The 52,738-nt window shown below is 45.6% G+C and carries 54 protein-coding genes (1 of these 54 only partly in view); 33 read left to right on the forward strand and 21 right to left on the reverse strand.

Going from position 1 to position 52,738, the window contains the following annotated elements:
- From rpsF to CSUNSWCD_RS08435, 4 genes are all read right to left on the reverse strand, one after another.
- Positions 1-63: the 5' end (the start) of a 30S ribosomal protein S6 gene (gene rpsF / locus CSUNSWCD_RS08420; RefSeq protein WP_009495847.1), read on the reverse strand. Its footprint begins 324 nt before the window's first position; only the first 63 of its 387 coding nucleotides appear in the window; its start codon is at positions 61-63; its stop codon lies off the left edge, out of view.
- A gap of 90 nt (positions 64-153) precedes the next feature.
- A complete protein-coding gene (gene holA, locus CSUNSWCD_RS08425) occupies positions 154-1,140 on the reverse strand; it encodes a DNA polymerase III subunit delta (protein WP_009495849.1) in 987 nt (328 codons plus the stop codon).
- Complete coding sequence (locus CSUNSWCD_RS08430; RefSeq protein WP_009495851.1) at positions 1,133-3,052, reverse strand: VacB/RNase II family 3'-5' exoribonuclease; 1,920 nt, start codon at positions 3,050-3,052, stop codon at positions 1,133-1,135. Before CSUNSWCD_RS08430 ends, holA begins: the two co-directional genes overlap by 8 nt.
- Complete coding sequence (locus CSUNSWCD_RS08435) at positions 3,049-3,867, reverse strand: HDOD domain-containing protein (RefSeq protein ID WP_009495853.1); 819 nt, start codon at positions 3,865-3,867, stop codon at positions 3,049-3,051. The genes CSUNSWCD_RS08430 and CSUNSWCD_RS08435 overlap by 4 nt, the downstream gene beginning before the upstream one ends.
- 136 nt (positions 3,868-4,003) lie before the next feature.
- Here CSUNSWCD_RS08435 and ilvC point away from each other — a divergent pair, with 136 nt between their 5' ends.
- The 4 genes from ilvC (at position 4,004) to ruvX (ending at position 7,980) form a co-directional block, all read left to right on the forward strand.
- Positions 4,004-5,026 carry a ketol-acid reductoisomerase gene (ilvC, locus tag CSUNSWCD_RS08440; RefSeq protein WP_009495855.1) on the forward strand — a complete coding sequence of 341 codons (1,023 nt, stop codon included), beginning with the start codon at positions 4,004-4,006 and terminating at the stop codon, positions 5,024-5,026.
- Complete coding sequence (locus CSUNSWCD_RS08445) at positions 5,027-6,637, forward strand: divergent polysaccharide deacetylase family protein (RefSeq protein WP_009495857.1); 1,611 nt, start codon at positions 5,027-5,029, stop codon at positions 6,635-6,637.
- A complete protein-coding gene (gene dprA / locus CSUNSWCD_RS08450) occupies positions 6,634-7,401 on the forward strand; it encodes a DNA-processing protein DprA (protein ID WP_009495859.1) in 768 nt (255 codons plus the stop codon). The genes CSUNSWCD_RS08445 and dprA overlap by 4 nt, the downstream gene beginning before the upstream one ends.
- Positions 7,402-7,605: 204 nt before the next feature.
- Positions 7,606-7,980 (forward strand): Holliday junction resolvase RuvX, encoded by a 375-nt coding sequence (gene ruvX / locus CSUNSWCD_RS08455; RefSeq protein ID WP_009495863.1) that lies wholly within the window; start codon positions 7,606-7,608, stop codon positions 7,978-7,980.
- A 272-nt stretch (positions 7,981-8,252) separates the two neighbouring features.
- On the opposite strand, the gene CSUNSWCD_RS08460 is transcribed toward ruvX, so the two are convergent.
- The 8 genes from CSUNSWCD_RS08460 to CSUNSWCD_RS08495 all read right to left on the reverse strand — a co-directional run bounded on the left by CSUNSWCD_RS08460 (position 8,253) and on the right by CSUNSWCD_RS08495 (position 14,987).
- A complete protein-coding gene (locus CSUNSWCD_RS08460) occupies positions 8,253-8,816 on the reverse strand; it encodes an alpha/beta hydrolase family protein (RefSeq protein WP_009495865.1) in 564 nt (187 codons plus the stop codon).
- An 83-nt stretch (positions 8,817-8,899) separates the two neighbouring features.
- Positions 8,900-9,328, reverse strand: coding sequence for a VOC family protein (locus CSUNSWCD_RS08465; protein WP_034964715.1), 429 nt, complete (start codon positions 9,326-9,328; stop codon positions 8,900-8,902).
- Between the two features lie 126 nt (positions 9,329-9,454).
- Positions 9,455-10,480: a hypothetical protein gene (locus tag CSUNSWCD_RS08470; RefSeq protein WP_009495873.1), complete on the reverse strand. Its 1,026-nt coding sequence runs from the start codon at positions 10,478-10,480 to the stop codon at positions 9,455-9,457.
- Positions 10,481-10,482: 2 nt separating this feature from the next.
- Positions 10,483-11,511 carry a tRNA preQ1(34) S-adenosylmethionine ribosyltransferase-isomerase QueA gene (gene queA / locus CSUNSWCD_RS08475; protein ID WP_009495875.1) on the reverse strand — a complete coding sequence of 343 codons (1,029 nt, stop codon included), beginning with the start codon at positions 11,509-11,511 and terminating at the stop codon, positions 10,483-10,485.
- 25 nt (positions 11,512-11,536) lie between these two features.
- Positions 11,537-12,292: a twin-arginine translocase subunit TatC gene (gene tatC / locus CSUNSWCD_RS08480; RefSeq protein WP_009495877.1), complete on the reverse strand. Its 756-nt coding sequence runs from the start codon at positions 12,290-12,292 to the stop codon at positions 11,537-11,539.
- Entirely contained in the window at positions 12,292-12,696 is a 405-nt protein-coding gene (gene tatB / locus CSUNSWCD_RS08485; protein ID WP_002946440.1) for a Sec-independent protein translocase protein TatB, read from the reverse strand. The genes tatC and tatB overlap by 1 nt, the downstream gene beginning before the upstream one ends.
- Before the next feature lie 65 nt (positions 12,697-12,761).
- Positions 12,762-13,814, reverse strand: coding sequence for a radical SAM family heme chaperone HemW (hemW, locus tag CSUNSWCD_RS08490; RefSeq protein WP_009495879.1), 1,053 nt, complete (start codon positions 13,812-13,814; stop codon positions 12,762-12,764).
- 222 nt (positions 13,815-14,036) lie between these two features.
- On the reverse strand, positions 14,037-14,987 hold the full coding sequence (locus tag CSUNSWCD_RS08495) for a helix-turn-helix transcriptional regulator (RefSeq protein WP_009495883.1): 951 nt from the start codon (positions 14,985-14,987) through the stop codon (positions 14,037-14,039).
- 115 nt (positions 14,988-15,102) lie between these two features.
- Between CSUNSWCD_RS08495 and CSUNSWCD_RS08500 the strand changes: the two genes are divergently transcribed.
- From CSUNSWCD_RS08500 to CSUNSWCD_RS08570, 15 genes are all read left to right on the forward strand, one after another.
- Positions 15,103-17,064, forward strand: a complete 1,962-nt coding sequence (locus CSUNSWCD_RS08500) for a TonB-dependent receptor domain-containing protein (RefSeq protein ID WP_009495885.1) — start codon at positions 15,103-15,105, stop codon at positions 17,062-17,064.
- 92 nt (positions 17,065-17,156) lie between these two features.
- Complete coding sequence (locus tag CSUNSWCD_RS08505) at positions 17,157-18,293, forward strand: PepSY-associated TM helix domain-containing protein (RefSeq protein ID WP_009495887.1); 1,137 nt, start codon at positions 17,157-17,159, stop codon at positions 18,291-18,293.
- Positions 18,294-18,333: 40 nt separating this feature from the next.
- Positions 18,334-19,089 carry a hypothetical protein gene (locus CSUNSWCD_RS08510; protein ID WP_009495889.1) on the forward strand — a complete coding sequence of 252 codons (756 nt, stop codon included), beginning with the start codon at positions 18,334-18,336 and terminating at the stop codon, positions 19,087-19,089.
- Between the two features lie 216 nt (positions 19,090-19,305).
- Complete coding sequence (locus tag CSUNSWCD_RS08515) at positions 19,306-19,773, forward strand: RNA pyrophosphohydrolase (RefSeq protein WP_009495891.1); 468 nt, start codon at positions 19,306-19,308, stop codon at positions 19,771-19,773.
- Positions 19,773-20,972 (forward strand): aspartate kinase, encoded by a 1,200-nt coding sequence (locus tag CSUNSWCD_RS08520; protein WP_009495893.1) that lies wholly within the window; start codon positions 19,773-19,775, stop codon positions 20,970-20,972. The genes CSUNSWCD_RS08515 and CSUNSWCD_RS08520 overlap by 1 nt, the downstream gene beginning before the upstream one ends.
- A complete protein-coding gene (locus CSUNSWCD_RS08525) occupies positions 20,969-21,511 on the forward strand; it encodes a HobA family DNA replication regulator (protein ID WP_009495895.1) in 543 nt (180 codons plus the stop codon). Before CSUNSWCD_RS08520 ends, CSUNSWCD_RS08525 begins: the two co-directional genes overlap by 4 nt.
- A 3-nt stretch (positions 21,512-21,514) precedes the next feature.
- Positions 21,515-22,135, forward strand: coding sequence for a DNA polymerase III subunit delta' (locus CSUNSWCD_RS08530; protein WP_009495897.1), 621 nt, complete (start codon positions 21,515-21,517; stop codon positions 22,133-22,135).
- Positions 22,132-23,268, forward strand: coding sequence for a dihydropteroate synthase (folP, locus tag CSUNSWCD_RS08535; protein WP_009495899.1), 1,137 nt, complete (start codon positions 22,132-22,134; stop codon positions 23,266-23,268). The genes CSUNSWCD_RS08530 and folP overlap by 4 nt, the downstream gene beginning before the upstream one ends.
- A gap of 25 nt (positions 23,269-23,293) precedes the next feature.
- Positions 23,294-24,154 (forward strand): NADAR family protein, encoded by an 861-nt coding sequence (locus CSUNSWCD_RS08540; protein WP_009495901.1) that lies wholly within the window; start codon positions 23,294-23,296, stop codon positions 24,152-24,154.
- A gap of 41 nt (positions 24,155-24,195) precedes the next feature.
- Positions 24,196-26,139, forward strand: coding sequence for an NAD-dependent DNA ligase LigA (gene ligA, locus CSUNSWCD_RS08545; RefSeq protein ID WP_034964717.1), 1,944 nt, complete (start codon positions 24,196-24,198; stop codon positions 26,137-26,139).
- Positions 26,129-26,842, forward strand: coding sequence for a 23S rRNA (cytidine-2'-O)-methyltransferase TlyA (gene tlyA / locus CSUNSWCD_RS08550; RefSeq protein ID WP_009495905.1), 714 nt, complete (start codon positions 26,129-26,131; stop codon positions 26,840-26,842). Before ligA ends, tlyA begins: the two co-directional genes overlap by 11 nt.
- Positions 26,808-27,689, forward strand: a complete 882-nt coding sequence (locus tag CSUNSWCD_RS08555) for a bifunctional riboflavin kinase/FAD synthetase (protein ID WP_009495907.1) — start codon at positions 26,808-26,810, stop codon at positions 27,687-27,689. The genes tlyA and CSUNSWCD_RS08555 overlap by 35 nt, the downstream gene beginning before the upstream one ends.
- Entirely contained in the window at positions 27,686-28,390 is a 705-nt protein-coding gene (cmoA, locus tag CSUNSWCD_RS08560) for a carboxy-S-adenosyl-L-methionine synthase CmoA (RefSeq protein WP_009495909.1), read from the forward strand. Before CSUNSWCD_RS08555 ends, cmoA begins: the two co-directional genes overlap by 4 nt.
- Before the next feature lie 524 nt (positions 28,391-28,914).
- The gene (locus CSUNSWCD_RS08565; protein WP_009495912.1) at positions 28,915-29,853 is read left to right on the forward strand and encodes a TAXI family TRAP transporter solute-binding subunit; all 939 of its coding nucleotides are present in this window, start codon (positions 28,915-28,917) and stop codon (positions 29,851-29,853) included.
- Between the two features lie 340 nt (positions 29,854-30,193).
- Positions 30,194-32,293 (forward strand): TRAP transporter permease, encoded by a 2,100-nt coding sequence (locus CSUNSWCD_RS08570; RefSeq protein WP_009495914.1) that lies wholly within the window; start codon positions 30,194-30,196, stop codon positions 32,291-32,293.
- 111 nt (positions 32,294-32,404) lie between these two features.
- On the opposite strand, the gene CSUNSWCD_RS08575 is transcribed toward CSUNSWCD_RS08570, so the two are convergent.
- Genes CSUNSWCD_RS08575 through CSUNSWCD_RS08585 form a run of 3 tightly spaced genes read right to left on the reverse strand, consistent with a single transcriptional unit; the run spans position 32,405 to position 35,049 of the window.
- Positions 32,405-32,887 carry a tetratricopeptide repeat protein gene (locus CSUNSWCD_RS08575; protein WP_009495915.1) on the reverse strand — a complete coding sequence of 161 codons (483 nt, stop codon included), beginning with the start codon at positions 32,885-32,887 and terminating at the stop codon, positions 32,405-32,407.
- A 45-nt stretch (positions 32,888-32,932) separates the two neighbouring features.
- A complete protein-coding gene (locus CSUNSWCD_RS08580) occupies positions 32,933-33,754 on the reverse strand; it encodes a M48 family metallopeptidase (protein WP_009495916.1) in 822 nt (273 codons plus the stop codon).
- Complete coding sequence (locus CSUNSWCD_RS08585; protein WP_009495917.1) at positions 33,730-35,049, reverse strand: MATE family efflux transporter; 1,320 nt, start codon at positions 35,047-35,049, stop codon at positions 33,730-33,732. Before CSUNSWCD_RS08585 ends, CSUNSWCD_RS08580 begins: the two co-directional genes overlap by 25 nt.
- A gap of 164 nt (positions 35,050-35,213) precedes the next feature.
- On the opposite strand from CSUNSWCD_RS08585, the gene CSUNSWCD_RS08590 reads away from it, so the two are divergent.
- The 6 genes from CSUNSWCD_RS08590 (at position 35,214) to CSUNSWCD_RS08610 (ending at position 41,537) form a co-directional block, all read left to right on the forward strand.
- Positions 35,214-36,527, forward strand: coding sequence for a sodium-dependent transporter (locus tag CSUNSWCD_RS08590; protein ID WP_034964721.1), 1,314 nt, complete (start codon positions 35,214-35,216; stop codon positions 36,525-36,527).
- A 9-nt stretch (positions 36,528-36,536) separates the two neighbouring features.
- Positions 36,537-38,477, forward strand: coding sequence for a ribosomal protection-like ABC-F family protein (gene abc-f, locus CSUNSWCD_RS08595; protein ID WP_009495919.1), 1,941 nt, complete (start codon positions 36,537-36,539; stop codon positions 38,475-38,477).
- Positions 38,474-38,638 (forward strand): hypothetical protein, encoded by a 165-nt coding sequence (locus CSUNSWCD_RS11330; protein WP_009495920.1) that lies wholly within the window; start codon positions 38,474-38,476, stop codon positions 38,636-38,638. Before abc-f ends, CSUNSWCD_RS11330 begins: the two co-directional genes overlap by 4 nt.
- Positions 38,639-38,967: 329 nt before the next feature.
- On the forward strand, positions 38,968-39,291 hold the full coding sequence (locus CSUNSWCD_RS08600; RefSeq protein WP_241091513.1) for a hypothetical protein: 324 nt from the start codon (positions 38,968-38,970) through the stop codon (positions 39,289-39,291).
- Between the two features lie 219 nt (positions 39,292-39,510).
- On the forward strand, positions 39,511-40,647 hold the full coding sequence (locus CSUNSWCD_RS08605; RefSeq protein WP_009495924.1) for a WG repeat-containing protein: 1,137 nt from the start codon (positions 39,511-39,513) through the stop codon (positions 40,645-40,647).
- Between the two features lie 131 nt (positions 40,648-40,778).
- Positions 40,779-41,537: a flagellin gene (locus CSUNSWCD_RS08610; RefSeq protein WP_009495925.1), complete on the forward strand. Its 759-nt coding sequence runs from the start codon at positions 40,779-40,781 to the stop codon at positions 41,535-41,537.
- A gap of 212 nt (positions 41,538-41,749) precedes the next feature.
- On the opposite strand, the gene CSUNSWCD_RS08615 is transcribed toward CSUNSWCD_RS08610, so the two are convergent.
- Entirely contained in the window at positions 41,750-42,181 is a 432-nt protein-coding gene (locus CSUNSWCD_RS08615; protein ID WP_009495927.1) for a hypothetical protein, read from the reverse strand.
- A gap of 64 nt (positions 42,182-42,245) precedes the next feature.
- On the opposite strand from CSUNSWCD_RS08615, the gene CSUNSWCD_RS08620 reads away from it, so the two are divergent.
- On the forward strand, positions 42,246-42,440 hold the full coding sequence (locus tag CSUNSWCD_RS08620; RefSeq protein ID WP_009495928.1) for a hypothetical protein: 195 nt from the start codon (positions 42,246-42,248) through the stop codon (positions 42,438-42,440).
- A 39-nt stretch (positions 42,441-42,479) separates the two neighbouring features.
- Here CSUNSWCD_RS08620 and dnaK read toward each other — a convergent pair whose 3' ends face one another.
- The 4 genes from dnaK to rpsO form a co-directional block, all read right to left on the reverse strand.
- Positions 42,480-44,357: a molecular chaperone DnaK gene (gene dnaK, locus CSUNSWCD_RS08625; RefSeq protein WP_009495929.1), complete on the reverse strand. Its 1,878-nt coding sequence runs from the start codon at positions 44,355-44,357 to the stop codon at positions 42,480-42,482.
- A 35-nt stretch (positions 44,358-44,392) separates the two neighbouring features.
- Complete coding sequence (gene grpE, locus CSUNSWCD_RS08630) at positions 44,393-44,920, reverse strand: nucleotide exchange factor GrpE (RefSeq protein WP_002946505.1); 528 nt, start codon at positions 44,918-44,920, stop codon at positions 44,393-44,395.
- A complete protein-coding gene (locus tag CSUNSWCD_RS08635; protein WP_009495930.1) occupies positions 44,917-45,696 on the reverse strand; it encodes an HrcA family transcriptional regulator in 780 nt (259 codons plus the stop codon). The genes grpE and CSUNSWCD_RS08635 overlap by 4 nt, the downstream gene beginning before the upstream one ends.
- Positions 45,697-45,996: 300 nt before the next feature.
- Positions 45,997-46,269, reverse strand: coding sequence for a 30S ribosomal protein S15 (gene rpsO, locus CSUNSWCD_RS08640; RefSeq protein WP_002952011.1), 273 nt, complete (start codon positions 46,267-46,269; stop codon positions 45,997-45,999).
- Positions 46,270-46,413: 144 nt separating this feature from the next.
- Here rpsO and CSUNSWCD_RS08645 point away from each other — a divergent pair, with 144 nt between their 5' ends.
- The 7 genes from CSUNSWCD_RS08645 (at position 46,414) to CSUNSWCD_RS08675 (ending at position 51,972) form a co-directional block, all read left to right on the forward strand.
- A complete protein-coding gene (locus tag CSUNSWCD_RS08645) occupies positions 46,414-46,818 on the forward strand; it encodes an RrF2 family transcriptional regulator (protein WP_002946513.1) in 405 nt (134 codons plus the stop codon).
- 3 nt (positions 46,819-46,821) lie between these two features.
- Positions 46,822-48,984, forward strand: coding sequence for a flagellar biosynthesis protein FlhA (gene flhA / locus CSUNSWCD_RS08650; protein ID WP_009495931.1), 2,163 nt, complete (start codon positions 46,822-46,824; stop codon positions 48,982-48,984).
- Positions 48,985-48,992: 8 nt separating this feature from the next.
- The gene (locus CSUNSWCD_RS08655; RefSeq protein ID WP_009495932.1) at positions 48,993-50,111 is read left to right on the forward strand and encodes a DHH family phosphoesterase; all 1,119 of its coding nucleotides are present in this window, start codon (positions 48,993-48,995) and stop codon (positions 50,109-50,111) included.
- 3 nt (positions 50,112-50,114) lie between these two features.
- On the forward strand, positions 50,115-50,342 hold the full coding sequence (locus tag CSUNSWCD_RS08660) for a hypothetical protein (protein ID WP_009495933.1): 228 nt from the start codon (positions 50,115-50,117) through the stop codon (positions 50,340-50,342).
- Complete coding sequence (locus CSUNSWCD_RS08665) at positions 50,339-50,518, forward strand: hypothetical protein (protein WP_009495934.1); 180 nt, start codon at positions 50,339-50,341, stop codon at positions 50,516-50,518. Before CSUNSWCD_RS08660 ends, CSUNSWCD_RS08665 begins: the two co-directional genes overlap by 4 nt.
- Before the next feature lie 65 nt (positions 50,519-50,583).
- Positions 50,584-51,423 (forward strand): tRNA 5-methoxyuridine(34)/uridine 5-oxyacetic acid(34) synthase CmoB, encoded by an 840-nt coding sequence (cmoB, locus tag CSUNSWCD_RS08670; RefSeq protein WP_341871754.1) that lies wholly within the window; start codon positions 50,584-50,586, stop codon positions 51,421-51,423.
- Positions 51,424-51,435: 12 nt separating this feature from the next.
- The gene (locus CSUNSWCD_RS08675; protein ID WP_009495936.1) at positions 51,436-51,972 is read left to right on the forward strand and encodes a Hot dog fold protein HP0420; all 537 of its coding nucleotides are present in this window, start codon (positions 51,436-51,438) and stop codon (positions 51,970-51,972) included.
- Positions 51,973-52,186: 214 nt separating this feature from the next.
- On the opposite strand, the gene CSUNSWCD_RS08680 is transcribed toward CSUNSWCD_RS08675, so the two are convergent.
- On the reverse strand, positions 52,187-52,738 hold a 552-nt coding region (locus tag CSUNSWCD_RS08680), incomplete at its 5' end, for an MBL fold metallo-hydrolase (protein WP_244263921.1).

The following is a 52,738-nucleotide window of genomic DNA, read 5'->3' on the forward strand; positions in this document are numbered from 1 at the left end:
TGCGCTTACTTCTTCTTCCGTCAAAGTAGGCTTCAAAATGAACAAAAGCTCGTAGTGCTTCATTGATTCTCCTTGTGGGTATTAAGCTCGCTTGCACGGTTGCAAACGGGCAAGGAAGTCTTTCGACAAGAGCTGATTTTATCTTTTTTTTACTTAATATTTGCTGTTTTTGCCGATAAGATTTTGCAGGCCCAGCACGCAGGAGAGCAGAAAAGTTTTTTTATCAAGCGCAGAGTTTGTTTTTAGCTCAAATTCTGTCAAATTTAATGCGGTAAAAATTTCCCTATACGCTTTTAAATTTACAGCCAAGCACTGCCTTTTTAGTTCATTTGCTACGTTTGGTGGCGGTGCATAGCCGAGCGTTTCTTTTATGTCAAATTTACCAGTTATTTTGATACCCGCATGTAGTTTAAAAAGTCTAAAAAATGCGCGGTAAAGCGAGTTAATAAACAAAATTTCATTAAAATTTCCATCGTCCGCGCAGGAGAAAAAATCGGCTCTGATATCTTTTAGCGCGATAAATTTATCGAAAAAATCGTCAAAACTCACACTTGATAGCGAAAAAACCAAGCTTCTCACGATATTTTCGTTTATGGGTTCGTTTAGAGAGGCTAGTTTGTTGAGTTCGCTTGCAGCCAGATATAGATTTTCATTATGTATGCGGTAGAGTTCAAAAAGCGCGTTTTTTGTAATATTTAGGTTCATTTTTGCGGCCTGTCTGCCGAGTAAATTTACGGCTTCTTCGGGAGATCCCGGTTTAAAAAATCTTGCAAAATTTACCCCGAAAGCCTTTTGCGTATCAAAAACCGCTTTAGCATCGGGCTCAAAAAGCTCGAAGACAAATACGCCGCCGTTTTTGCAACCGTCTATTAGGATTTTTAGTTCTTTTGCGGGGATTTTTTTGTCGCTTTTTACGTGCAAAAGCGGACTGTCGCCAAAGAGCGAAGGCTCGCAAAGATGCGCTCGCGCGGCGTCAAAATCGTACTCGTCGTAGTAAAGGCTCAAAATGTCAAAATCTTTAAATTTGGCTAAAATTTCCTTTGCAAAAAGCTCGATTTGGTATTCGTCCGCGCCGTAAAGCAAAAAATAATTTGGAAATTTAGCCGAATTTAGCGCGGCCTCAAGCTCTTTTCTATACATCGATTTTCTTTACTACCTTGCCGAAAATTTCGGCCGTCGCGATATTTGCGTCCGTGATTTCGACGATGACTTTTTGTAGCAAATTTACACCGTACGCGCCCAAAAATATCCTGGCGCCCTTTATCTCGTCGTCCAGCCTAGTGACCGCGACGTTTTGATTTTCGCTGATATAGGCGTTAAATCGCTGTCCGATACGCTCTTTCGCCCAGCGCGCGAATTTCCTATCCATAAAGTCAAATGCGACCCTGTCTGCTTCGCGCTCGAGTTCGCTTAAATTTGAGCAAATCGCTTCGATATTTAAAAGCAAGTAGTTAAAAAATTTCTCGTCGTTGTGCAGTTTGGCCTTTAAAAGGCGGTGTAGCGTGAGGTCGGAGTAGCGGCGGATCGGGCTCGTAAAGTGCGTGTAGCGCTCAAATCCCAGTCCGAAGTGGCCTAAATTTTGCGCACCATATTCGGCCTTTTTTTGCGATTTTATGATGAGTTTGTCGATCTCCTCGCGGTTGCCTACGGCGTCGGCTTGAGCTTGGATTTTGCGAACCAAATTTGCAATATCGCTTTCATAAACGAAGTCAAAGCCTAGAGCGCCGAGATCTTCGAGCAAAATTTGTATTTTTCGCAGATCCGGCGAGCCGTGATTTCTAAAAACGCCTTTGCCGATGCGTTTTGCCGCCGCGACGTTGGCTAGCAGCATGCAGTCCTCGACTAGTCTATGCGAGTCGGTATCGGTCTCAAACCTCGTAGAGGCAAGCCCGCCGTCTGCGTCAAGGCTCATGCGAAGCTCCTGCGTCCTAAAGTCAAATGCGTTTTTCAGGCGTTTTTTGCGCAGACGCGAGGTGAGTGCGAAAAGAGGTTTTATCCAGCCGATTTCATCCTCGCGTTCGCCGCGTAAAATTTGATCGACCTCGTCGTAGTTAAAGCGTCTTTGTGAGACGATAACGGCTTCTAAGAGCTCTTCTTTTGCGACTTCGCCCTCTTCGCCTAACGTGATTTTGAAACAAAATGCAAGGCGCGCGGTATTTGGCTTTAGCGAACAGATATTTTCGCTCAAATTTCTCGGCAGCATCGGCACGGCTTTGTGCGGAAAATATATAGAAAATCCGCGCGTTTTGGCCTCTGCATCTATCGGAGAGTAGGGGGTTACGTATTCGCTCACGTCAGCGATCGCGACGTAAATTTCGCGTTTTTTCTCGTCAAAATATATCGCGTCGTCAAAGTCTTTGGCATCGACGGGATCGATCGTGCAAAATGGCAAATCCCGCAAATCCGCTCGCTGCGGGTACATCGTAGGATCGACCTCGTCGCCCCATGCGATCGCTTCAGCTTCGCACTCTTCGCTAAATTCATCGTTTTTGTTAAAGACGGCGAGCGAGATTTTTTCGTCGCTGAGCGGGTCGTTTATGTTGCCGATAACCTCGACTATTTCGTTGTTTAGGTTGCCGATTTTTAGTAGCGTGCCGGGCGGCAGCATTTTTAGCGATTTTTGCGAGGCTTTTAGCGGCGAGCTAAGCGCTGTTTTTACGTTTACGCCAAGAATTACCGAGCCTATTTGTTTAGTATAAACAACGCTTGTTTCATTGGCTAGTTTTAGCGTCATCACGACTTTAGCGCTTTGACGTTTTTTCTTTAGCGGCAAAAGCTTTGCGAGTACGATATCGCCGTAGTGCGAGGCGTTTAAATTTTTGTTTTCTATTATTATATCTTGCTTAAAGCGTTTGTCGTAAGGCGACAAAAAACCTGTGCCGTTTGCGCTTATATCAAGCTTGCCGCAAACAAAGCCGTTATTTAGGTAGTAGCGATCTTTGTGGTGGCTTGCGGCGTTTAAATTTAGTAAATTTCGTAGGATTTCTTTATCAGAGGAGGCGACTTCCTTTTCGCTCACTCCATCAAGTAGTTTGGTTAAAAAATCTTTCACAAATTTGCTTTGACTTTTGCAACGGCTTCTAGGAATTTATCTTGCGCAAAGCCGTATTCGTCGAGACACATTAGCGTATTTTGCAGATTATCGTCGTTTAGTTGATCAAATAGATTTACGGCATTTTTTACTACTTTGAGCGCTTTTGAGTAGCTTTTTATGTGTTCAGGCGCATCGTCTGGGTTATTTGAATATAAGATTGCGTCGACAAGCTCAGGCTCAAGATTCCATTGTTCAAAAATTTTGGCAGTCACTGTTTCATTTGAAATGCCTACGATTTCATTTTCTAGCTCAGATACGTCAAATGGACTTGAAATATTTTTTAATTTTGCCTTAAAATCATCAACTTTTCCGGTTTCATTTAGTTCATTAGAGATGATGATTTTACCTACTTCTAGCATAAAAGAGGCTGGACTTAAAACTGCAAGATCGCTAGCGTTGATTTTTGAATACCAGTTATACATTAGAGCATTTTGCATTATAGAAATATTTAAAAAATCTTGACTGGTAATACCGTATGGATCTAAATTTATCTTAAAGCTTTTTTTTACTGCGCTTGATAGGGCAAAGCCGCGTATGGTTGCCATGCCAAACAGCGTAATTGCTCTTGATATCGTGGTTATTTCTCTGCTAAATCCATAAAGAGGCGAGTTTGCGGAACGTAATATATTTGCTGTTAACATAGGATCTTTTTCGACTATTTGAGATAGGTCGTTAAGCGAACTATTGTCGTCTGAGCAAACGGTTTGAATTTTTATTATTGTATCGTCAAGTGGTGGAAGAGCCTTTATATGTTTATAAATTGATTCATTCATTTTTTACACTTTGCATCGAGATTTTATAAGCCACAATTCTACACTAAAAGGCTTTTTAAAAAACTTAAATACATATGTTAAGCTTATTTTAGCGACTAAATAGTATAATCTCACAAATTTTTTAAGAGGAGAGAATATGGCAGTAAGTATTTACTATGACAAAGATTGCGATTTGAGCTTGATTAGAAGCAAAACCGTAGCGATGATAGGTTTTGGCTCGCAAGGCCACGCGCATGCTGAAAATTTACGCGACAGCGGCGTAAAGGTGATCGTAGGTCTAGCAAAGGGCGGTAAAAGTTGGGCAAAAGCCGAAGCAAAGGGCTTTGAGGTAAAAACAGTAGCCGAAGCGGCAAAGGCTGCAAACGTCATAATGATACTGACTCCGGATGAGCTTCAAGCAGAAATTTTCGAGCGAGATATAAAGCCAAATTTAAACGAAGGCGACGCGATAGCTTTTGGACACGGCTTTAACGTGCATTTTGGACAGATCAAAGCTTCTGAGGGCATCGATGTCATCATGATTGCTCCAAAAGCGCCTGGCCATACGGTAAGAAGCGAATTTGTACGAGGCGGCGGCATCCCTGATCTAATCGCTGTAGAGCAAAACGCAAGCGGAAAGGCTAAAGAGCTAGCTCTAAGCTACGCTAGCGCGATCGGCGGCGGCAGAACGGGCATCATAGAAACTACATTTAAAGACGAGACCGAGACCGATCTTTTTGGCGAGCAGGCGGTACTTTGCGGCGGACTTTGCGCGCTGGTAAACGCAGGTTTTGAGACGCTGGTAGATGCCGGATACGAGCCTGAGATGGCGTATTTTGAGTGCTTGCACGAGCTAAAACTAATCGTGGATCTAATGTATCAAGGCGGCATGGCCGATATGCGCTACTCTATCTCAAACACCGCAGAATATGGCGATTACGTGAGCGGTCCGCGCGTCATCGGCGAAGATAGCAAAAAAGCAATGAAAGAGATCCTAAAAGAGATCCAAAACGGTAAATTTGCAAAAGACTTTATCCTCGAGCGCAAGGCTGGATACGTGCGCATGAACGCAGAGCGCGGCATCGCCGAGAGAAGTCTGCTAAATCAAACCGGCAAAAAACTACGCTCCATGATGCCTTGGATAAGTGCGGGCAAACTCATCGACCAAAGCAAAAATTAATTGAACTCGAAACCTAGAAAAAAGGCCGCGAAAAGGCGCTCCAAAAAGGGGCGCTCTAGCGGCGGACTAAAGCTACTACTTTCCGTTTTTCTCATCGCCTGTATCTTGCTTGTTGGGGCATTTTATCTACTGGACGTCAGGGTAAAGGTTAAAAGCGACAATGCGCTGATAGCTAAAATCGAGCGGTATTTCGGCGATAAAAGCGAGCCCGAGCAAAAGCAAAATTTAAGCCACAAACCAAGCCTTTCGGCCTCAAACAGCTCTGAAAAAGTCACCATAAAAGACGCACAGGCTGCATCTGGCGCGCACTCTAGAGCAAATTTAACCGATATAAAGGCGATTTTTGATGAGGCGGAAGCTAAAGGTAAAATAAAAATCGGCGGTGAAAAAGCTAGAGCCGAAGAAAAAAACGATCAAAATTTGCCAAACGTGCAGGGCAAATTTGATAAAAATGGGCAGGGCGTGCCTGCAACTAAAGATAAAATCTCGTCCGAGAGCGTAAATTTAGCATCCCGCGACACTTCCGAGCTGGACGGCGCAAACGCTAAAAAGGTCGGCGAGCTAAATTCGTCAAATTTAAGCTTTAAAAACGAGCCAGCTAAAACCGCTCAAAATGGAGGCGATACCGTCAAATTTGACGCCTCGCAAACGCCTCAAAGAACGCATATTTTTGCAAATTCCGAAGCCGTGATCTTTGACGATACGCCTATGTCGCAGGCGCAAAATAACTCCCTCGAGCAAACGTTAAAAAAAGATAAAATTAATATCGAATTTAGCGACGCAAACGATCAGGCGGGGCAGGTCGAGGCGAAATTTGACGCCGAAAATGCGCCGCAAATTGACGAGTCAAACAGGCAAGAGAGGCTTAAAAATGACGAAAAGGCCAACTTTGCAGACTCGCAAAAGACGGATAAAAAAAGCTCGACCAAAACAAATGAAGTAAAAGCCGCCGTAAAAGCGGGCTACAAACCGCGCCTAGTCATCATTATCGACGACGTGGCGTACAAGCACCAAGCAGACGCGATAAAATCGGTAAATCTAAAGCTCACGCCATCCTTTTTCCCGGCTACTTCCGCCCACCCCGAGACGCCTGTTTTGGCACGACGTTTTAGCTTTTATATGATTCACTTGCCTATGCAGGCTCTAGGCGGCTTTAAGGGTGCTGAGATCGGCACTCTCACGGTCGACGACGACTATGAAAAGATCGCGAAAAAACTGCAAAGTATCAAGCGAGACTTTCCGAATCTAAAATACATCAACAACCACACGGGTAGCCGATTTACGAGCGATGCGGCCGCGATGGATAGGATGATGCGGGCGGTGCGGGACGAAAATTTGATATTCGTCGATAGCAAGACGACCTCGCCGACCAAGGTTTACGGCGCGGCGAAAAAATACTCGATGCCATACATCGCGCGCGACGTGTTTTTGGATCACGACGGCTCCAAGGCGGCCGTGCGAAAGCAGCTAAAATACGCCGTCGAGCTAGCCAAAAAGCGCTCCTACGCCATCGCGATCGGACATCCGCACAAAAATACGCTAGAAGTCCTGCAAGAAAGCGCCAAACTCCTGCAAGAGGTCGAGGTCGTCTATTTAAAGGACCTTTTTTGAACGTTTTAACCGAGCTTCCGCGCGGCCTTTTGCGTCTTAAAAAGCTGCCGGCAAAGCTATATTTTGAGGGAAATTTAGCCCTGCTTGAGCGACCGATGGTTTCGATCGTGGGCTCTAGAAAGGCAAGCGCTTACACTAGGCAGTGCGTAGAGGCGCTGGCTAGGACGCTCGCAAACAGCGGCGTTTGCGTGGTTAGCGGAGCGGCCATCGGCGTGGATATCGCCGCGCACAAGGGCGCTTTTCCGCATACCATCGCCGTTTTTGGCAACGGACTAAATAAAATCTACCCGCAAAGCAACGCCAAAATCATCAAAGAAATTTACCAAAACGCACTGGCTCTTAGCGAATACGACCCGGGTGAGCCGCCGCTTGCTTATAGATTTTTGGAGCGAAACCGCATCGTAGTCGCGCTCTCGCAGGCTCTAGTCGTGGCACAGGCCGATACTAAAAGCGGCTCGATGCAAAGCGCGCGTATGGCAAAGGAGCTTGGCGTGCCGATATTTACGCTGCCTCAGCGCCTAGGCGAGAGCGACGGGACAAACGAGCTAATAGCTAGCGGCGCGGCAAATTTGATAAACGATTTTGACGCTTTTGCGCTTCGTTTCGGCGGTAAGCCAGTATCCGCGCAAGAGGACGAGGTGATAAAATTTTGTAAAAACGGCGCGAGCCTCGATGCGGCTTTGGCAAAATTCGGCGATAAAATTTACGAATACGAACTAGAAGGCAAGCTGCGAATATCAGGGCTTACGGTATTTGCTGAGTAAAATTAGCGGCTTTTGAGCTCAAATTTACGCCGTGCGAGTTTTGATAAAACGGCGGTAAAATTTGAAGTAAAATTTATCGGCTTGACGGCGGTAAATGTGTTTTGGCGACGTTTGATTTTGTAAATTTGTGGAGCGTGGCTATCAAATTTGAGCCTGCCCGTCGTCAAATTTATCGCTAAATTTGAGAAAATCTAAAGGACGAAAATGAGCATAATGGCCATCGACGTGGGGTTAAAACGTATCGGCGTGGCGCTAGCCGTCGGGCAAACCGTGATGCCGCAAACGCCCGTACTGCGCAAAAACCGCAATCAAGCTGCGCGCGACGTTAGCGCCGTTTTGCGCGAATACGGTGCAAAAAAGCTAGTCGTGGGCGTGCCGCTTGGGGGATCTAGCGAGGACGAGATGCGGCGGCGGATCGCGCACTTCGTGTCGCTGCTCGAATTTGACGGCGAGGTGGTCTATCAGGACGAGGCGATGAGTAGCTTTGAGGCGAGCGAAATTTACGCCGATGGCAGGCGCGACGGACGGCTAGATAGCATCGCTGCGATGATTATTTTGAAGCGGTATCTGGGGCTTTGAGGCGGTTTGCAAAATTCGGCGCGTGGTAAGATGGCGGCAAATTTGAGTTTTTACGCAGGTCTACGCCAAAGAAGCCCTCGCAGCCAGCTGCTAACGATGAGTAAAATTTGAGTTAAATTTACGTCTCGGCGCTAAATTTAACCGAGGTTTTTCGTAAAATTTAAGAGTGGCTGATTTGCGAGTCAAATTTGACTTGTGGGTTAGGCGTGCTACGACTCGGAGTCAAATTTATCCAAACCTAGCCAGCCGATCAGCTATAGCGCCGTATCCAATCATCTAAAAAACGTGTGGAACCGATGCTCGCCGTTTTTCATGACGGTAAGCGTCGCTTTGATTTGGTTTGCAAACTCGCAAATCGTTTCAAAAGAGGTTAGACCGTCCTTTTTGCCATATAAAATATGCGTCGGCGCCGTCCAGCAGATAGGATGCTCTCTGGCGTAGCAAAGATATTTCCACGAAAGTTTTTCCCCAGACCCCGTGTCCAGCTCGCCCATATCTCGCAGCTCATCCTCGCTCACGCGCGCCTGCGACATCACTTTTTCGATTAAAATTTGCATATTTACGATTGGCGAAATAAAATACGCCTTTTTTATCTCCATGCCCTGCAAGGCATGCATGGCAAAAAATGCGCCGATACTGTTTGCGACGATTGTCACGGATTTGCGGCTTTTAAGGATAGGCTCAAAAAACGGCACAAATTCCTCTTTCGCCTCCCGCGGGGTGCGAGCCTCGTAATCAAATCCCAGCACGTCGCTATCTGCAAAAAGCGGTTGAAAATGAGCCGCTTCTTGCGCGCTTCCGCCTTTACCGTGTATGTACACGATTATGTTTTTCATGATTTTTCCTTTTTGCGGCCGCTAAAATTTAGCTTTGCAGCAAGTGGACGGATGATGCAAAGCGCGCTTTGGAGCCGTTTGCTCTAAAATTTGAGCAGTCCGTCCTCGTCAAATTTAAAATCAGGCCCCCAAGCCACCTCCCAGTAGTATCCGTCCGGATCGGCAAAATACGCGTGGTATCCGCCCCAAAACGCAACTTGCGGCTCCTTGACGATAGTTCCGCCCGCCTTTTTTACTAGCTTTATGACGCTATCCACGTCCTCTTTGTTTTTTACGTTATAGGCTAACGTGATGCCGGCAAATCCGCTTCCTCTCGGCGGATCGTTTTCGTCGATATCTCGAGCCAGCGCGTCTAGCGGGTAGAGCTCAAATTTAGTCCCAGGCGTATTGAAAAAACATACCGGCGGATTGTCCTCTTTGCAATCCGTCTGAAACCCCAGGCCTTCGCGGTAAAATTTGAGCGCTCTTTGCATGCTTCGCACGCCTAGGCAGATGCAGGTTATTTTATTCATTTTGGCCTCCGTTATTTGGGCTTATTATATCATTTTGGCGGTAGCGGTTTTGGATCAAATTTGACGTTATCAAACAAAGCAGGGCGGTTTAATGAGCTTTAAAAATGCGAGTAAAATTTCAAAAAGCTAAATTTTATCCCCGTTTTGCGTCTCAAATTCATAAGCTTCGTTTAAGATATGCACAAGAGTGTCGGATAGATACGGCTGATCTAGCGTCCAGACGCGAATTTTCGGGTTTAAATTTGCCGCCGAGTTAGTGGTTTTTAACACGACCAATGCAATCTTTTTTTCTATCAAGATCGCAACTAAAGCATTGTTTATCTCGCTTAATAAACTTTCTTTTATAAAGACGATATTTGGGTGAAATATCATATCCTCTATGTGACGTTTTATGATACTCCAATCGCCGCTCGGTTTCACGTCTATACCGATAAATTCTAAATCTTTTTTAAGTATGTTAAATGCGTAAAGGTTAGGCTCTGCGACAAGAGCGCTAATTTTTTTCGGATTTTTTATTTTAAGGCTTTTTATGAGATCAATCTTGTCGTCGCAAATGTGTAGTGAAATATATGTGCAGATGCGTACTCCGTGATCAAACTCAAATCTAATACTCGAGTTATTTTGTTTGGCTATAGTCTTTGCGATTTCGTAAAATTTGCGACTTTTTGCATTTATATTAATGTGGGGCGTATTTTTGTAAGTAAAAAAAGCGCGGTCGCAGTGTACGCTAATTGCAAATCTAATGTTGCTTTTATAGTAGTTTGAGAGCAAAAATTTGATCGTAACGGTTGAGTTAGAGACATTTAAAAGGAAAATCTGAGCAATTGAGTCGATAAGTTTCGTAAGAGTCGCAATATCGGCGTAAAACAGCCTAGGATAGGCGATGTCGTAGTCTAGTAATACGTAGTTTCCTTTTTTTTGAGCATCCTCGTTTAGCGAGGAAACTAAAAATAACAAACCGCCTGCAATATCGACTTTTGGCAGCGTGTTTGCTTCGAGAGATTCGCCGGTTTTGCTAATCTGGGTCGTTTGCGTCGCATCTGTTTTTATCACGGTTTTATCTGGTTTTTTAAATTTATCTACAAAATAAAAACTGCCTAGCGCTACTATATAAAGTGTTGCGAAAATAATAAAAATGTATGCAAAGCTCACGGCTATATAACCAGCATCGCATCGCCGTAGGAGTAAAATTTATACTTTTGCTCTACAGCCGTTTTATAAATCCGCATAGTCTGCTCAAGTCCGATAAAGCTGGTAACTAGCATGATTAGCGTTGATTTTGGTAGGTGAAAATTCGTAAGCAGGTAGTTTTGGCGGATGGGTTTGTTGTTTAAATTTAAAAACAGCCTGCACTCGCCGCTAGATTTGCCGCTTCTGGCAAACTCCTCTACGCAGCGCGTTACCGTCGTGCCTACGCCCAGGATCGGTCTATTTGAGCGGATCAAATTTTGCGTATCTTGCGGGATATCGTAAAACTCCGCGTGCATCTTGTGCTGCGTGATATCCTCGCTCTCCACGCTCTTAAACGTCCCAGCGCCCACATGCAGCGTGAGGTAGGCTATCTCGCGGCCTTTGGCTAGGCGCGCGATCATCTCGTCGCTAAAGTGCAGGCTTGCCGTCGGAGCCGCCACCGCGCCCTCGTTTTTAGCAAACACGCTTTGGTACCAGCTCTCGTCATCCTCGGTGTCGCTTCGTTTGATATATGGCGGCAAAGGCACGTGACCGATGTGAGATAGGACTCTATAAAGCGCGGCCGCATCCAAAAGCTGGTCATTTTGGCTAAATTTGACCGTGCGCGAGCCGTCGCCAAAGAGCTCGCAGACCTCGGCGGTTAAATTTTCGTCGAAATTTAAAACGCTGCCCGCGTGAACCTTGCCTTTTATATAGACGCTAAATTTACCGTCCGCAAGCGGAGAGTTTAGCAAAAGCTCCGTCTCGCCGCCGCTTTGTTTTTTGCCGAAAATTCGAGCTTTCACCACTTTGGTGTCGTTAAAAATAATATCACAAGGCGGTAAAATCTCTGGCAAGTCGCCAAATTTTAGATGAGAGATTTTCCCGCTAGCTCGCTCGTAGACTAGCAACCTAGCGTCCTCTTTGGGAAAGGTCGGGAAATTGGCGATTAGCTCCGGCGGTAGCTCGTAGTCGTAGGCGTCAAGTGAGTTTGGATTTAAAATTTGACTCATCTGGCTAGCCTACTTGATTTCATAGTTATTCGTCCTCTTTTTCTTCGTCGGTTTCCTGCTCGGGCTCTTCGTTTTTAGCTGGATTTACGCGGGCGGCTATAAAGATAGAAAGCCCGTAAAGACCGATGAGAGGCACAGCCATCAAAAACTGACTGAGGATATCCGGAGGCGTCATAACCGCGGCAAATATAAAAATCACGACGATAGCGTAGCGGAAGGAGTTTTTTAGCATCTTATCGTCGACTAGGCCGAGTTTGGCGAGGAAAAAGGTGATAACGGGGAGCTCAAACGCGATGCCAAATGCAATGACTAGTTTCGTAAAAAAGCCGACGTAGCCGCCGATATTTAGCATCGCGGAAAAGAGCTGTTGGCCGAAATTTATAAGAAAAGCAAAACCGATAGGAACGACGACGTAGTAGCAAAAAGCAGCGCCAACTAGAAACATAAAAGTCGCCGAAATAACAAACGGGATTACGTACTTTTTCTCGTTTTCGTAGAGTCCAGGCGCTACAAAGAGCCAAAACTGCCAAAAAATAATCGGTAGCGAAAACAAAAATCCAGTAAAAAACGCCACCTTCATCGCTACGAAAAAGGGCTCTTGTACCTCGAGAAAGACCATTTTTTGGTTATCAGGTAGGGTGTTTTGCAGCGGCGCGATGATAAAGTCTAAAATTTGATTCCAAAAGCTAAAGCACACTACAAACATCACGATCACGGTCATGACGCTGATGAAAAGCCTTTTTCTAAGTTCTATTAAATGCGGTTTTAGCTCTTCAAACATTACGCCTCTTTTTTCTCGTTATCGCCCAGCACGGCGTTTTTGACGGCTTCGCCCGGGTTTTTGACCGCTTCGACGCTCTTTTTTACGTCGTTTAGACCGTCTGTGATGCCGCTAGTGACGTCGTTTACGCCCTTTTTTAGCTCGTCGAGCTCCTCAAAGGTAAGCTTTTTTCGCACCGTTTCAGTTGTTTTTGCGATGCTTTCTTTATATTTTTTCGCGTCCTCTTTGAGTTCTTGGATTTTTATCTCTTGATCGAAGCTGCTTTTTGCGTCGTTGACCGTTTTTTTGACGGTTTTAAAAAATTTCGCTATCTCTACCATCGCGCTAGGAAGCTTATCAGGCCCCAAAAATAGCACCGCGATGACGGCTATGACGATGATCTCGGGTAAGCTCATGCCAAACATTTTTTATCCTAATTTTTTATTTTAAAGCGCTTATTTTAGCGTTTTTTATCTCAAATTTGCATAAATCAGCCCGCGATAAATAAAGAAATTTCATCCGCGGTGAGGAAATTTTTGGCGTAATATCGCCCGTTTTTAAATTTTAATTTTCCGCTATTTTTTAGCAGTTGCGCTCTTTGCTCTTGCTCGGCGTTTAGGCTACTTTGCTCTATACCGACGATGCTTCTGGCGCCTAAAAATATCCGCTCTAAATTTAGCTCGTCCGCGCTTAAATTTTCGATTTTCTTAGCGTGCGGATTTTTTACGTAAGCGTTTAAATTTGAAGCGTTATAAAAGCGATGAACCAGCCAAAATCCGACTGCGTAAGCGCCCAGGGCAAGGTAGAATTTGGCCTGCCAGTAGCCAAGATTATGCTTGCAAATTTGGCCGAAATTTGAAATTTCGTACTGTTTTAGTCCGGTTTCTTCGATGCGATCTATCATAAATTTAGCTAGCCTCGGACTATCTTTTGCGTAGTTTATCTTGCTGGCAAAGGGCGTATTTTCTTCAAGCGTTAGCGAGTACGCCGACACGTGTGAAACGCCTAAATTTCGGATATTTTGCGCCTCTTGCTCGAGTCGTTTTTTGGTGTCTAGCTTCGTACCGTAGATGAGATCGACGTTTATATTTTCTAGCCCCGCGGTTTTGGCATTTGCGACTGCCTCGTAGATCTGCCTCGCGTCGTGGATGCGCCCGAGGAATTTTAATTTATCCTCAAAAAAGCTTTGAGCGCCGAAGCTCACGCGATTTACGCCGTATGATTTCATCTGCGAGAGCCACGCTAGGCTTGCCGAGTTTGGATTTGCCTCCGTCGTGATCTCGGCGTCCTTTGCCAGATATGGCGCGACCGCCTCAAATAGCCGCTCATAGTAGCCCCCGTCCACGGCGCTAGGCGTCCCTCCGCCGATAAAAACCGTCTCGATATCGCCGTTTTTCACGTCAAATTTTAAAATCTGCTCCCTAAAATCCGCAATCATCGCGTCAAAATACGCGCCGGTTAAATTTCGTTTGCCAACGACCGAGCCAAAGGCGCAGTATGGACATTTGCTCTCGCAAAACGGGATGTGGACGTAAAGAAGCATTTTGACCTTTGTTTTTGCCGTATTTTAGCAGATTTTGCGGGTTTATCGCGCAGTGTATGATATTTTGTTTTTGCGCCGTTTGGTGGTCGGTTTGCGGTAAATTTAGGTCGGATTTAGGCGCAAAACCGACTCCGGTAAGCTATTTGACGCTTTTAAATTTTTAAATTTACCGCCGTTTTTGCCGCCCGTTAAATTTAAAAAGTCGCGCCGATACGTTTAAATTTACGTATAAAATTTCTTTTGTTTTAAAATTTGCGTCGGCAAAACGCCGAATTTTTCTCTAAAAATCTTTGCAAAATGCGGAGCGCTGGCATATCCGACGATTTTTGCGGCTTCGCTCACGCCGATATCCCCGCGCTCTAAGAGCTTTTTCGCAGCGTTTAGACGCTCGCTTGCTAGCAGCCCGTAGATCGTATCGCCAAAATAGCTTTTAAAGCCTTTTTTTAGCTTAAATTCATTCGTCGCGCACGCTCTGGCTAGCTCTTTTATGCTGGGCGGATTTTGGACATCGCTTAGTAAAATTTGCCTCGCTTTATTTAAAATTTTTACGTATTCGTCGCTAAAATCGCGCTTTTTTTCATCGGCTTCGGGCGTTTTAGGCGCGCCTAAGCTTTTGTAGATTAGCTCTAAAATTTTAGCTTCCATGAAGATTTCTCGCATCTTGCCCTCAAGCTCGCTCGCAGTTAAAAGCTCCCGTAAAATCATGCTTTGGGCTAAATTTATCTTAGCCGTTTGGATGCAGATTTCGTTTTCTTCGCCTAGGTTTTTAAATGCCGCCAGCTCGTCGGCTAGTTCGTTTTTTAGTACGATACATCGTCCTGTATAGTTATTGCTCTGATACTCGCAGATACCCTCAAATCCGCTATCCACGCGTCCCATCCAAAACTCTCCGGCCTTTAGATAAAAAGTTTTTTTATCCGCTTTAAGCCCGGCGTCTCCTCTTGCGTCGTTAAAGAGCAAAAAGCAGTAGCCAGCGCCTCTTTCAAGCCGTCTTTTTACGCTTTTATTGCAGATTATTTCGCTTCTGCAGTAGCTTGCGCCACTTGCGCCTTTAAAAAACTCAATCTTACATTTTCTATCTTGCTCTTGCCATGCGCTTTGTCCGTAGCGCACCGAATTTTGCGCGAATTCTTGCTCGTTTGCGCGTAAAATATCTTTAAACTCGACCTTCATTTGTTTTTTATCCTTTTAGCGTTGATAAAAAATCCCTCTACCGTTTATCGGAGTATTGATAATAATTATCTGATTATAGTAAAATAAGGTTTAAATTTAAATAAGGAGTTTAAAGATGAAAAGTATGCCTAAAATTTCTATGCTAGCTTGTTTGGCGCTATCTTGCGCGCAGGCGGCCGACGAAGTGAAACTAAATGAAGTTACCGTAACTAGCGCGACGGGTTTTGAGCAAAATATCAAAGACGCGCCCGCTTCCGTTTCGGTAATCTCGCAAAAAGAGATAGCCAGGCGCAACCATCAAGATATAGAAAGCGTCGTAAAAGACGCTCCGGGCGTTTTCGGCGCGACGCTGGGAGCTGCTAGCAGACGCGGTATCACGATGAGAGGCCTTGGTCAAAAATACACTAAAATTTTAATAGATGGCCGCCCTGCGACCAGCGATAGCGCGTATAGAGGGCTTCGCGCGGTCGGTAGCGCTCAAAATTTTCTCCCGCCGGCAAACACGATCGAGCGTATCGAAATCGTGCGAGGGCCGATGAGCTCGCTATACGGCTCAGATGCGATGGGAGGCGTCATAAATATTATCACCAAGGGCTTTTCAAACGAATTTAGCGGTAACGTAAACGGCTACTATACGCTTGCGGGCAAAAGCGGGATAAATTACGACTATCAGACCGGCTTTTACGCAAACGGCGCAGTGATCCCAGACGTGCTAGGTATCGCGCTTTACGGGCGGTATTTTCACAAATTTGAAGATGAGCGAGCCTTTACGAACCGCAAAAACGAGGACATAAATTTCGGTGCGAAAATCATGTATAACGCCACCGAAAACGACGAAATAGCTCTAGATCTACGCCGCGTAGTAAATAAATACGAGCGTACTGAAGGCAAGACGCTAAACCGCACGGCTAGCGATAACACGAGCGTGGCTTTTGAGAAGATGAGCGGATATACCGCCTCGCTCTCGCATACGGGCAAATACGATAAACTGCTGCTTGAAAGCTTTTTAATGCACGATAATATGAAAGAGAGTGGGCAACAAGACCTCACGCTAAAAACGACGACGCTAAATACCAAGGGAACGTATTTTTTTGATAATAATACGCTAAGCCTAGGCGCCGAATACAGAAGAGAAAGGCTAAACGAAAAGGCAACGACCGCCGACGCCGCAAATGTCAAAAGGTATGATTTTTCGCTATACGGCGAAGATGATTTTGACGTAACCGACGCACTCACGCTAACTGTGGGTCTAAGGTATAATCACGACAAAGACTACGGCGGACACGTATCTCCGCGCGGCTATGCCGTATATCATCTAAGCGAAAATTTATCGTTAAAAGGCGGAGTATCGGCGGGCTACTCGACGCCTGATATCAAGATGCGAACCGACGGGCTTGCCCTGCCTTTTGCCGGCGGCATGGGAGCGCAGCTGGGCAAAAGCGACCTAAAACCCGAATCCAGCCTAAACTACGAAGCCGGCGTCGCATACGGGGACGAGAGCCTTAACGTATCGGCGATGGCGTTTTATACGCGGATAAAAGACGGTCTAGGTACGAAGCCGGTTTGCGTCGCACGCCCGGGCGTTCCTTGCGTGCATAACGGTAAGACCTATAGGCGCGGTATCTGGGAGAGCGTAAATATCGGCAAGGCTGAAGTAAAGGGTGTCGAACTCGCCTCAGACTGGCAGATTTTATCAAATTTAGCCCTGCACTCAAGCTACGTTTACACTAAATCAAAGCAAAAATCTGGCGCGTACGAGGGTAAATCTTTAAACAATCTACCCGTACACACCGTAAAACTAGGGCTTGACTACGATATGACGCCTGATCTAAATCTGTGGACGCAGATGAACTATCTAGGCAAAACCAGAGCCGTTTACGGCCTACCGGGAGACGAGGAGATAAAGGATTATACGCTATTTGACGCGGGCGCAAGCTACAAGCTAACTAAAAACGCGAGCGTAAATTTTAGCGTTTATAATATCTTTAACGAATACGTAACGACAAAATCCGGACGCTATGAAATTTTGATCGCCGACGGGATTAAATATAGACTCGGATTTAACGTAAATTTTTAAATTTAGTCAAATTTAAGCGGAGGTGGTGGTGTGTAGCAACGCGCCGTCCTGCGCCCGGTTTTTAAAATTTGAGTTTAAATTTAAGGAGAAAGATGCCGTTTTTAAAGAAAAAGAAATTTTGGTTTAATGTCCATTTGATTTTAAGTCTAGCCTGTGTTTTGCCGCTGCTTGTCGTCGCTCTTAGCGGCGCGATCATATCCTATCACGACGAGATTATAGACCTTGCAAACTCGCAAAAAACCTTTGTCGAGCGAGGCGAAAAAGAGCTTAGCACGAGAGAAATTTTAGATATTTTTAAAGCTAAGGAACCAAATTTTACGCTTAGCTACTACAAGATTAACTCGGACGCAAATCACGCTCTAGGCGTATCCGGTACGGATGCTAAAGGCGAGTTTAAGTCGTATTTTATAAATCAATACACGGGCGAGATAACGGGTGAAAATTTCGGCGATAAATTTATCGGACTAATGTTAAATTTGCATACGAATTTAGGGCTCGGCCTTAGCGAAAACGAGACGCTACGGCTTATAGGTAAGCATATAGTTGCGGTTTGCTCTATCGCTTTGGTAGTTTTGGTTGTATCTGGATTGATAATCTATTATCCTAGTTTTAAAACTAAATTTATGCGTGCATTTACTTTAAAAATCAAGACCAAAGGCTATGCGTTTTTGTACAGCCTACACGGATTTGCCGGCGTTTATCTCTGTTTATTTTTGGCTTTTATGAGCGTCACGGGGCTTTACTGGTCGTACGACTGGGCGGCAAAGCTCGTAAATAACGCGCTTGGCGAAAAGGAAATTTTTAGAAAAAAGAGCTTTACGCAAGTGAGGGGGTTTTCGCTAAAGGACGAGGCTAAGATAGCAAATTTGGAGGCCGCGATAGATATTTTTAAACGAGATAGAGGGGATTACGAGCTTTTTAACGTCATCACGCAAGAAGACGGCGAAAATTTTATGATATTTTACTTTGACAAAGGGCTGGAAGAGGACGATAAGGTAAATACGATGACGATAAACGCCGCCAAGGGGCAAATCATCAGGCATGCGAGGTTTGACGACGCTAAAAGCTCGATGCCGAGGCCTTTTGCGATTCATAAAGCGGTTTTAAGCTTGCATTCGGGATATTTTTTGGGCGAGATCGGTAAATTTATATTTTGTTTAGCTTCAGCGTCGGTTTTGTTTTTTGTTATAAGCGGCTTTTGGATGAGCTTAAAACGGCTCAAAAGATAAATTTGATAAAATCGCTCGAAAAAACTGAAAAAGGCTAAATATGCGAGTGATTTTAGACGGATTTGACGGCTCTTTTTTGCCGATTTTGCAAAGCTTTAAGGCTGTGATGCCAAGCCTGCATATAACAGGTATAGAGGAGCTCGGCAAGAGCGTAAACGAGAGGACGTCAAGCGCAGAAAACGACGATGCCATAAACGTAAGCGAGCTTTTTGCGCGCCAATACGAGCGGGACGAGCTTTTATCGGACAGCTCTTTGTTTTTGCAAGATAATAAATTTGACGGGAGCGGCGAGAGTGCGGCGGTCAAATTTGATGAAAACGTAAAATTTGACGGTGTGCATGTTAGCGACGATGATAAATTTGAGCAAAAATTAATAGCCGAGAGCGAGCAAAAAACCGCTTCCGTGTGGGAGCAAAATTTGCAAGAGAGATGTGATGCTATACCGCGTCAAGACGGCGGTTGGCAAGAAAAGGCGATTTTGCAAACGGGCTCTTTGAGTGAAATATCTAAAACTGCGCCAACTAGCCAAAGCGCGCAAACCGCCGCTCCGCGCGAAACTCCTGTTTTTGACGGAGCTACGCAAACGGCACCGTCTAGTAAAATACCCGCTTCTAATGAAGCCCTAAAAACGGCCGCTTTGGACGAATCCGCGCAGGCTGCGCTATTTGATTTTAATGAGTCTGCGCAAAATTTGTCACCGCGCGTTGAGCCAAAAGCCGCGCCCGAGCGTAAAAAGCACGAAAGCGCGAGCCTGTTTACCGACGAAGAAGTGCGGGCGATACTGGAGCTAAAATAAAGGGCTCAAATTTGACGAGCCAAGCGGTTAAATTTGATGGAAAATGAAGAAAAACGCGCAATTTTTACCGCGCCGCAAAAGTAAAATTCGTAGTTTTAAAATTTAAATAAAAATTTTAAGCCTAAGCGTCAAATTTTTCCGCCAACCTCGCGATATTTAGCTATATCTTAACTATTTTTCGTTAAAATCGACAATTAAAAATTCTCGGAAAAAAAGATGGAAAAGAAATATAGACCAAATGTCGCGGCGGTCATACTTGCGCCCTCTTATCCGTTTGATTGCAGGATATTTATCGCGCAAAGATGCGATATGGCGGGTATTTGGCAGTTTCCCCAGGGCGGTATAGACGATGGCGAGACGCCGCGCGAGGCTCTAAAAAGAGAGCTCAAAGAGGAGATAGGCACGGACGACGTGGATGTGCTTAGCGAGTATCCGCAGTGGCTTAGCTACGACTTCCCTGAGGGTACGACGAGTAGGAAATTTTATAACTTTGACGGGCAGACGCAAAAGTATTTTTTAGTGCGGCTAAGACCTAGCGCGAAGATAAATATAAACACCAAAAAGCCCGAATTTGACGAATATAGATTTATAAACTCAAGCGAGGTTTTGAGCGACGTAAACCACTTCAAAAAGCCGATCTACAGTAAGGTTATCGGCTACTTTAAAGAGAAAGGATTTATTTAATGTTAATCGTCCAAAAATACGGCGGCACGAGCGTTGGGACGCTTGAGAGGATAGAAAACGTCGCCGCGAGAGTGATAGAAACTAAAAAAAGCGGCGCGGACATCGTGGTCGTTGTCTCGGCGATGAGCGGCGTGACTAATCAGCTGGTGGACTACGCCGAGCATTATACGAAGGCTCCCGACGGCGTGGCGATGGATATGCTGCTTAGCTCCGGCGAGCGCGTTACCTGCGCACTTTTAACGATAGCACTGATAAATTTAGGCTATCCTGCGGTGGGTCTAAGCGGTAGGCTAGCGGGCATCATCACCGATAGCGTGCATACTAGAGCTAGGATCGAGGCGATAGATACTAAGCGTATGAAAGAGGAGTTAAAGGCGGGCAAGATCGTCGTCGTAGCGGGCTTTCAGGGTATAGACGAAAAGGGCGATGTGACGACACTCGGACGCGGCGGTAGCGATCTTAGCGCCGTGGCGATAGCAGGCGCTCTAGATGCGGATCTGTGCGAGATTTACACCGATGTGGACGGAGTTTATACGACCGATCCTCGCATAGAGCCAAAGGCCAAAAAGCTAGATAAAATCAGCTACGATGAGATGCTAGAGCTTGCGAGCCTAGGCGCAAAAGTGTTGCAAAACCGCTCGGTCGAGCTAGCTAAAAAGCTAAACGTAAATTTAGTCACCAGAAGCAGCTTTAATCACAACGAAGGAACACTAATAACAAAGGAAGAGAGTATGGAAGCAGTACTAGTAAGTGGTATCGCGCTAGATAAAAACCAAGCTAGAGTAACTTTAAGAGGCGTGGTCGATAAGCCGGGTATCGCGGCAGAGATTTTCACCGCGCTTGCAGAAAAAAACATAAACGTAGATATGATAATCCAAAACGTAGGCCAGGATGGCACGACGAATTTGGGCTTTACTATACCGCAAAACGAGCTTCACATCGCAAAAGAGTGCATGGATAAACTAAGCGCGTCGAGGGAAATTTTATACAACGACGAGATAGTTAAGGTCTCGGTCGTGGGCGTAGGTATGAAAAGCCACACGGGAGTTGCTTCGCTAGCTTTTCAAACGCTGGCAAACGAGGGCATAAATATCCAAATGATCTCGACTAGCGAGATAAAAATCTCGATGATCGTCGATCAAAAATACGGCGAGCTAGCGGTTCGCGCACTACACGAAGCTTATAAACTCGATAAATGAGCGATTTTATAAAATGGACGCTCGAGGCGATCCGCGAGGAGGGTTCGCTGATGAGCTGGATGGAGGAGAGGCGTACCGAGTGGACGCCTCTCCTCGCCTCGAAGCTTAAATTTTTACTCGAAGGGCGCGCGTTTATCCTGATAACCGATAGCGAGCGCGGTTGGTTTGAGGAGTATTTTTTAAAAAATATAAATAAGCCGACAAATGCCCGCCCCGTGCTACCTTTTTTCTCGCTAAAGGCGCTTTACCCGTCTTTTGAAAATATCGGCTCAAAAGAGGAAGTCTCGCTGCTTTTAGATATGCTTAGTCTTGCTTTTCCAAACGGTTACGTGTTTTTTTACGTCGGCAAGAGCGCCGAAAAAAGCTCGCAGATCGCCAAAGGCAAGGACGATAGCTACATGTGGCTTTTTGACGAGCAGGCGCAAAATAGCTTTTATCTAAGCTCCTCCGACGGTGCGCTAGACATCAAGCTCTTATCGCTGTTTAGGCTTTTTGATAAGAGCATAGACGCCGCTTTATTTGCGAAAGTAACGCTTTAATCTATGCGAAGCAAAATCGTAATCACGAGCGATTTTGAAGCCTTAAAAGAGGAAATTTTAGGGCTTTACGGCGTAAATTCGGTTAGATTTTTTTTCGTCGAGGACTTTTTGCTAGAAAATGCAAAAGAGGTCGCCGCCGAGGCCTACATCGCGGAGAGCGAGCCTAAGCTGCTAGTTTTAGGCGCTAAAAATTTCCGCGTCGAGGCTCAAAACTCTCTACTAAAAATCATCGAAGAGCCGCCTAAAAATATCTTTTTTATCATAGCTTGCGAGTCGAAAAATATGCTTCTGCCGACCGTCCGCTCGCGCCTAGTTACTGAAAATAGACTCGAAAAAAAGCAGCGCGAAAAAACGGGGCTAGATTACAAACGCCTCGAGCTAAAAGAAATTTGTGCGTTTATCGATGAAAAATCAGCTTTTGAGCGCTCCGAAAAGCTCGGCAAAAACGACCTAAAAGAGCTAATCGCCGCAATAGTTCTCGAGGCTACGGCGCAGGGGGTCAAATTTAGCGCCGAAGAGCTTGAGTATTTTTTCAAAGCTGTGCGCCTAGCTGAGCTAAATACCAAAACCCATGCGCTTCTTACGCCGATACTTCTTATGATTTACGAAAAAGGGCTTAGATGAAAATTTTTAAAATCAATCCGCAAACTGATTTTAACGAGATTTGCGAGATTATCCGTCCTAGCGACGAGGGGCGAAATTTGATGAAAAAAAAGTCGGCGATCAACTTTTTTTTGATTAAAGATTTACGCTCGCCGGCCGCAAATATCCTAAAACAAGACGCATTAAGCGTAGGTGCGGAGCTCGTCACTAATCGGGACGTGATTCTGGACGGCGAAAACTCGACTGCGCTTTTGATGGCGACCGATGCGCAGGTGGGAGCGCTTGCCAAAAAAGAGGCCGCGCAGGATTTTGGTCTAAAAAATTTGGCTAAATTTTTAAAATCTCCGTTTAAAAAACCGCAGCGTGCGCAGATAATGGGCGTCGTAAACGTAAATGAAGATAGCTTTAACGCCGCAAGCCGCGTGAACGAAAAAAGCGGTATCGAAAAAATCGAAGCCATGATAGAAGCAGGCGCAGACTACATCGACCTTGGCGGCGTTAGCTCAAGGCCAGGGAGCGAGTATTGCGGCCAAGAGGAGGAATTTAGGCGTATAAAAGATATCGTGGAGGAAATTTACAAGCTAGATTTACATGAAAAGGCGAAATTTAGCCTTGATAGCTTTGATCCTTATTGCTTAGAATTTGCGTTAAATCACGGCTTTAAGATGATAAATGACATCACGGCAAACGCAAATTTAGCCACGCTTGCTGCAAGATACGACGCCCAGTTTTGCATGATGCATATGCAAGGCGATCCTGCCACCATGCAGATCGCGCCAAAATACAACGACCTTATCGGCGAAATAACGGATTTTTTTGAGCAAAAGATAGCCCTTGCAAGGGAGCTTGGCGCTAAAAAGATAGTGCTTGATGTGGGTATTGGCTTTGGCAAGACGGCTGAGCAAAATTTGCTGCTTATTAAGCATTTGGAGCATTTTTTGAAATTTGACTGCCCACTGCTAGTTGGTGCTAGCCGCAAATCAGTCATAAATCACTACTATAAAAGCGAGGTCAAGGACCGCTTGCCAGGCTCGCTCTATCTGCACCTAAAAGCCTTCGAAAACGGTGCGCAGATCATTAGAACGCACGACGTGGCAGAGCACAAGCAGCTTTTTGATATGCATGAGGCGATGAACCAAGCCACGCTTTGGTAGGGCGCTTGGCTAAAAAAGAGGCTAGATGAGAAATTTACTTCCGCCACCTTGGATCAAATTTCCAAGTATAGATCCATTTTCCATCGGCTGGAGAATGGGCGCTGGCGAGGGTTATAAGTTTAAATTTAACGACTGGCTTAAAACGCTAAGCCAAGATGAACGTAGCGAGTATCAGCAGCTCTTTGCTGAGCCTGCGACGTGGCGTGGCTACTGGGATGAGAGACTAGGCGATGATGAAAGCACGCTTTTTATCAACGATGAATTTGTTACCGACCTTTGGGAGCGTGAGCCTAGATATGAGTTAAAGTGGCTAAAAAAGCGCTACAACGCTGGCAAGGCGGATAAATTTCTATTTTTTTGGGGTCATCAAAAGAGTGCAGGCATAAGCGCAAGCTGTCTAAGCCAGTGGTACGGCTCTAGTTTTTGGCAAGATGAGGTTCATTACGTTTGTGCTGAGCAATATATGATGGCTAAAAAGGCTGAGTGTTTTGGCGATGATGAGGCTTTAGAGCAAATTTTATCCGCCAAAGATCCAGCGCAGATGAAGGCGCTTGGTAGGCAGGTACGTGGCTTTGACGCCAAGGTCTGGGACGAGATAAAATTTAGCGTTGTGCTAAATGCAAGCTATTTAAAATTTAGTCAAAATGCCAAGCTGCGAGAATTTTTACTCTCGACAAAGGATAAAATTTTGGTTGAGGCAAGCCCTATTGATAAAATTTGGGGCATAGGCATGAGTGCTGATGATGAAAATGCGCACAATCCTATGAAGTGGCGTGGGCAAAATTTGCTTGGCTTTGCGCTGATGAGAGCGAGGGACGAGATAGCAAAGGTCTATAAAAACGTCCATTTGTGCGATGAAAATGAGCTAAATTTGGATCATTTATAAAGTATGTTTAAGATAAAATGCGGTGTAAATTTGGAGCAAAAATGACAAAACAAGAGTACGAACGAGCGATAGATACGCTAAATGCGTGGGCAAAGGCCTACTACGACGAGGACGAGCCACTTGCAAGCGACGAAGAGTATGACGCACTCTATCACGCGGTTTTGGCCTTCGAGCAGGCAAACCCAAGTGAAATTTCGCTATTTTCGCCGACTAAGCGAGTGGGTGGAGGCGTAAAAGAGGGCTTTAGCAAGGCAAGCCACATAAAGCGCATGTGGAGCATGGAGGATATCTTTAGCCTTGGCGAGCTTGATGCTTGGCTAAAGCGCGGCGAGAAGGAGAATTTGACCTTTGTCGCTGAGCCAAAATTTGACGGAGCGAGCCTAAATTTACTCTACGAAAATGGCATTTTAGTTAGGGCGATAACCAGAGGCGACGGCGTTACAGGCGAGGACGTGACGCAAAATGCAAGGACTATTAGCTCGGTGCCAAAGAGCATTAGCTACAAAGGGCTCATTGAAATTCGTGGCGAAGTCGTCATAAGAAAAGATGACTTTGAGCTACTAAATATAGAGCGTGCAAAATCTGGCGAGGCGCTACTTTCAAACCCTAGAAACGCAGCCGCAGGAAGTCTTAGGCAGCTTGATAGCGCAGTGACTGCTAAAAGAAAGCTACTTTTCATACCTTGGGGCGTGGGCGAGCAGAGTCTTGGACTGAAAAACCACAGCGAGGTGATGAAATTTGTGCGTGAGCTTGGCTTTGAAAGAGATGATTTTTTCAAAATTTTAAAAAAAGATGAGCTTGAGGCCGCATATAACGAGCTCTTGGCAAATCGTGACGCAAAAAGCGTGATGATGGATGGCATGGTGATACGTGTAAATGACCTTGCTCGCTGCGAGCAGCTAGGCTACACGGTCAAATTTCCAAAATTTATGGTGGCATTTAAATTTCCAGCCATTGAGAAAGTCACAAGGCTAAGAGACGTAGCACTTCAAGTTGGCAGAAGCGGCGTGGTGACGCCTGTTGGCGTGCTTGATGAGGTAAATATAGACGGCGCAAATGTAAAATCAGCCACCCTTCATAACTTCGACGAGATCGAGCGCCTTGGCGTTATGAAAAACGACTACATCGGCATTATCCGCTCAGGCGACGTCATACCAAAGATCACAAAGGTCTATAAAGATAGGCGTGATGGCAGCGAGCAAGCGATTGATAGGCCTAAATTTTGCCCAGTTTGTGGCTCGCACCTGCTTGATGAGGGGGTCTTTGTAAAGTGCCAAAATTTAAGCTGCAGAGCAAGAGTGGTGGGCTCGATAATCCACTACGCATCGAAGAAATGCCTAAACATAGACGGCCTTGGCGATGCGATAGTAAATTTGCTATTTGACAAGGGGCTCATCTCTTGCATAAAGGACATCTACGGCCTTAAATTTGATGATCTCATGGCGCTTGAGGGCTTTAAAGAGAAAAAGATAAATAACCTTTTAAATGCCATTGAGGCTAGCAAAGGTGCGGAACTATCGCGCTTTATCACGGGTCTTGGCTGCGAGCACATCGGCGAAGTGGCGGCAAAGAAGCTAGCTAGTAGCTTTGGGCTGGGCTGGCTTGATGCTAGCTTTGAAGAGCTAACCTCGCTTGAGGGCTTTGGCGTGGAGATGTCAAATAGTTTAATCGACTTTGCCGAGGTAAATAGAGCAGAAATTTTAGCCCTAAGCCAGATCGTGCAGCCAAGCGTGACGCAGGTGCAAAGCGTCTCAAATGCGCTAAGTGGCAAAACGGTGGTGATAACTGGCACACTAAGTCGCCCAAGGGACGAGATAAAGGCGGAGCTTGAGAGTTTTGGCGCAAAGGTTTCTGGCTCAGTCTCTAAAAAAACGGACTTCGTGCTAGCCGGCGAGGAGGCTGGCAGCAAGCTAGAAAAAGCAAATGAGCTAGGCGTGCAAGTGATCGATGAGAGCGAATATGAGAGGCTAAAACTTGAGGTTTGATAACTACGTCGCAAGCGTTTTAAATATCAGTAGAAACAAGGCGAGCGAGCTCATTAAATCTGGCAAGGTGCTAATAAATGGCGAAATTTGCACCAAGGTTTCAAGCGAAGTTAGCGAGGCTAAAATTTCACTGCTTGATGAAATTTACGTTGGGCGAGGCGCGCTTAAGCTAAAAAGCTTTTTGGAAGCGATGAAATTTGATCTAGCTGGCAAAAACGCACTTGATATCGGTAGCTCAACTGGCGGCTTTATGCAAATTTTACTTGAGCGTGGTGTAAAGAGTGTGACTGGCGTCGATGTGGGCACTGATCAGCTAGACGCCAGCCTAAGAAATAATGAGCGAGTGAAAATCTATGAAAAAACTGACGTCAGGGAGTTTGCGAAGCAAAATCAAAGTAAATTTGATCTCATAACCTGTGACGTGAGCTTTATCTCTTTGGCTGAAATTTTGCCAGCTATTTGTGAGCTAGCAAGCAGGGATTCGCTCATTATCACACTTTTTAAACCGCAGTTTGAAGTGGGCGTTGGCGTAAAACGCAATAAAAAAGGCGTTGTCACCGACGCTAAGGCTGTAAATTTAGCTATGAAGCGCTTTGAAGTGCTAGCAAGTGGTTTGAAATTTGAACTGATAGCTTGCAAAGAGTGCGAGGTCAAGGGAAAGGGAGGAAATGCCGAGTTTTTCTACGCTTTTAACAAAAGATAACATCACTGCCGTTGCGATAGGGCACTTTGACGGCGTACACAGGGGGCACAAGCAGCTTTTAAAGCAGCTAGGCGAGTTTGGTGGGCTTGTTGTCATCGACAAAAATAAAGCCAACATCACGCCGAAGCTAAAGCGAGCTGAGTACTCAGACTATCCTTGCTTCTTGTATGATTTTGAGAGTATAAAAGGACTTAGTGGCGAGGAATTTATCGCACTTTTAAAGCGAGATTTTAAAAATTTAAAAAAGATCGTTGTTGGGTTTGATTTTAGATTTGGCAGAAACAGAGCGTGGGACAAGCACGATCTAAAAAGAATTTTTGATGGTGAGGTGGTCGTAGTAGACGAGGTTTGCTTTGACGGTATGGGCGTGCATAGCTCGGCCATACGCGAGTATATCAAGCAAGGCGAGATATATAAGGCAAACCGTCTGCTAGGCCGCGAATACTCGATCGAAGGCCGCGTGATAAAGGGGCAGGGTATCGGGTCGCGAAAGCTCGTGCCGACGCTAAATTTGGATATCAAAAGCTACCTTTTGCCGCGCGAGGGCGTCTATGCGACGAGGACTCGCATCGGCTACAAGACCTACGGCTCGGTTACCTTTATCGGCAACCGAGTAAGCACGGACGGCAACTTTAGCGTCGAGACGCACGTGCTAAACGAAAATATCGAGGGCGCGCGCGACGTTGCGGTTTGCTTTATCAAGCGACTGCGAGATAACCGTAAATTTGAAAGCCTAGAGGAGCTAAAGGAGCAAATCGGGACCGACATCAAGCAGGCGATGGAGTTCGTCGGTGTGTGCGATCTCTACGTCGTTGGTGATGCTACGCCTCAAAGGAGCGAGCCGTGAAAGACGAAATCTTTAAAGAGCCGATAAAAAAGCAGTTTGAATTTGACGCGAGTGTGGCGTCGGTGTTTGATGATATGATCGGGCGTTCGGTGCCGTATTATGCGGCTTCGCAAAAGCTGATCGCAGATTTTTTAGCTCAAATTTTACCGCAAAACTCTAGCGCGATAGACCTTGGCTGCTCGACCGCCTCGACGCTACTAGCCCTTTGGCGCAAGAGAAACGACCTCGCGCTAAAAGGCGTGGATAACGCGCCTGCGATGCTGCAAAATGCGCGCGCCAAGATAGAGGCGTACGGCGCTAGGATCGAGCTTGAGCTAGCAGACATTTTGGAGTGCAAATTTGACGCTCGCGATGCTGTTTTGATGAACTACACGCTGCAGTTTATCCGCCCGCCCAAGCGTCAGGATTTCGTAGCTAAAATTTACCGTGCGCTAAATGACGGCGGCGTGTTTGTTTTTAGCGAGAAGCTGATATTTGAGGATAAGACTCTAAGCAAAAATATTATCGAAATCTACGAACAATACAAGCTCGAGCAGGGCTATTCACGCTACGAGATCGCTCAAAAACGCGAGGCGCTAGAAAACGTGCTCATACCATACACCGAAGCGGAAAATAGGAACTTGGCGCTTAGCGCGGGGTTTAAAAATGTGGAATGCATATTTAGGTGGGCTAATTTTGCGACATTTGTCGCGTTTAAATAATAAATTTAGCAGCTTGTCTCGCGAGCGTCTTTAACGGAGCTAGTAAAAATTTAGCTCGATAGACTACGTGTCTTATCTTCGCTAAATTTTTACGTCGCTTCTGCTTGCAGTTGCGACCGCAAAGGAAGCAAAGCCCTTAAATCCATCTCGCAATACTTCGTCTTATCGTTCTTGCGTTCAAATTTGCAAATTTGACCCACCGAGACCCGTACCCTGAAAATGCTAAAATTTAAAACTCTATACAAAGAAATCAAAGCTGTAACCTCAAATTTAACTAATCCAAATTTAGCATCTTAAAGGCGCAAGTCTCGGTGCGTAAAATTTAGAAATATCTCCATGCAAAAATATGATTTTCGCTTCGCTTGTAAAAAATATATAAATTTTACCTTAAGAAATATTTTTCTAAGGCTAAAGTGTGTAAAATAGTCGCAAAATTTTGAAAAAGCTTGTTCAAAGAGCGAAATTTATACGCAAAATGCGGATTTTGAGAGTAAAATCAGAAAAATTCTTTGAAAGGAAGTTAAATGAAAACTACATCTTTGGCATTAGCCGGGTTGCTTTTCGCGTCTGCGCTGGGCGCAAAGGAGTTCGTATCTATCGGTACGGGAGCGATGACGGGCACGTATTATCCAGTCGGCGGAGCGATATGTCGCCTCGTAAATAAAGATCCGCAGATGAAATGCTCGGTGCAATCAACCGGCGGCTCGGTCTACAACGTAAATAACGTGCTAAAAAAAGAGCTAAATTTCGGTTTCGTCCAAAGCGACGTGGTTTATGATAAATTTAACGGCGTAGGCAAATTTGAAGGTAACGGCGATCAAAACCTACGTGCCGTCGTCTCGATCTACCCTGAGCTTCTCGCGTTCGTCGTATCAAAATCAAGCGGTATAGGCTCTATAAACGACCTCGAGGGCAAAGCGATAAACGTCGGCAACCCCGGCAGCGGCAACGAAATGACCGCGCTTGGCGTGTTTAAGGCATTTGGCTTTGACGAGAAAAAGCTAAAACATCACGGCGTACTCACAGCAGGTGAGTGCCCGCACGCGCTAAAAGATAAGAAAATCGACGGCTACTTCTACATGGTCGGTCACCCGACGGCCAATATCACCGACGCGGCAAACTCGCTACCTATCGACATCGTGAACATCGAGGGCGAGCAAGTGGATAAGATGATAGCTGCGATGCCGTATTTTGCCAAAGGAACGATACCAAAAGGCACCTATGAGGGCGTGGATCACGACGTAAACAGCATCGGCGTGAAAGCCGTCCTGGTCACGGATAAGAGCATGAGCGATACTGCGGTAGCTGCGGTCGTAAAGGCCATTTTAGATAACTTCGACGAGTATAAGAGCCTGCACCCGGCACTCGCGTCGGTTACCAAAGAGAGCCTAGTAGAGGGGCTTTCTGCGCCTTTGCACCCGGCCGCCGAGGCTGAGTTTAAAAAAGCTGGCATAATAAAATAAACTAGCCGAGCCGTGCGGGTTAAATTTGACCTGCGCGGCCTATTTTTTAAATTTAAGGGCTTGTTTTTAGTCTTTGAGGATTTAAAATTTGACGCTTTGCTAGCTTTTTAGGCGGCGGTTTTTAAGTCGCTTGTAAGCGTCAAATTTTAGATTTGGCTCATGCGCGAATTTACGGCTGATTTTGTTTGCCGTTTGCAAAATCTGTATCTTTAGGGTGCTGGGTTAAATTTGCCGATAAATTTAAGGTACAAAAGCTAGTCAAATTTAAAAATAAAGCCCGATTTTACGGGCGAAATCGCCAAATTTTATAAAAAGAAAATTTAAGAGGTTAAGAGCAAATATGGATAAAAATCTAAACGAAACACGAACAAATACCGAGTCGACGCAGGAAAAGGAGGAGTTCGTCGAGGTAAAGACGCGCGAGATAAACTCGAACTTTTATATATATTTCACGAGCATTATCTGCTTTGCGTGGTCGGTTTTTCAGCTTTACATCGCGTATTTTCCGATGAACACGACGATGTCGCGCTCGGCGCACCTTGCGTTTGCTATTTGTCTGCTCTTTTTGCTCTATCCGCTCAAAATTCACAAAAAAGCCCACTCCAGCCTGCCGTTTTACGACATCGCGCTCTGTGTTGTGGGCACGCTAGCCGCACTCTATCCGCTTATAGAGTTTTACGCGCTAGCACAGCGCCCGGGAGACTACACGAGCTTTGATATCGCCGTGTCCTGCGTCGCCGTTGTCGTGCTGTTTGAGGCGGGCCGCAGGATCATCGGTCCAGCGCTTCCTATCATCGCGGCGATATTTTTAGCGTATGATTATTTCGGTCAATACATGCCCGACATTATCGCGCACCAGGGCGCTAGCCTAAACAAACTAGCAGGCCACATGTATCTTACGACCGAGGGCGTTTTTGGCGTGCCGCTTGGCGTTAGCGTGAGCTTTATCTATCTTTTTGTCTTGTTCGGTTCGCTTTTGGAGCGCGCGGGAGCGGGGCAGTACTTTATAAATTTAGCCTTTGCACTGCTGGGTAAATTTCGCGGCGGACCGGCGAAAGCCTCGGTTATCGCGTCAGGACTAACCGGCATGGTGAGCGGTAGCTCCACGGCAAACGTCGTTACGGTGGGCACTTTTACGATCCCGCTGATGAAAAAGGCGGGACTAACTAGCACCAAAGCGGGCGCTATCGAGGTGGCTGCGGGCGTAAACGGTCAGCTGATGCCGCCTATCATGGGCGCGGCGGCCTTTATCATCGCCGAGTTTTTGGGCCTTAGCTATACAAACGTCATGATAGCGGCTGTAATTCCGGCATTTGTGTGCTACTTGTCGCTGTTTTTCATCGTGCACCTTGAGAGCTGTAAGCTAGGGCTAAAAGGCATGGAACAGGGCGCAGGTATATCTAAGCTTAAGATTTTCGTGAGCGGTCTGCACTACCTTATCCCGATTTTGGTTTTGCTCTATACCTTGTTAATCGCAAACGAATCTCCGATCTCAGCAGCTTTTAACGCCATTTGCGTGCTATTTTTGATCATCCTTTTTCAAGAGCCTGTTAAAAAAATGGCCCACGGCGAAGACGTCGGCAAAGAGGACTTCATCATCGGCTTTGCGGATATATTTTGGGCGATGGTAACGGCGGCTAAAAGCATGACTACGATCGCGATAGCTACGGGTCTAGCGGGCATCATCGTGGGCTCTATCTCGCTAACTGGCGTCGGTCAAGTGCTATCTGAAGTCGTGGAAAATTTAGCCGGCAACAACATCGTGCTCATCCTATTTCTCACTGCGATAATGTCGCTCATACTTGGCATGGGCTTGCCAACGACGGCAAACTATATCGTCGTTAGCTCGCTAGTCGCGCCTGTGATTTTGTTTTTGGCGCACAAAAACGGCTTTCTCATTCCCGCTATCGCCGTGCATCTTTTCGTCTTTTACTTTGGTATCCTAGCCGACGATACGCCTCCGGTGGGTATCGCGGCATACGCTGCGGCCGGTATCGCCAAAGCAAACCCGGTAACCGTGGGCGTGCAGGGCTTTTTCTATGACCTGCGTACGACGATTTTGCCGTTTTCTTTCGTGTTTAACAACAAGCTGCTTTTGATAGAGAGCGTAGACTCGGCCAATCCAAACGACGCCAAAGGCATAGTGTGGATAACAAATCCGCTCGAGATGGCGCTGATTTTCGGTACGGCGCTAGTGGGTATGTTTGCCTTTTCTTCGGCGCTTCAGGGATATTTCGTTAAACGCGTAAGCATGCTAGAGCGCGCATTACTTTTGTGCGTAGTGCCGCTAACCTTGGTGCCTAATATGTGCGCTAAATATATCCCGTTTATTGCGAACGAATACATTTCTTACGCGATCGGCGTCTCGCTTTACGCGGCGCTGTTTGCATTTCAATGGATACAAAATAAAGCGGAAAAGAGAGCCGGCGTAGGCGCTTAGGGCCTGCGCTTTCTTAAATTTAACCTAGCTTTGTTTTTGTAAATTTAGTGGATATAAGAAAGATAAAACCGGGTTAAATTTAACCGTCAAATTTAACCCGTGTAAGCAGAATTAAAGTCTTTTTGAGCGTTTTAGATCGCTTGCAAATTGGCATCCGAGACTATCGCCTATCTTGCATGCTTTTTCAAAAAGCGCGTAGGCTTCTTTAAATTTTTTCTCCTCTAACAGATACGATCCCGCAGTCGCGCATGAAAAGCCGTCGCCAAGCTCGCAGCCTTTATTTAGCAGCGCACGCGCCTTTTCTTTGTCGCTAGATACGTATATGCCGCCGGCACCCGAGCAAGCCTCTTTAGAGGCTAGTTCGCAGCCTTTTTCGTATAGCTCAAGCGCTTTTTTGGTGTCAGGCAGGATATCTTTGCCCAGCTGATAAAGCGCGCCCAGTTTTGCGCAGGCTAGGCCGTTGTTCGCGTCGCAGGCGACTGCAAATTTCTCGCGAGCCGTTACAAAATTAGAGCTCTCGTAGGCTTTGACGCCGTCCTCAAAATCACCGCCCAAAGCAAAAACCGCGGCAACTAGCATTAGAAGTTTTTTCATTATCTCCCTTTAAATTAAAAATATTCTATTTTAGCATATTTAAAATTATTTTTTGTTTAGCCGTTGTTCTCGCGTTTTGAAATCAGGCATAAGCTCTGCGATGAAGTTATAGAAGCTTTTTTGGTGGTGGGGGTAGATGAGGTGAGCTAGCTCGTGGAGTACGACGTATTCGACTAGCTCGGGTGCTTTTTCGATCAAATTTAGGCTTAAATTTATATAGCCTTTGCGCGAGTTGCAGCTGCCCCAGCGCGTGGCCATTTTGCGCACGACGACGCGGTTTATTTTGCAGTTTACGACTGGAGCGAATTTAGCTATAAAATGCCCGTAAACACGCCTTGCAAAGGCTTTTTTGTAGTTTTCGAGTGCCGCCAAATTTGAAGCGTAAATTTCGCCGTCAAATTTGCGTTCATCCGAGCTTTTAAATCTGGCCACGTCAAGGTGCGGGTTAAATTTGCTAGCGTCAAATTTGCCTTCAAATTTAGCGCCGTAAAGGTACGGGTCTAGCCCGTCCGAGCTCAAATTTAAGCCGTTAAAAATCTCCGAATCGCCTGCAAAGCGTCTTAAATTTACGCCATTTAAATTTGGCTCGAATTTGATACGGTAAACCTCGCCCAGCAGCCTAAACTCGTCCTCGCGCGGCAAATTTGATAGGGTTTTTTCATAAGACGATTTTAGCCAGTCGTAGTTTTTTTGTACGAACTCTAGCGCCTGTTTTTGCGCGGCGTAAAAGGGCAGCGAGACCGAGATCTCGCCGGTTTTAGCGACCTTTAGGCGGGTGGTTTTGATGCCTTTTTTAAAATTTAGCGCGACGTCAAATTCGCCGCATTTTACGCAAACGGTTTTTACACGAGGCGTTTTGATTGCCATTTTCTGCTTCTCCAGCGCCAGGTATTAACAAGACCTCTCAGCCACTCGTCGGCGGTAAATCCGATCCAAACGCCGATGATGCCCATGCCCTGCACGATGCCTAGATAGTACCCCAGCGGCAAGCTCACGCCCCACATAAACACAGCGCCCGTCATCAGCGGAAATTTAGCGTCCCCGCTCGCGCGCAGAGCGTTTACGATTACGATGTTAAACGTTCGTCCCGTCTCAAGCGCGATAGAAAGCGTAAAAAGTGGCAGCATAACGGCCTTTAGCTCCTCAGTCAAATTTAACCGCTCCATGATCTCAAATTTGCCAAAATACGCCACCAAAACGACCGTAAGGCTAGCGATAAAGCCGATACGAAGCGCGCGGAAAGTGCGCGAGTAGGCCTCGTCAAATCTCATCGCGCCGACTAGATGCCCGACGATGACCTCGTTTGCCACGCTGATGCTGGCTCCGCAAAGAAGGATTAAAAGCGTGATCTGAAAGTAAATGGTCTGCACGTTTAGGCTGGCCTCGCCCATGCTCGCTACAAAGCCAAAAGCCACCATATACTGCGCCATCCAGAGTAAATTTTCGCCCGCGCTCGGAAGCCCGACGGATAAAATTTTGCGCAAAATGGCAAACGGCAGGCTAAATAGGCGTTTAAAGAAAATATTAACTTTGGCGTAGCGAGTCAGGATCAAAAATAGCACGATAACGCCCACTAGCCTTCCGACGACGGTCGAAACCGCGACGCCGTAGAGACCGTAGTTTGGCAGTCCTAGCCAGCCAAAAAGCGCGATGGCGTTGCCGCAAAGGGTGATGACGTTCATAAGCAAAGAAACTAGCATAACGGCGGTGGCAAAGTTATAAACGCGAAGCACGGCTGCAAGCACCATGCCGATGCCGTCAAAGGCTAATGCGATACCGAGCATATGCAAGTAGCCAAAACTCTGGGCGCGAAGCTGCTCAGGGACGTTTAAAAGCTCTAAAATCTCAAATCCGAAAAAGTAAATAAAAACCGCGCTACCAAGCCCGATGATAGTGTTAAACGTGATGCTAGCGTGTATGACGCGTTTGGCTAAATTTATATTTTTAGCGCCCAGAGCCTGCGCGACCACGACCGAGCAGCCCACGCTAAGGAAGCTAAAAATGGTCATAAATAGATCCATTATCTGATTGCCCGCGCCCATGGCGCCGACTAGATGGACGCTGACCTTAGTCACCATATAGGTGTTTATGATGAGCGTCACGAAGTGCAAAAACATATCTAAAAATATCGGGATAGTGAGCTTTTTGAGCGATAAATTCATAATTTCTCTTTTGTAACGTGGATTTTAGATAACGTGCGATTATACCCAAATATAAATTTAAAGCGTTTTAAGGCGGAGCTACACGTTTTCCCTGCGAGCAGGCATAATCTTTTTATTAGCTTAATCAAGTATAATTGAAAAAATTTAATCTAAACGGATATCAAATGCACAAAACAAATTTTACGTCACGCTGGGCGTTTATCATCGCTTGCGTGGGCTCGGCTATCGGTATGGCTAACGTCTGGGGGTTTCCTTATAAGGTCGGTACGAACGGCGGCGGCGCGTTTTTGCTCGTTTATCTGTTTTTTGTCGCGATATTTTCCTATGCCGGGCTATCTGCTGAGTACGCTATCGGCAGACGCGCCAAAACCGGCACGCTAGGCTCATACGAATACGCGTGGAAGAGCCGAAATTGGGGCACGTTTGGTAAAATTTTAGGCTGGATACCGCTAGCGGGCTCGATGTGTATCGCTATCGGCTACGCTGTCATCATCGCATACGTTTTAAAGGCGCTATTTCAGGCGATCACAGGCTCGCTGATGACGGTGGATACGAACACTTGGTTTGAGTCCTTTGCGCTTTCGTCCTATTCGGTCGTGCCGTTTCACTTTATCGTCGTTGCAGGCACGCTGTTTACGCTATTTTTCGGCGCGCACAGTATCGAAAAGACAAACAAAATCATGATGCCGCTCTTTTTCGTGCTATTTTTTATCCTAGCTATCAGAGTAGCGTTTCTAGACGGGGCCTTTGGTGGGTATAAATTCGTCTTTCACAGCGACTGGGGCAAGCTAGCCGACCCGATGGTATGGGTTGCGGCGATGGGTCAGGCCTTTTTCTCGCTATCTATCACGGGTTCTGGTATGATAGTTTACGGCGCGTATCTATCAAAGGACGAAGACGTCGTAGATAGCGCGCAAAAAACGGCGATCTTTGATACGATCGCTGCGATGACGGCGGCGCTAGTTATGCTGCCTGCGGTATTTGCTTACGGCATGGATCCTGCGGCGGGGCCTGGGTTACTTTTCGTAACGCTGCCTAAAATTTTACAAGACATGCCGGGCGGTCAAATTTTCGCGATTATTTTATTTACGGCAGTGATTTTTGGCGGCGTGACCTCGCTGCAAAATATGTTCGAAGCCGTCGCCGAGTCGATCATGCACAAATTTCCTAAGCTAAAGCGCGGCGTCGTGCTAATCGCGCTTTGCATAATATGCTTTGGTATCGGCGTAAATATGGAAGCCATAACTAGCTGGGGGCCGTGGATGGACTTTGTGTCGATCTATATCATACCTATCGGCGCGGTGATCGGTGCGGTGTCGTGGTTTTGGGTTATCAAAAAAGAAGAGATCATGGACGAGATAAATACCGGCGCGGCAAAAAAACAAGGCGCGTTTTGGTATTTTACGGGCAGATATATATACGTGCCGATGGCGCTTACGCTTTGTATCATCGCGCTTAGCATGCATATCTCGTTTTAAGGCTCGCGCGTGGCTCTAATCGACCTTATCGACGTTAGTAAAAAATTCGGCCCCAATGAAATTTTAAACAAAATAAGCCTCAGCGTAAACGAGCGCGAGCGTATCGCAATCATCGGTAAAAACGGCAGCGGCAAAAGTACGCTGATGAAGCTAGTCGCGGGCTCGCTAGAGCCTGATAGCGGCAGGCGTATCCTGCAAGGCGGCGTAAAAGTAGAAATGCTCGCGCAAAATCCCAAATTTGACGATGCGGCCACCGTAAAAGACGCGCTAAATTTGGAGTTAAAAGAGATCTTTGACGCGCGTGACGAGTATGCCGCGGTGCTAGAAGCGCTCGGCAGCGATCCGCACAACAAAGAAATAAACGCGAGGCAAGATGAGCTAATCAAATTTATCGAAGCAAAAGACGGCTGGCAGATCGAGCGCAAGATCGAGCGCGTGCTGGAGGAGTTTAAGCTAAAAGAGTACGAAAACCGAGCTGTTGCAAGCCTTAGCGGAGGCGAGATACGCCGCGTGGCTCTGGGCGCTTTGATCCTTAAAAAGCCCGATATTTTGCTACTTGACGAGCCTACGAACCACCTTGACGTTTATATGGTGAGATTTTTAGAGGATATGCTAAAAAGCTCGCGCCAGACGATAGTTTTTATCTCGCACGATCGCTACTTTATCGACGCGCTAGCAACTAGAAGCGTCGAGATCGAGGAGGGCGCGCTGGCGTCTTTTGACGGCGGTTATGCAAACTATCTAGCTAAAAAAGAGGAAATCCTGGCCAGCCTAGCCAAATCTCACGAAACGCTGCTAAAACAGCTAAAAGCTGAGGAGGAGTGGCTACGCCGCGGCGTCAAAGCGCGTCTAAAACGCAACGAAGGGCGCAAAGAGCGAGTGCTAGCCATGCGCGAGGAAGCTAAGAAAAACCCGGGCGTGATACGCCGTGTTAGGCTCGAGCTTGAGCGCGCGAGTAAAAATTTTAATCAAACTCAAAGCGTAAACCGCAAAAAAATGCTATTTGAGATCAAGCAATTAAGCAAAACTATCGGCGGCAAGCAGCTTTTTAGGGATTTTAACGCGCGCGTTTTGCAAGGCGAACGTATCGCGATAGTCGGACGAAACGGTAGCGGCAAAAGTACTCTTATTAAAATTTTACTCGGATTTGAAAAGCCTAGCAGCGGCGAGATCAAGCGAGGCGAAGTGCGAGTGGGGTACTTTGATCAGTCTAGAAGCGCGCTAGACGACGACAAGAGCCTCATCGAGACATTTTGCCCAAACGGCGGCGATCACGTCATGGTGCGTGGTCGAAATATGCACGTTTACGGCTACCTTAAAAATTTCCTATTTCCTAAAGAATTCCTCGATAAACCAATCGGCGTGCTAAGCGGTGGCGAGAAAAACCGCGTGGCGCTCGCGCTGCTTTTTAGCAAGGAGTACGACGTGCTCGTGCTAGATGAGCCCACAAACGACCTTGATATCGCAACTATCAACATCCTTGAGGACTACCTGCAAAGCTTTGAAGGCGCTATCATCATCGTGAGCCACGACCGCTACTTCGTCGATAAGATCGCGCACAAGCTCTGGGCCTTTGAGGGCACGCAAATAGAGGTGTTGCATCAAGAATACAGCGTCTATCTTGAGTTAGAAGACGAATTAGCCGAGCTTGGCAAATTTGAAGCGAGCCTAGCAAGCGAAGCTGAGCAAGCGCAAAAACAAAAGAGCAAAACCAGCGCAAAGCTAAGCTATAAGCAAACGCAAATTTTATCCTCGCATCCCGAAAAAATCGCCGCACTGGAAGCTAAGATAAAAGAGCTAAACGCCGGCCTTAGCGATCCAAAAATCTATCAGCAAATCGGCCTAACCACGCTTTATAACGACCTAGAAGCGGCAAAAAGCGAGCTTGAAACACTAGAGAACGAATACTTTGAAGTCTTAGAAATTGCCGAAAATTTGGATCAAATTTGAAAAAATTTACCAAAATCGGCAGGGTCGGCGGGCTATACACGAGAACGATCAAGCTAAACGAGGCCGTTGCTGTTAGCTTTGAGGTTGGCAGTCAGATATTTAGCGGGACGTTTTCGCCGCAAAAATTTGATCTCGAAACGGGCGACCTAGTCAAAAGGTAGAGTATAAAAAAGACGGCTTTTTAAATAAAATTCTTACCTTTGAGACGCTTGCTAAAAACAACGAAAACGCGAGCAAAAGAGCGAAATTTTTAAACATTTTTGCCTTTATTTGCTTTGTTTGCATTGGTTTGCTGTTATTTAGCGGGATAGTGACCTCGCTTGTTACGAGCAGCGGAGAGTTTGGTTTTGGCGATATTACGACGCTTGCTATACTTTGTACGACCTGCTATCTCGCGGTGAGAGCAGCCGTGTCTAAATTTAAAATTTTGAGGCATTTTGCGTAAAATTTGAGTTCGATAAAAAAAGAGCTTCTAAAAATAGGCGGCACTTTGAAAGATAAAAAACCTATACTACTTTGCTTATTTGCGCTTTTTGCCGTGCTTTTTACGGTATTTTTCATGGTTTACATCGCTAGCTACGAAGAAGAAAACGAATTTACCCAGATAGGTAGCAGCGAATTTTACGCTACGCCGCAGGGTAAAATTTACGCGCTCATCCCAAGCGGAGGCAAATTTGAGCTAGAAGGCGTGCGGGCGGATAAATTTAAGGTCCTTGCGACAGGTGGTTATCGCGGTCGAAACGTCGGCATGGGCGAAAGCGCCGTCTACTGCGGCAATCTAGCTATGAGCGGAGTTAATCCGGCTCGTGCCTGAGCAAGGCGAGCTCGCAACAAAACAAGATTTATATGAAAACAAAGTAAAAAATCATAAAATATATCCTTGTAAAGGTCGTTATGCTAAAAAACTCGTCTTGTTTCGTTTTTTGGCCTCGATAATAATTTAAACGGCTTAATTTAACTTGGATAGCAAATTTGTTTCTTGTTCTAGTAAAAACTGTAGAATAAAATCGTAATTTATCAATAAGGACAAAACGTGAAGAAAATTTTACTTAGCTCGCTAGTTTTTGCGGGTCTTTTACTCAACGGATATGACTTAAATGACGGTATCGGCGAAGAAGTATATCTAAATTCCGTTCAAGAAAACGGAAAATACGGTTTTGCCGACGAAAACGGCAATATAGTAATAAAAGCGCAATACGACAAGGTAGGCGAATTTGAAGACGGGCTCGCGGCTGTTGCTATCCTTAACGAAAAAGAATCAAAAATGGGATTTATTAATACTAAAGGTGAGGTGGTTATACCGATAAAATACGACAACGGCTCAGAGTTTAGAAACGGCGTGGCATTGGTGTTTTTAGATAAAAAATGGGGTGCGGTAAATCGCTTTGGGGATATGGTTTTAAATATGGAATTTGACGATGCAAGACTAGAAGAAGAGATAATAATCGCTGCCAAAGACGGTAAATACGGTATCTATGCAAGAGACGGCAAGGAGCTGATCGCTCCGAAGTATTATATGATAGAAGAATTTAAGGAAAGTGGATTTGCGGTAACGTGGGTAAAAACAAATGACAAAACAAGACACGGCGTCATCTATAAAAACGGCAAAGAGGTGCTTCCTCCAAAATTTGACTATAATCCGATCTTTTATGATGATAAGGAGCAATATCAATTAATAAGCATGGACGGCAAATACGGCGTTATAAATCGTGCGTATGAGATCGTAGTGCCTATAGAGTATGAAAAAGTAGATTTTGATATATCAAATTCCGGAGTTCTTATTTACGGAAAGGATGGTAAAATGGGCTTAGTTGCCTCGGCGGATAAAAAGATCGAGCCGAAATTCGACATGATAGAACTCGATCCTATAAAGAAAAATGTGTTTCATGTTAATGAAAACGGAAAATGGGGGTTATACGGCGAAAATTTAGAGCCGATAGTTGAACCAAAATATAACGAAGCGTTATTTTTTGGCGATCATAACGTCTCGACCTTTGAAGAAAACAAAAAATTTGGCGTGATAGATATAAACGGTAAAATCATCATACCCGCACAGTATTTTATGATTTTTATACATAGTGATGGAATCTACGCTTATCCAAAAAATGACAATAAAACAAAAATATATTTTACGCTTGACGGTAAGCCGAAAAACCTAAAAGAACAATGAAGTTTTATAAAATTAACAAGCATGAAAAATTTGCGTGAGATAAAAATCGACGTTGTAGCAGTCTTTGCTCGTCGCTAGCAAATTTTAATCAAATTTTCGCTAAAATCGGGTCAAATTTAAAAGGAGTGCAAATGAAACTGGGAAATTTTTCCGCAAACTCAAGCCTAAGCAATCAATACCTAGAACAAGCTCAAAATAACAGCGCAAAAGCCCTAAATAACATCTCCGCACAGCGCGCTATAAGCGGTATCGACAGCGCAAATCTAGCTATCGCGGACTCGCTACGCTCTCAAAGCTCCACGCTAGAGCAGGGCGTCGCAAACGCAAACGACGCTATCGGCATCCTGCAGATCGCAGACTCTACGCTAGCAAATATCACGCAAAGCGCCGACCGTATCGGCGAACTATCGGTGAGATATAACGGCGGCATCCTAAACGCTGACCAGCAAAAGATGATAAAAAGCGAGGCGGACGCGCTCGTGGGCGCGATGAGAGAGAGCACGCAGCAGGCGAGCTTTAACGGCAAGAACGTATTTGGCGGGCAGATGAGCTTCCTAACAGGTAATGGTACGGCAAGCGTAAATTTAAACGCGCCCGATTTTAGCGGTATTGATGTGAGTAACGGCGAGAGCGTGAGTAAATTTATCGGTAGCGTAAACGCTCTGCGAGGCGAGATCGGTGCGGCGCAAAACGGCATACTCTCGGGCATCAACGCAAGCCTAACCAAAAACGTTGCGCTAAGGCAAAGCGAGTCGCAGCTGCAAAATAACGACATCGCTAAAAATATAAGCGCCTTTAAGCAAAACGACCTGCAAGCAAATGCCGCGATCCTAGCTCAAGCGCACAATACTGCAAGCTTGCAAAGTCAGTTTAACAGGCTTTTGGGCTAAATTTAGCTGCTTTACATTTTAGCCGCTACGCTCCTTGGCGGCTAAAATGCTTTTGTTTCTTGCTTCTACTTTTGCTATCTAATCGTGCCTTAAATCAATCAGTCAAATTTTACTTACTTTCGCGTCTAATATACTCTCATGCTTTGCGATTAAAATATAAATGCTCGCCAAGTTAAATTTGCCGAGTCGGGCTGCGTACTCGTCAAATTCACCTAAACCCTCCACATTACTTTTGCCAGGATTATCATTATGACACATAAAACAAGGGCGATGACGTGCGAGTATTTGCCAAATGGATCGGGCTTTTTAAGCTTATAGACATAAAAGAGCGATATCGCCGTGATTAGGCACATTAACCCTAGCACGCCGATCTTGGTCGCGAGTAAAATTTGAAACGGACTACCGAACCATCCGTTCTCGCCGCCAAAATAATCCTTTGCCATATAAACGCCACTGATAATCAGGAGTAAAAACGCAGTGCCAAACACCTTTGCGCTGCTTTTGGTGTAGGCTTTTTTGACGCGAGCGAGCGTATCCTCGTCTACGTGCTTTTTGGCAAACGGAAATATACAAACGTCGAAAAATACGTAACCAACGAAGGCTACGGCGCTCAAAATATGAACAATCAGGAAAAATAGATACATTTAAGACCTTTTTTGTTTGATTATATTTAAATCGGTAGCCCAAATGGATGATTTTGGTTAAGGATTGCGCGGAAGAGGGTTAAATTTAAAATTTATCGGCGAAGCGGCAAATTTGCAAAATAAGCGGACAAAAAAACTACTTGAAGTCAAATTTGGATTGGGTAAATTTGAGATAACGAATTTAGAGATTTATAAAAATCCGCCCGTCAAATTTAACGGGCGGGGCAAATTTAAGGGGGCGCAAAAGCTTGAGCCTTAAATTTAAACTTAAAGCCCTTGCCGAAACAAGGGCTAAATTTTACTCAACTTCGGCGTCGATGACGTCGTCGTCTTTTTTCTTGCCGCCGTTTGCTTGCTCGCCAGCAGCGCCGTCTTTTTTATACATCGCTTCGGCTAGCTTGTGGCTGGCTTCGCTTAGAGTTTTGACCTTCGCATCGATCTGCTCTTTGCTCGCATTTTCGTCTTTTAGCGTCTCTTTTAGCTCGTCAAGCGCCTTTTGGATACGCTCTTTGTCCTCGGCTGGGATTTTCTCGCCTAGCTCGTCAAGGCTCTTTTGCGTTTGGTGCGCTAGCGCGTCGGCTTGGTTGCGCGCCTCTACCGCGTCTTTGCGCTTTTTGTCGTCCTCTTTGTGTAGCTCGGCGTCTTTTACCATGTTGTTGATCTCATCCTCGCTTAGACCGCTTGAGCCTGAGATCGTGATATTTTGGGCTTTGCCGGTGGCTTTATCTTTAGCTGAGACCGTTAGGATACCGTTGGCGTCGATATCAAACTCAACCTCGATCTGAGGCACTCCGCGAGGAGCAGCAGGGATGCCTTCTAGGTTAAACTGACCTAAAGACTTGTTGTCGCGGGCAAATTCGCGCTCGCCTTGGAGTACGTGGATCGTGACGGCGCTTTGGTTATCCTCGGCGGTTGAAAATACCTGATTTTTCTTGACCGGGATAGTCGTGCCTTTTTCGATGATTTTTGTCATCACGCCGCCTAGAGTCTCGATGCCTAGGCTTAGCGGAGTGACATCTAGGAGCAACACGTCCTTCACGTCGCCTTTGATAACCGCGCCTTGGATTGCTGCGCCGATAGCTACGACTTCGTCTGGATTTACGCTTTTATTTAGCTCTTTACCAAATGCTTTTTTGACCTCTTCTTGAACTAGAGGCACGCGTGTCGAACCGCCTACCATGACGATTTCTTTTATATCTTTTTTGTCCAGTCCGGCATCTTTTACGACCTCGTTTATCTTGGTGATCGTTTGAGCGACTAGATCCTCTATCATGCCTTCAAATTTTGCCCTAGTTAGCGTCTTTGTGAGGTGTTTTGGGCCAGTAGCGTCAGCTGTGATGAACGGTAAATTTATTGTCGTTTCTTGAGCCGAGCTTAGCTCTTTTTTAGCTATTTCGGCAGCCTCTTTTAGGCGCTGCATAGCCATCACGTCGGTTTTTAGATCGATACCCGAGTCGCTTTTAAATTCGCTCGTTAGCCAATCGATTAAGCGGTTATCGAAGTCATCGCCGCCAAGGAACGCGTTACCGCCAGTAGCTAAAACCTCGACCACGCTATCGCCGGTTTCTAGCACCGTAACGTCAAACGTACCGCCGCCTAGGTCGTAAACCATGATCTTTTCGGCCTCTTTTTTATCTAGACCGTAAGCAAGAGCCGCCGCGGTAGGCTCGTTTATTATGCGAAGCACGTTTAGTCCAGCGATAGTTCCCGCCTCTTTAGTTGCTTTTCTTTGGCTGTCGTTAAAGTACGCAGGTACGGTGATGACGGCGTCCACGACGGTTTCGCCCAGGTAGCTTTCCGCGTCCTCTTTTAGCTTTATGAGTACTTTTGCGGAGATTTCTTGCGGAGTGTAGACCTTGCCCGCGATCTCGATAGCGCACGCGCCGTTTCTATCTACGATGTGGTACGGTAGGCGAGATTTGGCCTCTTGTGCATTTTTCTCGTTGCTCATTAGACCCATTATTCTTTTTATAGAGTAGATGGTTTTTTCAGGGTTTGTGACGGCTTGGCGTTTTGCGCTGTCGCCTACTAAAATTTCGCCCTTGTCGGTAAATGCCACGACCGAAGGAGTAGTATTTTTACCCTCTTTGTTCGGGATTACTTTGCTTTCGCCACGCTCATACACGCTCACGCATGAATTCGTCGTTCCTAGGTCTATACCTATTACTTTTGCCATTGTTTTTCCTTTTTATTAAATTTTTCTTTCAAATTTTACTTCGCTATCGACACCATCGCAGGGCGCAAAACTCTGCCGTTGATGAGGTAACCTTTTTGTATCACTTGCACGATCTTACCTTTTTCCACGTCTTCGCTTTCTACTTGCAGCATAGCATTGTGGAAATTCGGATCAAAGTCCTCGTTCGCTTCGATCGCGGTGATGCCGTTTTTTTCAAAGCATTTTTTAAACTGATCTATCGTTATATAAATTCCTTCTTTTATTTTAGCCGCGTATTCGTCGCCTTCGGTTTCAAAATTTACCGCCATCTCAAGCGCGTCTATCACCGGAAGCAGATCGCGAGCGAATTTCTCGTTCGCATACGTCGCGATGTCCGCTTTTTCCTTTTCGAAACGCTTTTTGATGTTTTCAAAGTCCGCGTTGGCTCTATAATACTTATCCGTTAGCTCCTCGAGCTGCTTTTGAAGCTCGACGTATTTCGCGTCAAGGCCCTCAAAACTGATACTCTCGTCGAAATTTGACGGGATTTGCTGCTCAAGTTCTACGTTTTCATTCTCGTTCATGCCGCCTCCTTTAGGTTGTTTAAAAATCTTTCATAATCATTATAAATACTGCCCGCGCAAAGCATTTTAGCTTCTTTACCCTCGTAATTTACGTCAAGCTTCATGCCTAGGTAACTTTCGCCAAAAAAGACTAAATTTGAGTCAAAAACCATCTCAAAACTAGGGCTTAGCGCGCTTTTAAAGCTCTCGCCGAAAATTTCAAGCGCTATCTTTTCGTTTTCTAAAAAGCGAATTTTGGTGCGCTTTAGCTCGGCTATCTTATTTCTTAGTTCGTTTAGACCCACCTGCATACAGGTAAGCTCGAGTCTGCCCAGGTCTATGCCGATGAGATTGCTCAAAAATTTCTCGACTTTATAGTTAAATTTGAGCACGATCTCGTCCTCGCTAAAGCTCAAAATCAAAAATCTATTGTTTAAATTTAAAACCTCGTTTAGCGTTTGGGTTTTGCTTTCAAAAACCATCGCGTAAATTTCAAATTTATCGCTTAGCAACTTTAGTAGGTTAGGATTTGCGATATCTAGCGTCTCATCGAAATTTAACCTAGCTCGCCAATAATCTCTCATCGTCGCAACCGTCGGTATCCTGCCTCCGCTAACGTGAAACTGAGTAATCGCGCCCTCGTCGGAGAGCTTTTTAAAATAAACCCTAATCGTAGAGGCCGGGATCGACATCCCCATGCGCGAACCAAGCTCGCTAGAGCCGATCGGAGCGTTGTCGCTAAGATAAGCTTGAATGATAGAATCAAGTATCAGATCTCGCTTGCTCACCTTTATCATATTAGCACTCTCTCCTTTAAATTGCTAGGCGCATTATACAACATTGAGCGGATAATTGTCAAGGGCTATAGTTAAAAAAAATTGTTTAGATAACTTTAGTGTAGTTAGCTCAAGGTTAGAAATGTAAAAATTGGGTGTGGTGAGTGGCGCGCGGGAAAAATTGAATAAATTTAATGTAAGAGTAGGTTAAATTTGATTTTATTGCTAGAAATTTTATGAATCTAAAATTTGATGTGTTAAATTTTGAAAAATAATAAGAAGTAAAATTTGAAAGAAAAGCCCCAAATTCGGGGCTTAGGATTATTTATCTCTGAGATTTAGCTCAGCGATAACTTTTGTGTAAGCTGCGTAATCTTTAGCTTTTAGATATTTCATCAAGCGTTTTCTGCGACCTACTATCTTAAGTAGTCCGAGGCGAGACGAGTGATCTTTTTTGTAGATTTTTAGGTGCTCGGTTAGCTCCTCGACCCTTGCTGTCAGCAATGCGATCTGAACTTCCGGAGAACCTGTATCTTTTTCTTTTCTAGCGAATTTCGCAACAATTTCTGCTTTTTTAGCCGAATCCAAAGCCATAATGACCTCCTGATTGGTGAGATTAAAAAAGGCGATTATATCATAAAAATCAAAAAATGCGGCACCTGTTTTAAAAAATATTGATTTAATCAAATTTGCAGATAAAATTTAATAAAATATCAGCAAAAAATTTAAGGGGAATTTATGCTTTTGACAAAAGCGAGCGAATATGCGCTGCTTTCGCTGATTTATATAGCGCAAAAAGACGCTCCCTCGGACGTCGATACGATGTCGGGCGAACTTGAGATATCAAAAAGCTTTTTGGCTAAAATTTTGCAAAATTTGGCCAGAGAGGGCATTTTGGTTTCGTTTAAGGGTGCAAACGGCGGATTTATGCTCGCGCAAAAACCTGAAGAAATCAGCATAAAAAGAATAATCGAAAGCGCAGAAAAGCGTAAAATGGCGGTATTTGAGTGTTCTATCTCGGCCGATAGTTGTGCCTCTAGCAAGGGCGGAATGTGTCAAATCTGGCCGATGTTTAGTGCGCTGCAGTCTAAAATAGACGATTTTTTAGATACAATTACGTTAGCAAATATAATCAAGAAGTAAATTTTGGCAAAACAAAAGCGCAATATCCTAACTCTGGTCGCACCGTTTTTAGAGCCCATCGTAAGGTTTAAGGGGCTCACGATCGTCGGCGTCATAATCGCCATCCTTGCGATCATCATCGTGCCGCTTCCTAGTGCAGTTTTGGACTTTTTTCTTGCGCTTTCCATCTCTATCTCGGTGCTCATCATCCTGATCGCCGTTTACGTGCCAAAGCCCACCGATCTTAGTACCTTTCCGACGCTAATCCTTATCATCACGCTTTTTAGACTCTCTCTAAATATCGCCACTACGCGCATGATTTTAAGCGAAGGGCACAACGGTCCAGATGCCGTGAGCGAGATAATATCGAGCTTCGGGCAGTTCGTCGTAGGCGGCAACTACGTCATCGGCGTGATAGTTTTTACGATCCTAGTTCTTATAAATTTTATGGTCGTTACCAAGGGTTCGACGCGCGTGAGCGAGGTGCAGGCGAGATTTACGCTCGATGCGATGCCTGGTAAGCAAATGGCGATAGACGCCGACTTAAACGCGGGTCTGATCGATGAAAAGACAGCTAGAGAGCGCCGCGAAGCCATCATCGGCGAGGCGAATTTCTACGGTGCGATGGACGGCTCGTCTAAATTTATCAAAGGCGACGCGGTTGCTGGCATCATCATCACGATTATAAATATCGTCGGCGGCTTTCTCATCGGTTCGTTTCAGTACGGCCTAGACATGGCTACCTCGGCGCAAAACTACACGATCCTAACTATCGGCGACGGTCTAGTGAGCCAGATACCTGGCCTCATCACGTCAACGGCTACGGCGATCATCATCACGCGAGCTAGCAAGGATGATGAAAATTTCGCCGAGGGTTCGCTAACGCAGCTGCTAGGCGAATACAAAACGCTTTTGATAGTCGGCTTTATACTATTTATCTTTGCTCTAGTCCCGGGACTGCCGACGCTATCTCTGGGCTTTATCTCGCTTCTATTTTTAAGTATGGGCTATATAATGAAAGAGGTAAAAGAGGGCAAGATAAATTTGACCGCTAAAGCCCAAAGTATAGGCTCTGTGCAGGGCGAGGAAGAAGGGCAAACAGCGCCTAAACCGCCTAAAAAAAGCGAAGAAGAGATCGCCCGTGAAGAAGAAGCTAAGATAAACGATATCTTAAAGCTTGAAATTTTAGAACTCGATCTAGGATATGGTCTGCTAAAGATCGCCGAGACCGATCTCATCGAGCGCATACGAGCGATGCGACGAAATATCGCGGCACAGCTTGGCTTCTTGATGCCAAAGATCCGCATCCGCGACAACCTCCAACTACCGCCAAACGAATACCGCTTCAAACTAAAAGGCGTCGTGATCGGACAGGGGGAAATTTACGCGGATAAATTTCTCGCGATGGATAGCGGGCTAGTTAGCGACAACATCGAGGGCATCCCGACCAAAGAGCCCGCGTTTGGTCTCGATGCACTATGGATCGATGCGAGCGTAAAAGAGGACGCAATACTAAGCGGCTACACGATCGTGGATCCCGCGAGTGTCATCTCCACGCATATGAGCGAGCTAATAAAGCAAAACGCTGCCGAGCTCCTAACCCGCCAAGAGACGCAAAATTTGCTCGACAAGCTAAAATCAGAATACCCCGTCATCGTCGAGGATACGCTGCGCATCGCGCCTATCGGAGTGATTCAAAAGGTGCTAAAAGCGCTACTAAAAGACCACATCCCGATAAAAGATATGCTAAGCATCCTAGAAGCGCTAAGCGACATAGCCGAGGTTAGCAAGAACCTAGATATGATCGTCGAGCATGTCCGCACCGCGCTTGCTCGCGCTATCACTTCGCTTTACGTCGATGAGGGAGGGCGGTTAAATTTCTACGTGATGGAGCCTGCCGCGCAGCAAAAACTGATCGACGCCGTGCAGTATAAAGACGGCGCGTATCACCTAATGATAAACGTCTCGCAGACCTCGGCGATCGTGCAGGCTCTGCGCGAGGCGAGGGCGAAGCGGCCGATCTCGGAATACGGCTCGATGATACTTTGCGTGGAGCCTAGCTTGCGTAAATTTATCGCCGATATCTGCGCGAATTTCGCCATAGATATCACTGTGCTTAGCTTTGCCGAAGTCGCAGCAAATACGCCGTTTGAGACGCTAGGCACGATAGAAATATCAAATTTGTAAGGAATAAAATGACCATCCACCACCTCTCGCACACCGATCTGGACGGATACGGCGCGCAGGTAATAACGAATCACTATTTTAAAAACGTTAAATTTTATAACTCGAACTATGGCAAGGAGATTGACGAGAAATTTGATCAAATTTTGGCTCAAATTTCGGATAAAAACACAGTCTCGGCGGAGTCAAATTTGGGCGGCGGGCAAAACGATATCTCGCAAAATGTGTCCGGAAATCACGGGGAAACCGAAGTGATTAAAAATGACGAAAAAGCGCTTATCCTGATAACGGATCTAAATTTAACCGTGGAGCAGTGCGAGGCCTACGAAAAGGCGCTCGCAAATAAAAACGCTAAAATTTTACTCCTAGATCATCACCAAAGCGGCGCCGAGTGCGCGAGCAAATTTGGCTGGTATTTTTTAGATAGCTCAAGGTGCGCGACTAAGATCACGCATGATTTTTTCGCTAAAATTTACGGCGTAGATGCGAGCCTAAATCACTTTAGCGACGTCGTAAACGCAGTCGACATCTGGCTAAAAGAGGACGTAAATTTTGAAATGGGTAAGGTCGGGCTAGGACTCGTCGCAAACGCAAAAGAGATAAACAAAACGATGTTTGAAGCAGAAAACTCGCGCTATCTTTTTTATCTAATCAAACGAGCGCGGGAGTTTTTCGACGCGGGAGACGACTATGTCGGGCTTGACGAGGCGATTTTTGGATTTAAAAAGGACTTTTTTAAAGAGGATAAAAACGATACGCTAAGCAACCTTATCTCGGCTTTCGTCGTTAAAAAACTAAGCGAAGAAAAAGAGAAATTTAGCATAAAGTATAACGATTTTAAGGGTATTTTGACCTATAATATCGGCAATACTTCCGTTATAGGCAATGATTTTTTAGTCGCAAATCCCGATGTTGATTTTTTCATCGACGTTACGAGCAAAAAGACGCTGAGCTTTCGCGCTAACGGCAAGGTAGACGTCAGCCAGATGGCTAAAAATTTAGTCGGCGGCGGCGGACACGTGAACGCTAGCGGCGGGCTTTTTGCGGGCTTTAAGGATAGCTTTAGCTATGAGAACGTAAAAGCACAGATAACCGACCTAATAACTAAAAAAACGATTTTACAAGGATAGAAAATGAAAGAAATAGAACCTACCGTGGACGAGCTAAGCTACGAGCTTTCGATGATGTTAGAGGCGATGCTTTATTATGCCGGCGTGAAAAAAGATAGGCTACAAGACGCCGCCGAGACCTACATCGAGTGTATCGACGACGCACTGGAGAGCAGCGATGCCGAGGGCGTGGACGAGGTGCTCGAAGTCGTCGAATATATGAAGAAAAAGCACGCTAAATTTTTCAAATGAAAACTCTAGCGCGAATTTTACTTTTTTCGGCTCTGGCGGCTATGCTGGGCGGATGCGTGTTTTTAAACGATCGCGGCGTGACGACGAAGTACTACAACGAGTGCAAGGAGTACTACGACGCGACGGGCGTCTATCACAAAGAGTGCCCTAAAAATATCATCGACTGGACGGAGTGATGAGCTTAGAAGCGGCTAGAGCGGCGAAGGCTAGGGAGCTGGCGGGCAAAATCTACGCACCTTTGATGCGTGAGATAGAGGAGCTGGCGGCTAAATTTACGGAGCGCGAATTTGAGCTTAAATTTGACGATATAGTCGAGATAAGTGCAAATTTAACCCCAGCCCAGCGCGAAGAGACTCTACAAACGGCGCTGAATTTACGCTCGTGGCGCAAGGGGCCCTTTAAGATAGACGATATATTTATCGACAGCGAGTGGAGGAGTTTTGTCAAATTTAACCTACTCGCGCCGCACATGGATCTAGTGGGCAAGGTCGTGGGCGATATCGGCTGCAACAATGGCTACTATCTCTTTCGCATGCTGCCCAAGCGTCCCAAAAAGCTGATTGGCTTTGATCCCGGCGTTATGAGCTTTTTGCAGTTTAAATTCATCGACGCGTTTGCGCGCTCGGGCATAGAGTACGAGCTACTAGGCGTCGAGCATCTGCCGCACTACGGCGTCAAATTTGACGTGCTCTTTTGCCTGGGCGTGCTCTATCACAGAAGCGATCCTGTGCGTACGCTAAAAGAGCTAAAAGGCGCGCTAAATGCGGGCGGCGAGCTCTTTTTGGACACGATGTATCTTGATATGGATGGCGATTTTGCCCTGAGTCCGAAAAATACATACTCAAAGATACCAAACATCTACTTCGTGCCGACTATTAGCGCGCTTTTAAACTGGTGCGAGAGGGCAAATTTTAAAGACGCGCAAATTTTAGCCACAAAGCCGACGGACGCGTACGAGCAGCGAAAAACGGAGTGGATCTTGGGTCAGAGTTTGGGCGATTTTCTCGATCCCGCAGACCCGGCGCGCACGGTCGAGGGCTATCCAGCGCCAAAACGAGCCTATCTAAAACTAAGCGTATAAAAAAGGTGAAAAATGGACGAAAATATCTACGACGACAACAGTAGCGACGGGGTTGTTCTGCCCGAGGACGAGAATCCGTTTCGCAACGAACTAAAAACCTCTCCGAATATAAAAATCAGCTTAAGTGGCGCCGTGACGCAGCTCGAGCCAAACCACGCTAAAACGCGTTTTTTTGCTACAAATGATATGGTTGTCGATAGCGAAGGGCTTATACACAGCGGGTTTGTTTTTTCGGCGGCTAGCTACGCAGCGATGGTGGCGGTAAATGAGACTTTTAGCGTAGTTATCGGAGCTAAAATACATTTTTTTGCTCCGACTAGAGTAAATGAGGCAATCGAATTTGACGCACGCTCGCATTTTAATGAGAGCAAAAAGCGCGAAGTACGAGTGATTGGTAAGACAAGCGATATAAAGGTGTTTGAGGGTACTTTTCAGGTCGTGATTTTGGATGATCATATTTTTAAAATTTACAAAACCAGTTTACAAAGGCAAGCAGCTCAAAGGAAAAACGAAGAAAAGCGTAGGGAAGAGGCAAGGCAAAACGCATAAGCTAAGTCAAATTTGAAAGTATTTTAGGCGGTGCGGTAAAATTTTTGCGCCGCCTTTGTTTTTAAATTTGATTTTTTGCCGTCCTTTTTGGCGACATTTGGGCTAAGTCTGCATAAATAATGCTAAGTTCTCACCTTTAAATTTGTTTTTTGTATGGCTTAACTACTTAAATTTGTAGCGGCTACTTTTAGTTTCTAACAATAAAAGCTAAAATTTACCTTGTTAAATCTTGTCTATTTTCTAGCATGTGTATCCAAAAGTCGAGGTTTGCATGTTCGGCTTTTAGCGTCGTTTTGTCGCCGTGACCTGGATACAATATAAAATCTCCTTGCAAATTTTTACATTTTAGCAAGCTTTGGCGCATATCCTCGGCGTTTGAAAACGGAAAATCATAACGCCCGATCGAGCCTCTAAATAAAAAATCTCCGCTAAAGATAACGTTGTCCACGCGTACCATACAGCATCCTGGCGTATGTCCAGGAAAGTGCATAAACTCGATCTCAAAGTCCTCTATGTTAAATTTAACGTCCTCAAATTTCGCTCCGCCGACGCAAATCGCGTCGTACATCGGCTGCTGACCCGCATCCCAAAGATCGTCATGAAGCATGAAATTATCGTCTTTGTGGATGTAAACCGGAACATTAAAAAAATTTTTTAAGCTAACATTGTCAAGAACGTGATCGAAATGCCCGTGAGTGTTTAAAATAGTGAGTGGCGCGTGTGAATTTTTTACGACAAAGTCATATGAATCTTGACCTGGATCAAT

The organism is Campylobacter showae CSUNSWCD (assembly GCF_000313615.1).
Classification (GTDB): Bacteria; Campylobacterota; Campylobacteria; order Campylobacterales; family Campylobacteraceae; genus Campylobacter_A; species Campylobacter_A showae_A.

Coding starts and splice junctions, on each gene's coding strand:
- CSUNSWCD_RS08555 (WP_009495907.1), top strand. CDS start 26,808: ATGCCGAGTTTTTCTACGCTTTTAACAAAAGATAACATCACTGCCGTT.
- CSUNSWCD_RS08655 (WP_009495932.1), top strand. CDS start 48,993: ATGACCATCCACCACCTCTCGCACACCGATCTGGACGGATACGGCGCG.
- CSUNSWCD_RS08570 (WP_009495914.1), top strand. CDS start 30,194: ATGGATAAAAATCTAAACGAAACACGAACAAATACCGAGTCGACGCAG.
- CSUNSWCD_RS08465 (WP_034964715.1), bottom strand. CDS start 9,328: ATGAATAAAATAACCTGCATCTGCCTAGGCGTGCGAAGCATGCAAAGA.
- CSUNSWCD_RS08530 (WP_009495897.1), top strand. CDS start 21,515: ATGCGAAGCAAAATCGTAATCACGAGCGATTTTGAAGCCTTAAAAGAG.
- CSUNSWCD_RS08565 (WP_009495912.1), top strand. CDS start 28,915: ATGAAAACTACATCTTTGGCATTAGCCGGGTTGCTTTTCGCGTCTGCG.
- tatC (WP_009495877.1), bottom strand. CDS start 12,292: ATGTTTGAAGAGCTAAAACCGCATTTAATAGAACTTAGAAAAAGGCTT.
- CSUNSWCD_RS08675 (WP_009495936.1), top strand. CDS start 51,436: ATGGACGAAAATATCTACGACGACAACAGTAGCGACGGGGTTGTTCTG.
- CSUNSWCD_RS08585 (WP_009495917.1), bottom strand. CDS start 35,049: ATGAATTTATCGCTCAAAAAGCTCACTATCCCGATATTTTTAGATATG.
- CSUNSWCD_RS08510 (WP_009495889.1), top strand. CDS start 18,334: ATGCGAGTGATTTTAGACGGATTTGACGGCTCTTTTTTGCCGATTTTG.
- CSUNSWCD_RS08665 (WP_009495934.1), top strand. CDS start 50,339: ATGAAAACTCTAGCGCGAATTTTACTTTTTTCGGCTCTGGCGGCTATG.
- CSUNSWCD_RS08515 (WP_009495891.1), top strand. CDS start 19,306: ATGGAAAAGAAATATAGACCAAATGTCGCGGCGGTCATACTTGCGCCC.
- CSUNSWCD_RS08645 (WP_002946513.1), top strand. CDS start 46,414: ATGCTTTTGACAAAAGCGAGCGAATATGCGCTGCTTTCGCTGATTTAT.
- CSUNSWCD_RS08500 (WP_009495885.1), top strand. CDS start 15,103: ATGAAAAGTATGCCTAAAATTTCTATGCTAGCTTGTTTGGCGCTATCT.
- CSUNSWCD_RS08660 (WP_009495933.1), top strand. CDS start 50,115: ATGAAAGAAATAGAACCTACCGTGGACGAGCTAAGCTACGAGCTTTCG.
- ilvC (WP_009495855.1), top strand. CDS start 4,004: ATGGCAGTAAGTATTTACTATGACAAAGATTGCGATTTGAGCTTGATT.
- tatB (WP_002946440.1), bottom strand. CDS start 12,696: ATGTTTGGCATGAGCTTACCCGAGATCATCGTCATAGCCGTCATCGCG.
- holA (WP_009495849.1), bottom strand. CDS start 1,140: ATGTATAGAAAAGAGCTTGAGGCCGCGCTAAATTCGGCTAAATTTCCA.
- CSUNSWCD_RS08610 (WP_009495925.1), top strand. CDS start 40,779: ATGAAACTGGGAAATTTTTCCGCAAACTCAAGCCTAAGCAATCAATAC.
- CSUNSWCD_RS08525 (WP_009495895.1), top strand. CDS start 20,969: ATGAGCGATTTTATAAAATGGACGCTCGAGGCGATCCGCGAGGAGGGT.
- ruvX (WP_009495863.1), top strand. CDS start 7,606: ATGAGCATAATGGCCATCGACGTGGGGTTAAAACGTATCGGCGTGGCG.
- queA (WP_009495875.1), bottom strand. CDS start 11,511: ATGAGTCAAATTTTAAATCCAAACTCACTTGACGCCTACGACTACGAG.
- CSUNSWCD_RS08590 (WP_034964721.1), top strand. CDS start 35,214: ATGCACAAAACAAATTTTACGTCACGCTGGGCGTTTATCATCGCTTGC.
- folP (WP_009495899.1), top strand. CDS start 22,132: ATGAAAATTTTTAAAATCAATCCGCAAACTGATTTTAACGAGATTTGC.
- CSUNSWCD_RS08540 (WP_009495901.1), top strand. CDS start 23,294: ATGAGAAATTTACTTCCGCCACCTTGGATCAAATTTCCAAGTATAGAT.
- ligA (WP_034964717.1), top strand. CDS start 24,196: ATGACAAAACAAGAGTACGAACGAGCGATAGATACGCTAAATGCGTGG.
- rpsO (WP_002952011.1), bottom strand. CDS start 46,269: ATGGCTTTGGATTCGGCTAAAAAAGCAGAAATTGTTGCGAAATTCGCT.
- cmoB (WP_341871754.1), top strand. CDS start 50,584: ATGCGTGAGATAGAGGAGCTGGCGGCTAAATTTACGGAGCGCGAATTT.
- CSUNSWCD_RS08635 (WP_009495930.1), bottom strand. CDS start 45,696: ATGATAAAGGTGAGCAAGCGAGATCTGATACTTGATTCTATCATTCAA.
- CSUNSWCD_RS08435 (WP_009495853.1), bottom strand. CDS start 3,867: ATGAATGAATCAATTTATAAACATATAAAGGCTCTTCCACCACTTGAC.
- CSUNSWCD_RS08580 (WP_009495916.1), bottom strand. CDS start 33,754: ATGGCAATCAAAACGCCTCGTGTAAAAACCGTTTGCGTAAAATGCGGC.
- hemW (WP_009495879.1), bottom strand. CDS start 13,814: ATGCTTCTTTACGTCCACATCCCGTTTTGCGAGAGCAAATGTCCATAC.
- CSUNSWCD_RS08615 (WP_009495927.1), bottom strand. CDS start 42,181: ATGTATCTATTTTTCCTGATTGTTCATATTTTGAGCGCCGTAGCCTTC.
- CSUNSWCD_RS08575 (WP_009495915.1), bottom strand. CDS start 32,887: ATGAAAAAACTTCTAATGCTAGTTGCCGCGGTTTTTGCTTTGGGCGGT.
- CSUNSWCD_RS08505 (WP_009495887.1), top strand. CDS start 17,157: ATGCCGTTTTTAAAGAAAAAGAAATTTTGGTTTAATGTCCATTTGATT.
- CSUNSWCD_RS08495 (WP_009495883.1), bottom strand. CDS start 14,987: ATGAAGGTCGAGTTTAAAGATATTTTACGCGCAAACGAGCAAGAATTC.
- grpE (WP_002946505.1), bottom strand. CDS start 44,920: ATGAACGAGAATGAAAACGTAGAACTTGAGCAGCAAATCCCGTCAAAT.
- dnaK (WP_009495929.1), bottom strand. CDS start 44,357: ATGGCAAAAGTAATAGGTATAGACCTAGGAACGACGAATTCATGCGTG.
- CSUNSWCD_RS08460 (WP_009495865.1), bottom strand. CDS start 8,816: ATGAAAAACATAATCGTGTACATACACGGTAAAGGCGGAAGCGCGCAA.
- CSUNSWCD_RS08520 (WP_009495893.1), top strand. CDS start 19,773: ATGTTAATCGTCCAAAAATACGGCGGCACGAGCGTTGGGACGCTTGAG.